The sequence below is a fragment of the Actinomadura terrae genome (assembly GCF_022751215.1).
GTDB classification, from domain to species: Bacteria; Actinomycetota; Actinomycetes; order Streptosporangiales; family Streptosporangiaceae; genus Spirillospora; species Spirillospora terrae.
In genome coordinates this window covers 67,643-125,313 of record NZ_JAICDG010000007.1, presented here as the reverse complement: position 1 = coordinate 125,313, position 57,671 = coordinate 67,643, and the positions used below count along the sequence as shown (strand labels likewise).

Annotated in this window: 50 protein-coding genes (1 of these 50 cut by a window edge); 23 read left to right on the top strand and 27 right to left on the bottom strand. The window is 73.4% G+C overall.

Annotated features, from left to right (window positions below):
- From K2F47_RS34625 to K2F47_RS34605, 5 genes are all read left to right on the top strand, one after another.
- A protein-coding gene (locus tag K2F47_RS34625; protein ID WP_242910383.1) for a KamA family radical SAM protein crosses the window boundary here: on the top strand, positions 1-682 show its 3' end. 716 nt of this gene lie to the left of the window's left edge; 682 of the gene's 1,398 nt are visible here — the last part of the coding sequence; the start codon falls outside the window, past its left edge; the stop codon is at positions 680-682.
- An 82-nt stretch (positions 683-764) separates the two neighbouring features.
- A complete protein-coding gene (locus K2F47_RS34620) occupies positions 765-1,976 on the top strand; it encodes a cytochrome P450 (RefSeq protein WP_242910382.1) in 1,212 nt (403 codons plus the stop codon).
- A gap of 74 nt (positions 1,977-2,050) precedes the next feature.
- Positions 2,051-3,142 (top strand): DUF3616 domain-containing protein, encoded by a 1,092-nt coding sequence (locus K2F47_RS34615; protein WP_242910381.1) that lies wholly within the window; start codon positions 2,051-2,053, stop codon positions 3,140-3,142.
- Complete coding sequence (locus K2F47_RS34610; RefSeq protein ID WP_242910380.1) at positions 3,139-4,338, top strand: acyl-CoA dehydrogenase family protein; 1,200 nt, start codon at positions 3,139-3,141, stop codon at positions 4,336-4,338. Before K2F47_RS34615 ends, K2F47_RS34610 begins: the two co-directional genes overlap by 4 nt.
- 132 nt (positions 4,339-4,470) lie before the next feature.
- Positions 4,471-5,025, top strand: a complete 555-nt coding sequence (locus K2F47_RS34605) for an FHA domain-containing protein (RefSeq protein WP_242910379.1) — start codon at positions 4,471-4,473, stop codon at positions 5,023-5,025.
- Between the two features lie 13 nt (positions 5,026-5,038).
- On the opposite strand, the gene K2F47_RS34600 is transcribed toward K2F47_RS34605, so the two are convergent.
- Positions 5,039-6,247, bottom strand: a complete 1,209-nt coding sequence (locus tag K2F47_RS34600; RefSeq protein ID WP_242910378.1) for an alkaline phosphatase PhoX — start codon at positions 6,245-6,247, stop codon at positions 5,039-5,041.
- Between the two features lie 437 nt (positions 6,248-6,684).
- Between K2F47_RS34600 and K2F47_RS34595 the strand changes: the two genes are divergently transcribed.
- The 6 genes from K2F47_RS34595 to K2F47_RS34570 are packed head-to-tail and all read left to right on the top strand — an operon-like array spanning position 6,685 to position 13,456.
- Positions 6,685-7,908: an ROK family transcriptional regulator gene (locus tag K2F47_RS34595; RefSeq protein WP_242910377.1), complete on the top strand. Its 1,224-nt coding sequence runs from the start codon at positions 6,685-6,687 to the stop codon at positions 7,906-7,908.
- 56 nt (positions 7,909-7,964) lie between these two features.
- Positions 7,965-9,296, top strand: coding sequence for an ABC transporter substrate-binding protein (locus K2F47_RS34590; protein ID WP_242910376.1), 1,332 nt, complete (start codon positions 7,965-7,967; stop codon positions 9,294-9,296).
- Between the two features lie 2 nt (positions 9,297-9,298).
- The gene (locus tag K2F47_RS34585; RefSeq protein ID WP_242910374.1) at positions 9,299-10,309 is read left to right on the top strand and encodes a carbohydrate ABC transporter permease; all 1,011 of its coding nucleotides are present in this window, start codon (positions 9,299-9,301) and stop codon (positions 10,307-10,309) included.
- Positions 10,306-11,205: a carbohydrate ABC transporter permease gene (locus K2F47_RS34580; RefSeq protein ID WP_242910373.1), complete on the top strand. Its 900-nt coding sequence runs from the start codon at positions 10,306-10,308 to the stop codon at positions 11,203-11,205. The genes K2F47_RS34585 and K2F47_RS34580 overlap by 4 nt, the downstream gene beginning before the upstream one ends.
- Entirely contained in the window at positions 11,202-12,458 is a 1,257-nt protein-coding gene (locus tag K2F47_RS34575) for a 6-phospho-beta-glucosidase (RefSeq protein WP_242910372.1), read from the top strand. The genes K2F47_RS34580 and K2F47_RS34575 overlap by 4 nt, the downstream gene beginning before the upstream one ends.
- Positions 12,446-13,456: an N-acetylglucosamine kinase gene (locus tag K2F47_RS34570; RefSeq protein WP_242910371.1), complete on the top strand. Its 1,011-nt coding sequence runs from the start codon at positions 12,446-12,448 to the stop codon at positions 13,454-13,456. Before K2F47_RS34575 ends, K2F47_RS34570 begins: the two co-directional genes overlap by 13 nt.
- 95 nt (positions 13,457-13,551) lie before the next feature.
- On the opposite strand, the gene K2F47_RS34565 is transcribed toward K2F47_RS34570, so the two are convergent.
- Positions 13,552-13,992, bottom strand: coding sequence for an Lrp/AsnC family transcriptional regulator (locus tag K2F47_RS34565; protein ID WP_242910370.1), 441 nt, complete (start codon positions 13,990-13,992; stop codon positions 13,552-13,554).
- 122 nt (positions 13,993-14,114) lie between these two features.
- Positions 14,115-15,188 carry a LacI family DNA-binding transcriptional regulator gene (locus tag K2F47_RS34560; RefSeq protein ID WP_242910369.1) on the bottom strand — a complete coding sequence of 358 codons (1,074 nt, stop codon included), beginning with the start codon at positions 15,186-15,188 and terminating at the stop codon, positions 14,115-14,117.
- A 148-nt stretch (positions 15,189-15,336) separates the two neighbouring features.
- On the opposite strand from K2F47_RS34560, the gene K2F47_RS34555 reads away from it, so the two are divergent.
- The gene (locus K2F47_RS34555) at positions 15,337-16,590 is read left to right on the top strand and encodes an ABC transporter ATP-binding protein (protein WP_242910368.1); all 1,254 of its coding nucleotides are present in this window, start codon (positions 15,337-15,339) and stop codon (positions 16,588-16,590) included.
- A gap of 102 nt (positions 16,591-16,692) precedes the next feature.
- Here K2F47_RS34555 and K2F47_RS34550 read toward each other — a convergent pair whose 3' ends face one another.
- Positions 16,693-17,802 carry a M24 family metallopeptidase gene (locus K2F47_RS34550; RefSeq protein ID WP_242910367.1) on the bottom strand — a complete coding sequence of 370 codons (1,110 nt, stop codon included), beginning with the start codon at positions 17,800-17,802 and terminating at the stop codon, positions 16,693-16,695.
- Positions 17,803-18,048: 246 nt separating this feature from the next.
- On the opposite strand from K2F47_RS34550, the gene K2F47_RS34545 reads away from it, so the two are divergent.
- From K2F47_RS34545 to K2F47_RS34515, 7 genes are all read left to right on the top strand, one after another.
- Entirely contained in the window at positions 18,049-18,969 is a 921-nt protein-coding gene (locus K2F47_RS34545) for a 5'-3' exonuclease (protein WP_242910365.1), read from the top strand.
- Positions 18,970-19,530: 561 nt separating this feature from the next.
- Positions 19,531-20,247, top strand: a complete 717-nt coding sequence (locus K2F47_RS34540; protein WP_242910363.1) for a Crp/Fnr family transcriptional regulator — start codon at positions 19,531-19,533, stop codon at positions 20,245-20,247.
- Positions 20,248-20,333: 86 nt separating this feature from the next.
- Positions 20,334-21,227, top strand: coding sequence for an NAD-dependent protein deacetylase (locus tag K2F47_RS34535; protein WP_242910362.1), 894 nt, complete (start codon positions 20,334-20,336; stop codon positions 21,225-21,227).
- 150 nt (positions 21,228-21,377) lie between these two features.
- Positions 21,378-22,904 (top strand): hypothetical protein, encoded by a 1,527-nt coding sequence (locus K2F47_RS34530; protein WP_242910361.1) that lies wholly within the window; start codon positions 21,378-21,380, stop codon positions 22,902-22,904.
- 71 nt (positions 22,905-22,975) lie between these two features.
- A complete protein-coding gene (locus K2F47_RS34525) occupies positions 22,976-23,416 on the top strand; it encodes a hypothetical protein (RefSeq protein ID WP_242910360.1) in 441 nt (146 codons plus the stop codon).
- A 53-nt stretch (positions 23,417-23,469) separates the two neighbouring features.
- Positions 23,470-24,606: an FHA domain-containing protein gene (locus K2F47_RS41065; protein ID WP_308198516.1), complete on the top strand. Its 1,137-nt coding sequence runs from the start codon at positions 23,470-23,472 to the stop codon at positions 24,604-24,606.
- Positions 24,607-24,711: 105 nt separating this feature from the next.
- Complete coding sequence (locus K2F47_RS34515; protein ID WP_242910359.1) at positions 24,712-26,316, top strand: MFS transporter; 1,605 nt, start codon at positions 24,712-24,714, stop codon at positions 26,314-26,316.
- On the opposite strand, the gene K2F47_RS34510 is transcribed toward K2F47_RS34515, so the two are convergent.
- Genes K2F47_RS34510 through K2F47_RS34500 form a run of 3 tightly spaced genes read right to left on the bottom strand, consistent with a single transcriptional unit; the run spans position 26,313 to position 30,107 of the window.
- A complete protein-coding gene (locus K2F47_RS34510; protein ID WP_242910358.1) occupies positions 26,313-28,685 on the bottom strand; it encodes an ABC transporter permease in 2,373 nt (790 codons plus the stop codon). The two genes, K2F47_RS34515 and K2F47_RS34510, sit on opposite strands and share 4 nt — an antisense overlap.
- Positions 28,682-29,482 (bottom strand): ABC transporter ATP-binding protein, encoded by an 801-nt coding sequence (locus K2F47_RS34505; protein ID WP_242910357.1) that lies wholly within the window; start codon positions 29,480-29,482, stop codon positions 28,682-28,684. Before K2F47_RS34505 ends, K2F47_RS34510 begins: the two co-directional genes overlap by 4 nt.
- Entirely contained in the window at positions 29,463-30,107 is a 645-nt protein-coding gene (locus K2F47_RS34500) for a TetR/AcrR family transcriptional regulator (RefSeq protein ID WP_242910356.1), read from the bottom strand. Before K2F47_RS34500 ends, K2F47_RS34505 begins: the two co-directional genes overlap by 20 nt.
- Positions 30,108-30,273: 166 nt before the next feature.
- Here K2F47_RS34500 and K2F47_RS34495 point away from each other — a divergent pair, with 166 nt between their 5' ends.
- Complete coding sequence (locus K2F47_RS34495) at positions 30,274-30,942, top strand: class I SAM-dependent methyltransferase (RefSeq protein ID WP_242910355.1); 669 nt, start codon at positions 30,274-30,276, stop codon at positions 30,940-30,942.
- 64 nt (positions 30,943-31,006) lie between these two features.
- Here K2F47_RS34495 and K2F47_RS34490 read toward each other — a convergent pair whose 3' ends face one another.
- Positions 31,007-31,855, bottom strand: coding sequence for an ABC transporter permease (locus tag K2F47_RS34490; RefSeq protein WP_242910354.1), 849 nt, complete (start codon positions 31,853-31,855; stop codon positions 31,007-31,009).
- Positions 31,852-32,844, bottom strand: a complete 993-nt coding sequence (locus K2F47_RS34485) for an ABC transporter ATP-binding protein (RefSeq protein WP_242910353.1) — start codon at positions 32,842-32,844, stop codon at positions 31,852-31,854. The genes K2F47_RS34490 and K2F47_RS34485 overlap by 4 nt, the downstream gene beginning before the upstream one ends.
- A gap of 235 nt (positions 32,845-33,079) precedes the next feature.
- Between K2F47_RS34485 and K2F47_RS34480 the strand changes: the two genes are divergently transcribed.
- Positions 33,080-34,162 carry an alpha/beta fold hydrolase gene (locus K2F47_RS34480; RefSeq protein WP_242910352.1) on the top strand — a complete coding sequence of 361 codons (1,083 nt, stop codon included), beginning with the start codon at positions 33,080-33,082 and terminating at the stop codon, positions 34,160-34,162.
- Positions 34,163-34,210: 48 nt separating this feature from the next.
- On the opposite strand, the gene K2F47_RS34475 is transcribed toward K2F47_RS34480, so the two are convergent.
- The 6 genes from K2F47_RS34475 to K2F47_RS34450 all read right to left on the bottom strand — a co-directional run bounded on the left by K2F47_RS34475 (position 34,211) and on the right by K2F47_RS34450 (position 41,459).
- Positions 34,211-34,570: a hypothetical protein gene (locus K2F47_RS34475; RefSeq protein WP_242910349.1), complete on the bottom strand. Its 360-nt coding sequence runs from the start codon at positions 34,568-34,570 to the stop codon at positions 34,211-34,213.
- Between the two features lie 195 nt (positions 34,571-34,765).
- Entirely contained in the window at positions 34,766-37,531 is a 2,766-nt protein-coding gene (locus tag K2F47_RS34470) for a DEAD/DEAH box helicase (RefSeq protein WP_242910348.1), read from the bottom strand.
- A 283-nt stretch (positions 37,532-37,814) separates the two neighbouring features.
- Positions 37,815-38,639, bottom strand: a complete 825-nt coding sequence (tatC, locus tag K2F47_RS34465; protein ID WP_272497935.1) for a twin-arginine translocase subunit TatC — start codon at positions 38,637-38,639, stop codon at positions 37,815-37,817.
- Between the two features lie 99 nt (positions 38,640-38,738).
- On the bottom strand, positions 38,739-39,110 hold the full coding sequence (tatA, locus tag K2F47_RS34460) for a Sec-independent protein translocase subunit TatA (protein WP_242910346.1): 372 nt from the start codon (positions 39,108-39,110) through the stop codon (positions 38,739-38,741).
- A 274-nt stretch (positions 39,111-39,384) separates the two neighbouring features.
- On the bottom strand, positions 39,385-40,398 hold the full coding sequence (locus tag K2F47_RS34455; RefSeq protein WP_242910345.1) for a helix-turn-helix transcriptional regulator: 1,014 nt from the start codon (positions 40,396-40,398) through the stop codon (positions 39,385-39,387).
- Positions 40,395-41,459 (bottom strand): helix-turn-helix transcriptional regulator, encoded by a 1,065-nt coding sequence (locus tag K2F47_RS34450; RefSeq protein ID WP_242910344.1) that lies wholly within the window; start codon positions 41,457-41,459, stop codon positions 40,395-40,397. Before K2F47_RS34450 ends, K2F47_RS34455 begins: the two co-directional genes overlap by 4 nt.
- A 181-nt stretch (positions 41,460-41,640) precedes the next feature.
- Between K2F47_RS34450 and K2F47_RS34445 the strand changes: the two genes are divergently transcribed.
- Positions 41,641-42,723 (top strand): DUF3866 family protein, encoded by a 1,083-nt coding sequence (locus tag K2F47_RS34445; protein WP_242910343.1) that lies wholly within the window; start codon positions 41,641-41,643, stop codon positions 42,721-42,723.
- Between the two features lie 98 nt (positions 42,724-42,821).
- On the opposite strand, the gene K2F47_RS34440 is transcribed toward K2F47_RS34445, so the two are convergent.
- From K2F47_RS34440 to K2F47_RS34385, 12 genes are all read right to left on the bottom strand, one after another.
- Positions 42,822-43,352, bottom strand: coding sequence for a DUF3291 domain-containing protein (locus K2F47_RS34440; protein ID WP_242910342.1), 531 nt, complete (start codon positions 43,350-43,352; stop codon positions 42,822-42,824).
- A gap of 32 nt (positions 43,353-43,384) precedes the next feature.
- Positions 43,385-44,050, bottom strand: a complete 666-nt coding sequence (locus K2F47_RS34435) for a helix-turn-helix transcriptional regulator (protein WP_242910341.1) — start codon at positions 44,048-44,050, stop codon at positions 43,385-43,387.
- A gap of 64 nt (positions 44,051-44,114) precedes the next feature.
- Positions 44,115-44,915, bottom strand: coding sequence for an FKBP-type peptidyl-prolyl cis-trans isomerase (locus K2F47_RS34430; RefSeq protein ID WP_242910340.1), 801 nt, complete (start codon positions 44,913-44,915; stop codon positions 44,115-44,117).
- Between the two features lie 239 nt (positions 44,916-45,154).
- Positions 45,155-46,513: a Pup--protein ligase gene (gene pafA / locus K2F47_RS34425; protein WP_242895121.1), complete on the bottom strand. Its 1,359-nt coding sequence runs from the start codon at positions 46,511-46,513 to the stop codon at positions 45,155-45,157.
- A 209-nt stretch (positions 46,514-46,722) separates the two neighbouring features.
- Positions 46,723-47,499, bottom strand: coding sequence for a proteasome subunit alpha (prcA, locus tag K2F47_RS34420; RefSeq protein ID WP_242910691.1), 777 nt, complete (start codon positions 47,497-47,499; stop codon positions 46,723-46,725).
- Between the two features lie 21 nt (positions 47,500-47,520).
- A complete protein-coding gene (gene prcB / locus K2F47_RS34415; protein ID WP_242910339.1) occupies positions 47,521-48,387 on the bottom strand; it encodes a proteasome subunit beta in 867 nt (288 codons plus the stop codon).
- A gap of 169 nt (positions 48,388-48,556) precedes the next feature.
- Positions 48,557-49,492 (bottom strand): endonuclease VII domain-containing protein, encoded by a 936-nt coding sequence (locus tag K2F47_RS34410; RefSeq protein WP_242910338.1) that lies wholly within the window; start codon positions 49,490-49,492, stop codon positions 48,557-48,559.
- A gap of 346 nt (positions 49,493-49,838) precedes the next feature.
- Positions 49,839-50,048 (bottom strand): ubiquitin-like protein Pup, encoded by a 210-nt coding sequence (locus tag K2F47_RS34405; RefSeq protein WP_242910337.1) that lies wholly within the window; start codon positions 50,046-50,048, stop codon positions 49,839-49,841.
- A gap of 290 nt (positions 50,049-50,338) precedes the next feature.
- Positions 50,339-51,856, bottom strand: coding sequence for a depupylase/deamidase Dop (dop, locus tag K2F47_RS34400; protein ID WP_242910336.1), 1,518 nt, complete (start codon positions 51,854-51,856; stop codon positions 50,339-50,341).
- Between the two features lie 221 nt (positions 51,857-52,077).
- Positions 52,078-53,841 carry a proteasome ATPase gene (gene arc, locus K2F47_RS34395; RefSeq protein WP_242910335.1) on the bottom strand — a complete coding sequence of 588 codons (1,764 nt, stop codon included), beginning with the start codon at positions 53,839-53,841 and terminating at the stop codon, positions 52,078-52,080.
- A gap of 316 nt (positions 53,842-54,157) precedes the next feature.
- Positions 54,158-55,153 carry a tRNA (adenine-N1)-methyltransferase gene (locus K2F47_RS34390; RefSeq protein WP_242910334.1) on the bottom strand — a complete coding sequence of 332 codons (996 nt, stop codon included), beginning with the start codon at positions 55,151-55,153 and terminating at the stop codon, positions 54,158-54,160.
- Positions 55,154-55,228: 75 nt separating this feature from the next.
- Positions 55,229-56,422 (bottom strand): site-2 protease family protein, encoded by a 1,194-nt coding sequence (locus K2F47_RS34385; RefSeq protein ID WP_242910333.1) that lies wholly within the window; start codon positions 56,420-56,422, stop codon positions 55,229-55,231.
- 90 nt (positions 56,423-56,512) lie between these two features.
- Here K2F47_RS34385 and K2F47_RS34380 point away from each other — a divergent pair, with 90 nt between their 5' ends.
- Positions 56,513-57,466: a RecB family exonuclease gene (locus tag K2F47_RS34380; RefSeq protein ID WP_272497896.1), complete on the top strand. Its 954-nt coding sequence runs from the start codon at positions 56,513-56,515 to the stop codon at positions 57,464-57,466.
- The last annotated feature ends 205 nt before the right edge of the window (positions 57,467-57,671 follow it).

The following is a 57,671-nucleotide window of genomic DNA, read 5'->3' as shown; positions in this document are numbered from 1 at the left end:
CTTCGTCGACGCGCTGCTGGACATCGACAACATCCGCGACGTCCGCCTCGCCACCAAGGCGCTCATGGGCCTGCCCCAGCACTGGCTCCAGGACGAGATCCGCGCCGGCATGGAGCGCCTGGCCGCCAAGGCGCACCGGCGCGGCGTCCAGATCGCGATCCACACCCACGTCAACGCCGCCCAGTCGGTGACGCCGCTGGTCGCGCGCGCCGCCCGCGCGATGCTCGACACCGGCATCCGCGACGTCCGCAACCAGGGCGTGCTGCTGCGCGGCGTCAACGACTCCCCCGCCGCGCTGCTCGACCTGTCGTTCGCGCTGCTGGACGAGGCCGGGATCCTGCCCTACTACCTCTACATGTGCGACATGATCCCCAACAGCGAGCACTGGCGGCTCGCCGTCTGGGAGGCGCAGGAGCTCCAGCACGCGATCATGGGCTACCTGCCCGGGTTCGCCACCCCGCGGATCGTCTGCGACGTCCCCTACGTCGGCAAGCGGTGGGTGCACCAGCTCGCCGACTACGACCGCGAGCGCGGGATCTCCTACTGGACGAAGAACTACCGCACCGGCCTGGAGGCGGCCGACCCCGACGCCCTCACCCGCCGGTACGAGTACCACGACCCGATCCACACCCTGCCCGAGAGCGGCCGTACCTGGTGGCGGGAACGTTCCGAGGGCTTGTAGGGATAGTGCGGACCGCCCGACGCCTTTACGTTGTAGATTTTTTATGGCCGGGGCGGCCCCGCCAGTGCCTATCCTCGGACGGGTGACCTCCCACGACACGCGCGGCACCCGCGGCCTCGCGGCCCGGTTCCCAGTCGGCGCGTCCGCGACGCTCGCCGAGCTCGAGACCGACCCGCACGCCCTCCTCGCGCGGCTGCGCGGGAGCGAGCCGGTGTCCTGGCTGCCCGCCCTCGGCGGCTGGCTGGTGACCTCGCACGCCCTCGCGCTGCGCGTGATGCGCGACGCGTCCGCGTTCACCGTCGACGACCCGCGCTTCTCCACCGCCCAGGTCGTCGGGCCGAGCATGCTGTCGCTGGACGGCCCCGCCCACACCCGCCACCGCGACCCGTTCGCCCGCCCGTTCCGCCCCGCCCGCACCCGGGAGCGGTTCACCGCGTTCGTCGAGGCCGAGGTCGACCGGCTGGTCGCCGGCCTGGCCCCGGCGGGCCGGGCCGAACTGCGCGGCGACCTCGCGGGTCCGCTCGCCGTCGCGGTCGTCGCCGAGGCGCTCGGCCTGGACGGCGTGGACGCGGCGACCGTCCGCTCCTGGTACGGCGCGTTCGTCGAGGCCGTCTCCGCCATCACCGCCGGCGGCACCGCACCGGAACGTTCCAGCCACGCGTACGCGCTGCTCCGCGACGCGGTCGTCGAGGCGATCCGCGCCGACTCCCCCGGGTCGCTGCTCGCCGGGGCCGCCCGCCACGGGTCCGGGCTCGACACCGCCGAGGTCGTCGCGAACACCGCCGTGCTGATGTTCGGCGGCATCGACACCACCGAGGGCATGGTCGCGAACCTGGCGTTCCACCTGCTCGGGCACCCCGAGCAGCTCCGGCTCGTCCTGGAGGATCCCGGCCTGCTGCCCGCCGCCGTCGAGGAGTCGCTGCGGCTGGAGCCCTCGGCGTCGGTCGTCGACCGCTACGCCACCCGCGATGTCGCGCTCGGTGGCGCGGACGTCCGCGCGGGCGACCTCGTGCGGGTGTCCCTGGCGGGTGCCAACCGCGACCCGGCGGTGTTCACCGAGCCCGACCGGTTCGACCTCCGGCGCACCGGCGCCGCCGAGCACCTGGCGTTCGCGCACGGCCCGCACTTCTGCTTCGGCGCGCACCTCGCGCGGCTGGAGGCCCGCACCGCGCTCGCCGCCCTGCTGGACCGGCTGCCCGGCCTGCGACTCGACCCGTCCCGGCCGTCCGCGCCGCACGGCCTGGTGTTCCGCAAGCCGCCGCACCTGCACGTCCGGTGGGACGCGCCCGCCTGACCACGCCCCCCTGGACACGCGGCACCTGACCACGCGGCCCCCTGGCCGCGCGGGGTTTGTGGGAACATCTCCAAATGATCGTGGAACGCCAGGTCGAGCTGCGTTTCGGCCAAGAGAGCCGGGACGCCGGGACCCACACCAACCTGTCCGCCGTGCGCCGGGACGGCCGCTGCCTGTGGGTGGCGGGCGACGAGACCGCCACCATCGAGCGGCTCACGGCCGTGACCGGCGCGGACGGCCGGGTCACCGGGTACGGCGAGCACGTCACGGTCGCGCTGGCCGACCTCGTCCCGCTGCCCGCGGGCCCCGACGAGGAGGCCGACATCGAGGGCCTCGCCCGCGCCGACGGCTGGCTGTGGGCGATCGGCTCCCACAGCCTCAAGCGCAAGAAGATCAAGCCGGGGCAGTCCGCGGCGAAGGCCCGCAAGCGGCTGGCGACGGTCGTCCGCGAGGACAACCGCTACATCATCGCCCGGCTGCCCCTGGTCCCCGGGGAGGACGGGCTGCCCGAGGTCGCCGTCGAGGCCCCCGGCGAGGGGGGCGCCCGCACCGCCGCCGTCCTCGGCGGGGACGGCGACTCCCTCGCCGACCTGCTCGCCGGCGACCCGCACCTGGCGCCGTTCCTGTCGATCCCGAGCAAGGACAACGGCCTGGACGTCGAGGGCATCGCCGCGCACGGCGACCGCCTCTACATCGGCCTGCGCGGGCCGGTGCTGCGCGGCTGGGCCGTCCTGGTCGAGATCCGCCCCGGCGCGGACCCCCGCGACCCCCGTCGGCTGCGGGCGCTGCCGCTCGGCGACGACGGCGACGAGCTGTACCGCACGCACTTCCTCGACCTCGGCGGGCTCGGCATCCGCGACCTGTGCCCGCACGGCGACGACCTGCTCGTCCTCACCGGCCCCAGTATGGACCTGGACGGCCCGGTCCGCGTCGTGCGGTGGCGCGGCGCGGTCAAGACCGACGCGCCCGAGATCGTCCCCGCGTCCGAGCTGGAGGTGCTGGGCGAGCTGCCCTACGGCGACGGCGACGACCACGCCGAGGGCATCGCGGTCCTGGACGAGCCGGACGGCTCCGGCGTCCGCGTCCTGGTCGTCTACGACAGCCCCTCCCCCGCCCGGCTCACCGACGCCGGGGGCGTCCTCGCCGACGTGATCACGCTGCCGTGATCGAGTGGTCGGGCGAGGACCTGATGATCCGGGACGCGGTGCGCGGCTGGGTCGACGCGGAGGTCCGCCCGCACCTGGACGCACTGGAGTCGGGCGAGCTGCCGCCCTACGGCCTCCTGCGGAACCTGTACCGGACGTTCGGCCTGGACGAGATGGCACGTTCCTCCTTCCACGCCCGGCAGGGCGGCGACCGCGAGGAGAAGGGGGAGCACGGCACGGACCCGGCGATGGCGCTGCTGCCCGTCATCGAGATCTGCCGGGTCGCGCCCGGCCTGGTCTCGGCGCTGGGCGTCAGCCTCGGCCTCGCCGCCGGCACGATCATGAAGCGGGGGGACGCCGAGCAGCGCCGCCGCTGGGGCCTGGACCTGCTCACGCTCGACAAGGTCGGCGCGTGGGCGATCACCGAGACCGGGTCGGGCTCCGACGCGTTCGGCGGGATGCGGACCACCGCGCGCCGGTCCGGCGACGGTTACGTCATCGACGGCGCCAAGACGTTCATCACCAACGGCCCCTACGCCGACACGATCGTCCTGTACTGCAAGCTCGACGACGGGCGCGACCCGCGCGACCGGGAGATCCTCGCCTTCGTCCTCGACCGCGGCATGGCCGGGCTGGAGCAGACCGGGCCGCTGCGCAAGATGGGCCTGCACTCCTCCCCGACCGGCGAGCTGTTCCTGGACGGCGTCCACGCGGGCGCCGACCGGCTGCTGGCCGCGGGCGCGGGCGGCGGCAGGGAGTCGGCGCGGCAGAACTTCGTCACCGAGCGCGCCGGCGTCGCCGCGATGGCGCTCGGCGTCATCGAGGAGTGCCTGAAGCTGTCGGTGGAGTACGCCCGCGGCCGCGAGCTGTGGGGGCGGCCGATCGGCGACTTCCAGCTCATCCAGCTCAAGCTGGCCACGATGGAGGTCGCCCGGCTCAACGTCCAGAACCTGGTGTTCCGGCACGTGGAGATGCAGCGGGCCGGGCGCGCCCCCACCCTCGCCGAGGCGTCGGCGATGAAGCTGTACGCGGCGCGCGCCGCGAGCGAGGTCGCGCAGGAGGCCGTGCAGCTCTTCGGCGGCAACGGCTACATGAGCGAGTACCGGGTGGAGCAACTCGCCCGCGACGCCCGCTCGTTCCAGATCTACGCGGGCACCGACGAGATCCAGGTGACGCACATCGCGCGCGACCTGTTGTCGCGCCCGGACGAGAGCTGACCGAGAACTGATACTCCGGCCGCGAACTTTTCCGGCAGGCCCGGCATCGAACGCGGTGGGGGGCGGGTGAGGGCGATCGCCTCGCCCCCCGCTTTTCTGGACAGGCGTCGACGGGAACTGGATACTCACAACATGGACGGTCGGCCCTCATATCCGGTGCGGGCGTCCGACATGGAACGCGACCGGGTCCTGCGCGTGCTCGGCGAGCGCGTCGCCGAGGGGCGGATGTCGCACGAGACGTTCGAGCGCCGCGTCGACCAGGTGCTGCGGGCGCGCAGCCAGGCCGAGCTGGCCGACATCGTGCACGACCTGCCGCCGCCCGGCCGGGTGCTCGGCCGGCTGACCGGCATCATCTCCTCGGTGTCGCAGGTGACCGCGCGGATCGAGGCGGCCTGGCGGGCGCCCCGGCTGCCCCGCTTCACGCTGCCGCCCGGCGACCTGGCCCGCATCGTGGTCGGCCGCGCCCCCGGCTGCCAGTTCATCCTCACCGACCTGACCGTGTCGCGGTTCCACGCCGAGATCTACCGGGCCGAGGAGGGCTGGATGATCTCCGACCTCGGCTCGATGAACGGCACCCGCGTGAACGGCTGGCGGCTGACCGGCCCGGCGCGCGTCCGCCCCGGCGACGAGGTCGGCTTCGGCAACGCCGCGTTCATCGTCGCTGCGCCGCTCCCCGGCGCCCCCTGAGGCGCAAACGCCGTCAGCGGCGGAACGGCCCGCGCACCTCGTAGGTGATGCCGCCCGAGGACGACCCGCTCGTGCCGCGCTGGGAGGAGAAGTACATCCGGTCCCCGGCGGGGTTGAACGCGGGGCCGCACAGCTCCGAGCCGCTCTGGCCGTCCACCCGCAGGAACACCGAGATCCCGCCGTCCGGGGTGATCACGCGGATCTCCATGGCGCCGCCGTCCTCGGCGACGTACAGGTCGCCCGCGGCGCACCCGGTCATGGCCTCCGCCCCGGTCAGCGCGCCCGGGCCCGGGACGCGCAGGTCGTCGGCGTAGGCGAGCCCGTAGGTGCCGCCGAGCAGGTCCACCCGCCAGACGCGGCCGTCGCCCTTGGTGGTGAACCAGACGGTGTCGCCGGCGTAGTGGCAGCCCTCCCCGCCGTCGAACACCTTCATCCCGGGCACCTGCCGGCGGGTCGGGACGGGCGAGCCGCCCGGGTCGGGGACGGTGCCCCAGGTGAACGGTTCGTTCCGGGGGGCGTGGGGGGTCGTCCCCCCACAGGGGACCGGCCCGGACGTCGCGGCGCCCGCCTTGAGGACCTGGAGCGTCCCGGCGGACAGGTCGCCCCAGACGGCCGGGACGAAGCGGTAGAACCCGCCGTCGGGCTCGTCCTCGGTGAGGTAGACGGCCCCGCGGACCGGGTCGGCCGCCGCGGCCTCGTGGTTGAACCGCCCCATCGCCTCGCGGCGGACGGCGGGGACGCCCCACGGGCTGGTCTCCCAGACGTGCCCGGTGGCGGTCTCCTCGCACGACAACCAGGTGCTCCAGGGCGTGGCGCCTCCGGCGCAGTTGCGGCTGGTGCCCGCCAGGATCGGGTACGCCGAGGTGACGGTGCCCGCGGGCCCGAAGCGCAGCGCCGACGCGCCGCCGCCCCCGGACCCGACCTCGGAGTTGGACACATAGATCCAGCCCGTGCCGTCGGCGAAGCACGCGCCGCCGTCCGGGGCGTCGTGCCAGGTGAAGGCCGTGCCGGTCACGGTCTGCCGGGACCGGGCGACGATCCGGCTGGTGAAGCCCGCCGGCAACGCGATGCCGTGGGCGTCGGCGGGCCGGAGCGGACCGTAGGGGGGTGCGGGGTCGGGCCGGGCCGGGACGGCGTGGGCCGCCCCCCGCCACAGGCTTCCGGAGAAGGCGAGCGCGCCCGCGCCGGCGATCGGCGTCGGGGAAGGAGAACGACGTTCCATGGGCGAGACCTCTCTGGCCGAGGTGGGGCTCGAAGGAGAGACGGCCGCCGATGACGACCACGGCAAAACTAGGCAGCCGTTCGGTCATTTCGCGATAAGGGATCTTAACGGAGAATGACCTCCGCGCTACTTACCGTTAACCATAATTGTCCTGTTCAGCGAACGGAAGCGCAACAACGGGCGTCGGGGGAAGTGGCCGCAGAAATGTCGCCGGCCCGCGTTTGGAAACGAGGTCCATATTCGCCGCGCGGCGCGTCCGAACATCCCATTGCCGGTGAATTGGTTCCGCTTTCTCCGGGGGCCGCCGCCCGCCGGGAGGGGCCACCGCGCGGCCTCCCGCCGCGCGTCCGCTCCCGGCCCGGGGTCTTGACGTCCCCGGAAGTACTCCTTACTTTCTCCTCCGAGTTAGGAAACCTTCCTAACTCGGAGGGAGTACCGTGCCCGCACCGGTCCCGGGAACGCCCAGTCTGCTGCGCGCCATCAACGACCGCGCCGCGCTGGAGGCCCTGCTCGCGCGGGGTCCGCTGACCCGGCCGGAGCTGTCGGAGCTGATCGGGATCTCCAAGCCCACCGCGTCGCAGCTGCTGACGCGGCTGGAGGAGGCGGGGCTGGTCGTCCGCGACGGGACGCGCGCGGGCCTGCCCGGCCGCACCGCCGGGCTGTACCGGCTCAACGCCGCCGCCGCGCACGTCGCCGGGGCCGACGTCACCCCCGCCCGGATCAGCGTGTCCGTCGCCGACCTGGCCGGGAACCTCGTCGGCGCGCACACGCTGGAGACCCCCGGCCGCACCCGGGTCGACGTGGTGGCGCGGATGGGCGAGGCGCTGGACGGCGCCGCCAAGGACGCGGGCCTGACCCGCGCGGGCCTCGACCGCGCCGTGGTCGGCATCCAGGGCGCCGTCGACCCGGGCACCGGCCGCCTCGGCTACGCCGCGCACATCCCCGGCTGGCACATCCCCGACCTGGTCGGGACGCTGACCGCGGGCCTCGGCGTGCCCGTCGCGATCGAGAACGACGTGAACCTGGCCGCGCTCGCCGAGCTGGCGGGCGGGCGCGCCGCCGGCGCGGGCGACTTCGTGCTGCTGTGGGTCGCCGACGGCGTCGGGATGGCCGTCGTCCTCAACGGCGCCCTGCACCGCGGCGCGACCGGCGGCGCGGGCGAGATCGGCTACATGCCCGCCGTCGGCGCGCCGCTGATGCGCGACGTGCGCCGCACCCACACCGGCGGCGTGCACAGCCTCACCGGCGGCGTGGCGGTGCTGCGGCTGCTGCGCGAGCACGGCTTCCGCGGCCGCGACGCCGCCGCCGTCCTGCGCCGTGCCGCCGCCACCGTCGGCGCCACCCCGACCGGGACCCGCACCGCCTCCGACGCGGGCGCCCGCGCCGAACGCGCCCTGACCGAGCTGGCCTCCCGGCTCGGCGTCACGCTCGCCACGGTCGTCGGCGTCCTCGACCCCGCCCTCGTCGTCCTCACCGGCGACGTCCTGCACGCCGGCGGGGAGCCGCTGCGCGCCCGCGTCGAGCAGCACCTGCACAGCCTGACGATCCCGCGCCCGAAGGTGCGGATCAGCTCCGTCCAGGGCAACCCCGTCCTGGCCGGGGCGCTCCAGCAGGCACTCCAGGAGACCCGCGAGGAGGTCTTCTCCACCACCGCCCCCTAGACCCCGCCCCACTCGGACGGCGGCATCGGCCGTCCCTCCCCCGAAGGAGAACCGGAGTGCCCACCACCACACCGCGCCGTCTCGCGGCGGCCCTGGCCGCGGCGGCGCTCGGCCTCACGGCCGCCTGCACCGCCGGAGGCGGCGGCGACCAGTCCGGCAGCGGCCCGGACGCCGGGGAGAAGCAGACCATCGAGGTCTGGCACGGCTGGAGCGCCGCCCACGAGGTCAAGGCGTTCGAGTCGGCGGTCGCCGGGTTCAACAAGACCCACCCCAACATCACCGTCAAGCTGGTCAAGGACCAGACCGACGAGCGCATCTCCAACGCCATCCGCGGCGGGAACCCGCCCGACGTGGTGTCCTCGTTCACGACCGACAGCGTCGGGCAGTGGTGCCAGAGCGCCGCCTGGCAGGACCTCAACCCCTACATCTCCAAGTCGAAGCTGGACCTCAACCAGTTCCCGAAGGTCGTCCAGGAGTACACGCAGTACAAGGGCCGCCGGTGCGCGATGCCGCTGCTCGCCGACACCTACGGCCTCTACTACAACAAGGCGCTGATGAAGGGCGAGCAGCCGCCGCGGACGTTCACCGAGCTGACCGCGCTCGCCAAGAAGCTCACCAAGCGCGACCCGGACGGGACGATCCGCGTCGCCGGGTTCCTGCCGTCCGTCCAGTACTACGAGCACCAGGCGCAGCACCTCGCCAGCCAGTGGGGCGCGAAGTGGCTCACCCCCGCCGGGAAGGCCAACTTCGCGGGCGACCCCGCCTTCCGCGCCTACCTGCAATGGAACAAGAGCCTGATCGACTGGTACGGCTACGCCAACGTCAAGAAGTTCCTGCGCTCGCTCGGCCAGGAGTTCGAGTCGTCCAACCCCTTCGAGAAGGGGAAGGTCGCGATGGCCGTCGACGGCGAGTGGCGCACCAAGTTCATGCAGGAGGAGGCGCCGAGCGTCGACTACGGCACCGCGCCCGCCCCCGTCCCCGACGACCAGCAGGCGCGCTACGGCGGCGGCTTCGTCATCGGCACCGTCATCGGCATCCCGCGCGGCGCCAAGCACGCCCAGGCCGCCTGGGAGTTCGTCCGGTACCTCACCACCGACACCACCTCCCTGGTCACCTTCGCCAACGCGCTCGGCAACGTCCCCACCACGATCACCTCGCTCGGCTCGCCGCAGCTGACGCTGCCGCCCCAGTTCCAGACCTTCCTCCAGGTCTTCAGGAACCCGAACTCCTTCACCACCCCGCCGACGCCCAACGGCAACGACTACGTCGTGAAGTTCCAGCAGTTCGTCCAGGACCAGTGGGAGCCGGGGAAGGTCGGCAACCTCGACCAGGCGCTCAAGGACCTCGACGGCAAGGTCGACGAGGCGCTGAAGCTGGCCGGGGGCTGAGGGTGACCTCCGTCGCTCCGCGCGCCCCCTCCGGCGGCCGCTTCCGGGGCTCGGCGCGCCGCGCCGGACCCGGCGGCCGCCCGCACGCCGCACCCCGCGCGCGCCGCCGCCGCAGGCTCCGCGTGCTGGCCTTCCTGTCGCCCTGGCTGGTGGGGTTCGGGATGTTCTTCGCCTACCCCCTCGCCGCCACCGTCTACTTCTCCTTCACCCGCTACAACCTGTTCACGCTGGAGTACGTCGGGTTCGACAACTACAAGTTCCTGCTGCACGACGACGACGCCTGGACGGCGATGCGCAACACCCTGTGGCTCGTCGCGATCGTCGTGCCGCTGCGGGTGGTGTTCGGCCTCGGCGTCGCGCAGCTGCTCACCCGCGTCAAGCGGGGCGGCGCGCTGCTGCGGTCGGTGTTCTACCTGCCCTACCTGATCCCGCCGGTGTCGGCGACGGTCGCGTTCGTGTACGTGATGAACCCCGGCACCGGCCCGTTCCCGGTGCTCGCCGACCGGCTCGGGCTGTCGCTGCCCGACTTCTTCAACGACTCCGCCTGGGCCAAGCCCGGCCTCGGCCTGCTCGGGCTGTGGGCCGTCGGCGACGTCATGATCATCCTGCTCGCGGCGCTGCTGAACGTCCCGACCTCGCTGTACGAGGCCGCCGCGATCGACGGCGCGGGCGCCTGGGCCCGGTTCCGGCACATCACGTTGCCGACCGTCTCGCCCGTGCTGGCGTTCTCCGCCGTCACCGGCGTCATCCAGACCCTCCAGTACTTCACGCAGGCCCTGGTGGCCGCCAAGGTCGCCTCCGGGCAGGCCGACCTCGCCGGCACCAGCTTCGCGCCCGGCTACCCCGGCGGGTCGACGCTGACGTTCCCGCAGTGGCTCTACGACGAGGGGTTCCGGCAGTTCAACATGGGCTACGCGTGCGTGCTCGCGCTGGTCATGTTCGTCGTGGCGATGGCGTTCACGCTCGTCCTGCTCCGGCAGTTCAACGCCTTCGCCGGAGAGGAGGCCGGATGACCACCGCCCCGTCCACCGCCGACACGTCCGCCACCGGCACCTCGCCGCACCGGCAGCGGGTCGCGCGGCTGCGCGCGCCCCGGTCCCGGCGGATGCTGCTGTGGCTCGCCACCCACGCGATCGCCGTCGCGCTCGCCGTGATGTTCCTGGCGCCGCTGGTGTTCATGTTCCTCACCGCCGTGATGAGCGACGAGCAGGCCCTCAGCGACCAGATCTGGCCCCGCGAGTGGCACTTCGAGAACTTCCGGCGCGTGTTCACCGGCGACATGGTCCGCTGGACGCTCAGCAGCACCATGTACGCGGGGCTGTCCACGGCGTTCATGCTGGTCTCCAGCGTCCCGGTCGCCTACGCGCTGGCCCGCTTCCGGTTCCGCGGCCGCAACGCCGCGCTCGTCGTCGTGATCTCGGCGATGATGCTGCCGCCGCAGGTGACGATGGTGCCGCTCTACATCGTGTGGTCGCGCTTCCACCTCACCGGGACGCTCTGGCCGCTGATCATCCCGCAGCTGTTCGGCGACGCGTTCTCCATCTTCCTGCTCCGCCAGTTCCTCATCACGATCCCCCGCGAGTACGCCGACGCCGCGCGCGTGGACGGCTGCGGGGAGCTGCGGACGATGCTGCGGGTCGTGCTGCCGATGGCGCGCCCCGCGCTCGCCGCGGTCGCGCTGTTCCAGTTCTTCTACTGCTGGAACGACTACTACGGGCCGCTCGTGTACGCCAAGCCCGAGCACTGGACCCTCGCCATCGGCGTGGCCACGTTCCGCGCCGCCCACCACGTCGAATGGAACCTCACGATGGCGGCGACGCTGCTGACCATCATGCCCGTGCTGGTGGTGTTCCTGCTCGCCCAGCGCGTGTTCATCCAGGGTGTGACTCTGACGGGAGTGAAGGGTTGAAGCTGACTGTCATCGGGGGAGGGTCCACCTACACCCCCGAACTGGTGGACGGGCTCGCGCGGATGCGCGCGAACCTTCCGGTCTCCGAGCTCGTCCTCGCCGACCCCGACGCGCGGCGGCTGGAGCTGGTCGGCGGGCTCGCCCGGCGCATGCTCGCCCGCGCCGGGCACCCCGCCGCGGTGGTGACCACCGGCGACCTCGACGCGGCCGTGGACGGCGCGACCGTGGTGCTGCTCCAGCTGCGCGTCGGCGGGCAGGCGGCCCGGCACGTCGACGAGACGCTGCCGCTCGCCTGCGGCTGCGTCGGCCAGGAGACCACCGGCGCGGGCGGGCTCGCCAAGGCGCTGCGGACCGTCCCGGTCGTCCTGGACATCGCCGAGCGCGTCACCGCCCTCGCCCCCGACGCGTGGATCATCGACTTCACCAACCCGGTCGGCATCGTCACCCGCGCGCTGCTGGACGCCGGCCACCGCACCGCCGGGCTGTGCAACGTCGCGATCGGCGTCCAGCGCCGCGCCGCGAAGCTCCTGGACGTCCCGCCCGAGCGGGTCGCCCTCGGCCACGCCGGGCTCAACCACCTCACCTGGGTCCGCTCGATCGACGTGGACGGCGCCGACGTGCTGCCGAAGCTGCTGGAGGAGCACGCCGAGGACCTCGCGGGCGCCGCCAGCATGCCCGCCGCGTTCATCCGCGGGCTCGGCGCCGTCCCGTCCTACTACCTGCGCTACTTCTACCGGCACGACCAGGTCGTGGAGGAGCTGCGCGGCGCCCGCTCCCGCGCCGAGGAGGTCGCCGCCCTCGAACGCGACCTCCTCGACATGTACGCCGACCCCGCGCTCGACACCAAGCCGGCCCGGCTGGAGGAGCGCGGCGGCGCGTTCTACTCCGAGGCCGCCGTGCAGCTGGCCGCGTCCCTGCTCACCGGGCGCGGCGACACCCAGGTCGTGAACGTCCGCAACAAGGGCACGCTGCCCTTCCTCGCCGACGACGCCGTCATCGAGGTACCCGCGCGGATCACCGCGGCCGGGCCGGAGCCGCTGCCCGTCCCGCCGCTGGAGCCGCTGTTCGCCGGGCTCGTCGCGCACGTGTCGGCCTACGAGGAGCTGGCGCTGGACGCGGCGCTGCGCGGCGGCACCGACCGCGTCGCCCGGGCGCTGCTCGCCCACCCCCTGGTCGGGCAGGCCGACCTCGCCGAGAGGCTCGCCGGCGACCTCGTCGCCGCCAATCGCGAGCACCTGCCGTGGGCGAAGTGACGGGCCGCCCGGCGGGCGGCGTCCTCATCGCCGTGGACGGCGGCAACAGCAAGATCGACGCGGCGGTCGCCGGGCCCGGCGGCGAGCTGCTCGCCACCGCGCGCGGCCCGGGCTTCCGGCCGAAGACCACCGGGTTCGACGTCGCGCTGGAGTCGCTCGCCGGGGTCATCGACGCCGTCGTGGAGCGCGCCGGGGTCGACCGCGGCGACGTCGCGCACCTCGCCGCCTACATGGCGAACGTGGACCTGCCCGCCGAGGAGGAGCGGCTGGAGAAGCTGCTGCTGGCGCGCGGCCCGGCGCCGAGCGTCCGCGTCGGCAACGACACGCTCGCGCTGCTGGGCAGCGGCGCCACCGCGGGCTGGGGCGTCGCCGTCGTGTGCGGCGCGGGCATCAACTGCGCCGGCATCGCCCCCGACGGCCGCACCGCCCGCTTCCCCTCGCTCGGCCCCCACACCGGCGACTGGGGCGGCGGCGGCGAGCTCGGCCGCGCGGCGCTGTGGCACGGCATCCGCGGCGAGGACGGCCGGGGCCCCGAGACCGCGCTCACCGCCGCCGTCGCCGCGCACTACGGCGTCGAGCGCGCCATCGACGTCGGCATCGGCATGCACCACGGCGACTTCGACCGGGAGGACCTCACCGGCCTGGCGCCGCTGCTGCTGGACACCGCCGAGGCGGGCGACCCGGTCGCCCGCGAGGTCGTGTTCCGGCTCGCCGAGGAGATCGCGCTGCTCGGCTCGGTGATCCTGCGCCGCCTCGGGCTCCAGGACTCCCCCGCCGAGGTCGTCCTCGGCGGCGGCATCCTGCGCGCCCGCCGCCCCCTGCTGATGGACGCGGTCGCCGAACGCTACGCCGACGTCGCCCCCCGCACCCGCCTCCTCGTCCCCGAGGACCCCCCGCTGCTCGGCGCCGCGCTCCTCGGCCTCGACCAGCTCGACGCCCCGCCCGCCGTCCACGACGCCTTCCGGGCCGCCTTCCGGGTCGCCTCCAGGGAGGGCTGACCCGGGAACGTACCGGCTCGCAGACGTACCGGCCCGCCGCCTTGACGTTGTAAGGTGCGGGCCGGTATCCGGGCCGGCCTCGGTACGGCCGGCGTTCAGAGGCGGGGGCGGCGGCCCTCCCAGGGGGTGCTCAGCACGACCGTCGTGCGGGTCGCGACGTTCGCCGCCGCGCGGATGAGCTGGAGCAGCTCCTCCAGCTCGTTCGGGGACGCGACGCGGACCTTGAGGATGTAGCTCTCGTCCCCCGCCACCGAGTGGCACGCCTCGATCGCGGTGAGATGGGCGAGCCGCTCGGGCGCGTCGTCGGGCGCGGCGGGGTCGGTCGGCTTGATCGACACGAACGCGGTCAGCGGCAGCCCGACCTGCCCGTGGTCGAGCTGCGCGGTGAACCCCTTGATCACGCCGCGCTTCTGCAACCGCCGGACACGCTGGTGCACGGCCGACACCGACAGGCCGGTCTCCTTGGCCAGATCGGTGAAGCTCATCCGCCCGTCATCGGCCAGCAGCGCCATGATCTGACGATCGATCTCCTCCACGCCGGAAATCTAGCGTGCCGGGCCCCCTCCCCGGGCGCCCTCAGATCACAGATCGGCGTCCCGCGCGCCGGCCCCCGGCGAGCGCGGTGCTCACGAGAGGCGGGGTTCAGGAGAGACGGAGCTCAGGAGAGGCGGGGCGTCCCCCGGCCGGAGGCGCGGGCGGTGCGGATCGGGCCGCAGCTCCCCCGCACGACCAGCTCGGTCGGCAGCAGCACCGGCCCTCCCCTCCCCCGCCGGGCCCGGTCGCGCAGCAGCAGCTCGCAGGCCCGGTAGCCGATGTCGCGGGCGGGACGGGCGACCGCGGTGAGCGGCGGGTCGCACAGCTCGGCCCAGGCGACGTCGTCGACCATCGCGATCGACACGTCCGCGGGGACCCGCAGGTCCAGCTCGCGGGCGACCAGCACGGCCGCCTCGCCGATCAGGTGCCCCGCGGCGAGGACGGCGGTCACGTCCGCGCGGCGCTGGAGCAGCCCCGCCGCCGCCGCGTAGGCCGCGTCGCCCGCCGGGCGCGCCGCGACGACCAGGTCCTCCTCGACGGGGACGCGCAGCTGCGCCAGCGTGTCGCGGAAGGCCCGCTCGCGCACCCCGAGCGGCGTGCCCGGCTCCTCGCGCGGGACGCCGGGCGCGGCGGCGCCGAGGAAGGCGATCGTGCGGTGGCCGAGCCCGACCAGGTACTCCACGAGCGAGCGGACGCCGCCCGCGTCGTCGGCGAGCACGGCGGGGACGTCCGGCAGGCCGGGCAGGACTCGATCGGCGAACACGACGCTGGAGCACACCCGGGCGGCGGCGCTCCAGTCGGCCTCCCGCCCGGCGGGCACCGCGATCACGCCGTCCACCCGCTGCTCGACGAGCCGGTCGAGGATCTCGGCCTCGCGGGCGGGGTCGCCGTGCGCGGCGTCCACGATGACGTGCTCGCCGAGCGTGCGGGCGCAGGCGAGCACGCCCGCGACCAGCTCCGCGCAGAACGGGTCGGTCACGTCCGGGACGATCAGGCCGATGCCGCCGCTGCGGCGCAGCTTCAGGCCGCGGCCGAGGGCGCTCGGCCGGTAGTCCAGCTCGCGGGCCGCCGCCAGCACCCGCTCGCGGGTCGCCGCGCTCACCGAGCCCGCGCCCGAGAACACCCGCGACACCGTGGCGATCCCGACGCCGGCCGCGGCCGCCACGTCCTTGATCGTCGCCGATCGCGGCTGCGTCACCGCTCCGCCCCCTCCCGTCCCGACCGTCCGATCATCTTCTCACGACCCGCCCTGCCCTGGAAACGATTCCATGATGTTTACTCCAAGGACTGACATGAATCCCCTGTTCCACAGGGTGGATAGAAAACGTTTCCATCGGGAGGATCTGATGGCCAAGATCGTGCTGGACCGGGTCGACAAGGTGTACGCGGGGGGCGTCAAGGCCGTGGACGGCCTCGACCTTGAGATCCGCGACGGCGAGTTCATGGTCCTGGTGGGTCCGTCCGGCTGCGGCAAGTCGACCGCGCTGCGGATGATCGCCGGGCTGGAGGAGATCAGCGGCGGCAAGATCTCGATCGGCGACCAGGTCGTCAACGACCTCGCGCCGAAGGACCGCGACATCGCGATGGTCTTCCAGAACTACGCGCTGTACCCGCACATGACCGTCGAGCAGAACCTCGCGTTCGGCCTGAAGCTGCGCGGCACGCCCAAGCCGGAGATCCGCAAGAAGGTCCACGAGGCCGCCAAGATGCTCGGCCTGGAGCAGTACCTCGGCCGCAAGCCCGCCGCGCTGTCGGGCGGCCAGCGCCAGCGCGTGGCGATGGGCCGCGCGATCGTCCGCGAGCCGCAGGCGTTCCTGATGGACGAGCCGCTGTCCAACCTCGACGCCAAGCTGCGCGTGTCCATGCGCGCGTCGCTGAGCCAGCTCCACGACCGGCTCGGCGTCACCACCGTCTACGTCACCCACGACCAGGTCGAGGCGATGACGCTCGGCTCGCGGGTGTGCGTGCTGCGCGAGGGCAAGCTCCAGCAGGTCGACACCCCGCAGCGGCTGTTCGACAACCCGGTCAACCTGTTCGTGGCCGGCTTCATCGGCTCCCCGGCGATGAACTTCGTCTCCGCCGAGCTGACCCGCGGCGACGGCGGCGCGCGGATCGCCTTCGCCGGGTTCTCGCTGCCGGTGCCCGACGCGGTGCTCGCCGCCAAGCCGGGCCTCCAGAACTACGTGGGCCGCAACGTGATCCTCGGCATCCGCCCGTCGGACTTCGAGGACGCCGCGCACGCCGACTCCGCGTGGGCGCCGCTGTCCGTCAAGAGCAGCGTCACCGAGGAGCTGGGCAGCGAGATCAACGTCATCTTCGCCATCGACGCGCCGCCGGTCGAGCACAAGGACACCGCCGACCTGGCCGAGGACGCCGCCGAGGGCGAGACCGAGGCGATCCCGCTGATCGACAACCGGGCGCTGTGGACGGCGCGCGTCAACTCGCGCTCGCACGTCCGCCCCGGCCAGCAGGTCGACCTGGCCGTGGACACCACGCGGCTGCACTTCTTCGACCCGGCCAGCGGCCTGGCGATCGGGCACCCGGACGCGGGGGGCGCCGCGTCCCCGGCCGACACCGTCACCGACACGCTCCGCAAGTAGCTCCACCCGCAAGTAGCCCACCCGCGAGTAGCCCGCTCCGCAAGGCGACGCCCACGGCCCCCGCACGGGCCGTGGGCGTCGCCCTGTCCGGTCGGGCCGGGGTCAGCCGGCGATCACCAGGCCGTGGTCGGTGACGTTCATCGGCTCGTGGCCGTCCTCGGTGCACACGACGATGTCCTCGATGCGCGCGCCGTGCGGCCCCGGGTAGATGCCCGGCTCCACCGAGAACGCCATGCCGGGCTCCAGCGGCTCCCGGTTGCCCGCGACGATGTAGGGGTCCTCGTGGGTCTCCAGGCCGATGCCGTGGCCGGTGCGGTGGAAGAAGTGCTCCCCGTACCCGGCCGCCGCGATGATGTCGCGGCCCGCCGCGTCCACCGCCTCGGGCGTCGCCCCCGGACGGACCGCCGCGCAGGACGCCCGCTGCGCCTCCTCCAGCACCCGGTAGTACTCCAGGTAGGCGGCCGGGGGCTCGCCGACGCAGTAGTTGCGGGTGGAGTCCGAGCAGTAGCCGCTCGGCATCGTCCCGCCGATGTCGACCACGACCGGCTCGCCGGGGCCGATGACGCGGTCGGTCGGCTCGGCGTGCGGGTTCGCGCCGTTCGGGCCCGACCCGACGATGACGAAGTCGACGGTCGAGTGGCCCTCCGCGATGATCGCGTCGGCGATGTCGCGGGCGACCTCGTGCTCGGTCCGGCCCGCCTTGAGGAGCCCGGGGACGCGGCGGTGGACGCGGTCGATCGCCGCGCCCGCCTCCCGCAGCGCCGCCACCTCGGCGGCGCTCTTGCGGATCCGCAGGGTCCGCAGCACCGCGCCCGCCGCGACCTGCTCGGCGCCCGGCAGCGCCGCGCGGAACCGCAGCGCCATCACCGCCCACATCCGGTCGGCCACGCCCACCTTCGCGAGGCCGCGCGGCAGCCGCGCGGCGGCGAGCGCGAACGGGTCGTCGGTCTCGTCCCACGGGACGAGCTCGACGTCGAGCCGCCCGGCCGGGGACGCCTGCGCGGCGGGCAGCTCCAGCCTCGGCACCATCATGAACGGCTCCCCGGCGGCGGGCACCACCAGGCAGGTCAGCCGCTCCAGCGGCAGCGCGTCGTACCCGGTCACATAGCGCAGGTCCGGGCCGGGCGTCAGCAGCACGGCGCCGAGGCCCGCCCGCGCCGCGGCCTCCCGCACCTGTCCGACGCGCTCACGCGGATACAACTCCGTCGTCACATCCGTCTCCATGCCGGTCGCGGCGGCCCCGCGCGGCGCCGATCGCGCCGCGGACCACCGCTCCCTCCTCCCCTGACCTGGTCTCATTACGTTCCGCATACCGTCCGAAACTGGACAACCGCCTCGGACACACCACCAGGATCGCAAGAACTCCGGCGTGCCGCCGCCCCGGCCCGCCCGCCGCGCCGCGCGACCGGGCCGCCGCGCCGCCCGGGACCGTCGTAGCGGCGTGCGACGATGGGGCGCATGAGCGGGCTGATGCTGCTGGACACGCCGTCGTTGTACTTCCGCGCCTTCTTCGGGGTGCCCGAGTCGGTCACCGCCCCGGACGGGACGCCGGTGAACGCGGTGCGCGGCCTCGTCGACATGATCGCGCGGCTCGTCCAGGACCGCTCCCCCGACCGGCTCGTGTGCTGCATGGACGCAGACTGGCGGCCGGAGTTCCGGGTCGCGGCGCTGCCGTCCTACAAGGCGCACCGGGTCGCCGACGACGGCGGCGACCAGACGCCGGACGCGCTGGAGGCGCAGCTCCCCGTGATCGACGCGGTCCTCGCCGCGTTCGGGCTGGCCAGCGCGGGCGTCGCCGGGTACGAGGCGGACGACGTCATCGGCACGCTCGCCGTGCGCGGCGCCGCCCGGGGCCCGGTCGACATCGTGACCGGCGACCGGGACCTGTTCCAGCTCGTCGACGACTCCGGGCCCGTCGCCGTCCTGTACACCGCGCGCGGCATCCGGAACCTCCAGATCATGGGCGAGAAGGAGGTCGCGGAGAAGTACCGCATCCCCGGCCGCGCCTACGGCGACTACGCGACGCTGCGCGGCGACCCCAGCGACGGGCTGCCCGGCGTGCCGGGCGTCGGCGACAAGACCGCGGCGGCGCTGGTTACGCGGTTCGGGTCGGTCGCGGGCATCCTCGCCGCGCTGGACGCGGGCACCGACGAGGGCTTCCCGGCGGGGGCGCGCCGCCGGATGGAGGCCGCCCGGGAGTACCTGGCCTCCGCCGAGACCGTCGTCCGCGTCGTCACCGACATCGACGCGCCCGAGCTGTCCGGGCTGGACGACCGGCTCCCCGCCGAGCCCCGCGACCCCGAGGCGCTCGTCGAGCTGGCCGACCGCTGGAACCTCTCGGGCCCCGTGAACCGCCTCCTCAACGCCCTCGCCCGCTGACCCTCTGACCCCGCGTTCCGGCGGGCGCGACGGCACCCCCCTCGCCGTTCCCGCCCGGACGGGCGGCCCACGCGGTCATACCGGTGACCAGCGGACTTGACCGGTGCGGGACCCACTGTGTCAGGTGACGCAGACGGTATGGGCCCGCGGGTGCAGCCTGGGGAATCAGTAAGGGGGTTTCCTGAGGGACATGCGATACCGGACCCGCCGCTGGACAGGGGATGACACGCCCCCGGTCCGCGGCGGACGCGCGAGCGGACCGGCCTCCTGCGGGAGGACGCCCCCCTGCCCACCCCGAAACGGGCGGGCCCCATGGGGAGGGACGACCTCCCGTCCCGCCCGGAACGGACGGGTCCCTCGTGGAGGGACGACCCCCCACACCCTCCGGAACGGACCGGTCACATGTGGGGGAACGACCCCCCACACCCCCCGGAACGGACCGGTATCCGCGGCACCGGGCCTCAGCGCCCCACTCCTCCCATGCGCCGCGGGTACCGGTCCACGTGACGGCACGCCCCTGCCCCGACCCGCGGGCCCGCGGGCCCGGGAAGCGGACCCCTCGTGAGCGACCGGACCGGCCCCGACATCGCCCTCGCGCGCGGCGAGGGCTTCTGGGACGACCTCGACGGCCCCCAGCGCGCGGCGCTGCGGCAGGTGGCGCGGCCCCGCAACTACCAGCCGCGCATGCCGCTGTGCTACCAGGGCGACGAGTCCGACCACATCATCATCATCGAGAGCGGCTGGGCGAAGGTCATCTCCTCCACCGCCGACGGGCACGAGGTGGTGCTGGCCGTGCGCGGCCCGGGCGACCTCGTGTGCGAGAGCGCGGTGCTCGGCAGCCGGGAGCGGTCGGCGACGGTGACGGCGCTCAGCCCCATCCGCGCGCTGGTGGTGCCCGCCGCGCGCTTCACCGGCTTCCTGGACGCCCACCCCGCCGTGTGGCTGCTGGTCAGCCACACCTTCGTGCGCCGCCTGGACGACGCGGACCGGCGGCTCCAGGCGCACGTGTCCGCGCGCGGCGCCCGGCGGCTGGCGCTGCTGCTCACCCAGCTCGCCGAGCTGTCGGCGCGGCACTGCCCGCCCTCCGCCGACGGCCGCGTGGACATCGCCCCGCCGCTGTCTCAGGAGGAGCTCGGAAGCTGGATGGACGCCTCCCGCGAGACCGTCGCGCGCGCCCTGAACAGCCTGCGGCGGCGCGGCCTGGTCAGCACCGGCTGGCGGAAGATCTCCGTGGTGGACCTGCCCGGCCTGCGGGCGTTCGCCGGCGGCGAGGACTGACACCGTCCGGCGACGCCGGCCGGTACCTTTACATTGTAGATTCGCAACGGTGACGATCGGGGCGGGTCGTCGTGCACCATGGAGAGGTGACGGAGGTTCTGGACGGCCAGGCCGGGGCGGTGGCCCCCGCCGTGCGGTCGCTGGCGGATCTGGTGGCGGGCGGCGGCGTCCTGGTGCTGAGCGGGGCGGGCCTGTCGACCGAGTCGGGCATCCCCGACTACCGGGGCGAGACCGGGCAGCGGCGGCGCGCCCGGTCCACCGAGCAGCCGATGACCTACCAGAAGTTCACCGGCAGCGCCGCCGCGCGCCGCCGGTACTGGGCGCGCAGCCACCTCGGGTGGCGGCACATCGCGGGCGCGCGCCCGAACGGCGGGCACCGCGCGGTCGCCGAGCTCCAGGCGCGGGGGCTGGTGGGCGGGATCATCACGCAGAACGTGGACGGGCTGCACCAGGCCGCCGGGGCGCGGGACGTGGTGGAGCTGCACGGCGGCCTGTCCCGGGTGGTGTGCCTGGCCTGCGGCGGGCGCACGCCGCGCGGACACCTGGAGCGGCGCCTCCGCGAGGCCAACCCGGGCTGGGCGGGGCGGGCGGAGGCCGTCAACCCCGACGGCGACGTCGCCCTGGACGACGCCGCCGTGGAGGCCTTCCGGATGGTGGGCTGCGACCGCTGCGGCGGCCCGCTGAAGCCGGACGTGGTGTTCTTCGGGGAGAACGTCCCGCCCGCGCGCGTCGCGGACTGCTACGTGAGGACGGAGGCGGCCCGCGCGGTGCTGGTGCTGGGGTCGTCTCTGACGGTGATGTCGGGCCTGCGGTTCGTCCGGCACGCGGCGCGGCTCGGCGTCCCGGTCGCGATCGTGAACCAGGGCGCCACGCGGGGCGACGCGCACGCGTCCCTCACGCTGGACGCGCCGCTCGGCGCGACGCTGGCCGCGCTGCTGGCCGAACTCGGGCCCGCGACGGGGACCGTCCCTTCGGCGTGACTCCCCCGCCGAGGCGGCGGCGGGCGGGCGCCCGGCGGAACGATCATGGGGGTCACCTGCCGGGTGTGCGTTCGAGTCCGCAGATCCGGGGCGTCCGGCTGGGATAGGGTGTCGCCCTGTTCGTTGGGGTTCGCAGGGCGGGGGCGTCACTTGTCAGGTACGCGGCCATCCGGGGATCTCACGCCGTTCCTGATCGGGACGTCGGTGTGGGACGACCAGTGGGTACGGGACGCGGGGATCCCGATCTACGACATGCCGCTGGTGTCGGTGGGCGGCGGGCTCGGCTCGTTCACGCTGGTGGACGTGCTGCGGATCCAGGGCGCCGCCGCCGCGTCCATGCGGGTGGTGTCCAGCCGGGACGCTCCCTGGCTGTCGTGGGAGTACCTCACGCGCGTGTCGCAGCTCCCGGCGGGCGAGCGGATCCGCTCCGACGCGGGCGCGCGTCCCGACAACATCTGGGGCTTCCCCTCCTACGCCGTCCACGAGGCGTGGCGGGACCGCTCGCCGCGGCTGCTGTGGCAGGTGCTGACCGAGCCGATCCTCACCGACTTCTTCAGCCCCCGCGCGCAGACGGTGTTCGACACCGTCCGGCGGGAGGCCGACCGGATCTCCTACTGGGAGATGCTCGTCAAGGGCCAGGTCCGGATGGTGCGGCGGCGCGCGGGCGGCGGGTACTTCACGGTCCTGAACCCGCCGCCGGGCTCGGCGCCGACCAAGCGGGTCGCGCTCCGGTCGACGTACGTGCACCTGGCCGTCGGCTACCCCGGGCTGAAGTTCCTGGAGGACCTCCAGCAGTTCCGCGAGACCCACAACGACTACCACCGCGTCGTGAACGCCTACGAGCCGCACGAGCACGTGTACGAGACACTCAAGTCCCGTCCGGGCGTGGTGGTCGTGCGGGGCGCGGGGATCGTGGCGTCGCGCGTCCTGCAACGGCTGATGGACGACCGGGAGCGCTACAACCTCCAGACGCGGATCGTGCACGTGTTCCGCACCTACGTGACCGGGTCGCACGGCCCGCACCCGTGGATGCGGCGCAAGGGCGGCGACGGCTGGGCCTACCAGGCGTTCACGCTGCCGAAGTCGGCGTTCGGCGGGCAGCTGAAGGCGCAGTTCCGCAAGGCGTCGCCGGAGCGGCGCGCGGCGCTGTCCAAGGCCGTCGGCGGGACGACGACGCCGCGGCTGCGGCGCTGGCAGGAGCAGATGCGGCGGGGCCGCAGCGGCGGCTGGTACGTGCCGGTCCAGGCCGTCGTCGACCGGGTCGAGCCGTCCCCGGACGGGCGGCTGGTCAGCCACGTGCGCGGCAACGACGGGTCCCGGGCGCGGCACGTGTCGGACTTCATCGTCGACTGCACGGGGCTGGAGGCCGACATGCCCGAGCACCGGGTGCTGGCCGACCTGCTCCAGCACGGCGGGGCGCGGCGCAACGGCGCGGGCCGCCTCGCGGTCTCCCCGAGCTTCGCGGTGCTCGGCGCCGAGAGCGGCGACGGCGTGCTCTACGCCTCGGGCGCGGCCGCGGCGGGCAACCACTTCCCGGCCGTGGACAGCTTCCTCGGCATGCAGACCGCCGCGCTGGACATCGGCGCCGACCTCGCCCGGCGCGGGTTCTGCCGGCGGCTCGGCCCGGCGCGGTCGGTCCGGCAGTGGACGCGCTGGGCCGCCGGCCGCCCCGTCTGACCCCTCCCCCGCCTCCCCTCCCCACGCCCCGCCTCCCTTTTCTCGTCTCGGTTCCCCAGGAGCGTCCCACCGTGATCCCGACCCTCGCCGGTCGCCTCCAGACCCGGGTGTTCGTGCTGGCGACCGTCGGCGCGCTGCTGACCGCGCTGATCGTGCCGGTGCTGCCCGGCGCGGCGGGCCCGCTCGCGCAGACCTACCGGAACGCCTACCTGATCCTGCTCGCGGTGACCGTCGTCGGGCTCGGCTGGGAGCTGCTCTACCACCTGGTGATGCAGTTCAGGTGGGACAAGGACTGGCCGACGCTCTTCGGACTCGTCACGATGGTGCCGGAGGGGTGTCTGATGTGGCTTCTGCTGGACGCCGGGCTGGTCCCGGGCGTGAAGGGGCACGTCGCGGCGTCCATGTTCGCGACGATGTTCGCGGTGGTGTGGCTCGGGCAGTGGCTGTTCCTCAACGGCCCGATGCGGGTGCTGTCGGTGACGTGGCGGCTGCGGGGCGGGCGGCTGCTGTGAGGGGCCGTGCTGTGAGGGCTGTGCTGTGAGGGGCGTGCTGTGAGGGGCGTGCTGTGAGGGGCGGCGTCCACGGGTTCGCGCGGCCACTGCCGGGCGACGGGCTCGTCGCCCAGGAGGGCGCGCTCTCGCTCGTGTGCGCCGCGCCGGACGCGGTGACCGCGCCGCTGGTCGACGCGCTGCTCACGGCGCTGGAGGAGGTCGCGGAGGCCGGCGGGGACGGGTCCGCGCTGGTGGGCCGCGTCGCCGGGCTCCTCGCGGCGCGCCGCGGCCTGCGCCCGCACCCGTGCGCGGTCGCGGGGCCGTCCGGGGACGCCGGGCTCGCGGTGCTGGTCAGCGGGGACGCCGGCGCCCGGGTGATGCTGGCCGACGGCGCGGAGGTCCGGGTCGGCGGCGACCCGCGCGGCACCGACGACCGGACCGTCCAGGGGCCGGTCGCGAGCCTCGAACTGGCCCTCGGCACCGCCGGGCGCGCCGAGCCGCGCCTGCGGTTGTCCTCGGGCGTCGTGCGGGGCGGGGGGCTGCGCCGGTCGCTGCGGCGGCCCGCGCCGTCGCCCTTCCCGCCGCCCGCGCGGGCGGCGGTGCGGGCCGCCGGGAAGCCCGCCGCGCGGGAGGCCGCGCCGCCCGGGCGGAAGGTCGCGCCGCCGCCGCCCACGGCGGTGGAGCCGGCTCCCGAGCCGGTCAGCCTGATCCGCAAGGGCCGGAAACGCGGGACCGGGCCCGAGGTCCTCGGGGTGAACTGCAAGAACGAGCACTTCAACGACCCGCGCGCGCACTACTGCGCGGTGTGCGGGATCTCGATGCTCCAGCTCACGCTGTCGCCGTTCCACGGGCCCCGGCCGCCGCTCGGGGTGCTGCTGCTGGACGATGGGCACGCGATCCCGCTCGTCCACGACCAGCTCATCGGCCGCGTCGCGGAGAAGGCGCCCGAGGTGGCCTCCGGGAGGGCGCGCCCGCTGCGGCTGACCGACGAGGAGGCCTCGGTGTCGCGGCGGCACGCGCTCGTCCGGCTGGACGAGTGGCAGGTGAGCGTGGTCGACCTCGGCTCGGCGAACGGGACGGCGGTCCGGGACCCGGGCACGGAGGAGTTCCGCAGGCTGCCGCCCGAGTCCCCGGTCGAGCTGCGGCCGGGCGCGACGGTCCGGATCGGGCTGTCGCGGACCTTCCGCTTCGAGTCCAACCGCAAGGTGTGATCCTCTTTTGCGGGATCATGGTCCGCGCGGGACGCCCGTCCGCACGGCCGCGCTCCCGCTGACTCCCCCCTGTCGGCTCCGCCGGCTCCCCCTGAAAGGACCTCGATGCGATCACGGCCCGTGGGCGGCATCGCCTTCGCCCATCCGCCGGCCTTCTGGGCCGGTTTCCTCGCGTGCGTGGCGGGGGTGGTGCTGCACCTGCCGATGTACCTGGACTCCTCCGACATGCACTACCACATGGCGGACATGCCGATGGACACGCCGATGAAGGCCGGGATGGCGCTGATCGTGGCGGGTCTCGCCGCGACCGCCTACGGGCTGATCCCGCGCGGCCTGCGGAAGGGCCGGGCCGCGGAGGTGCGGGTGCGCGCCGCGCGGGACGCGCCGTTCCGCCCGGCGCATATCGGGCTGGTGCTCGTGATGACGACGGCGGTGACGATCGACGCGATGAAGCCGATCTCGCTGTCGTTCGTCGCGCCGGGGATGGGCAAGGAGTACGGGCTGAAGTCGGCGCTGAACCCCGGCGGGCACTGGCCGGTGGCGCTGCTGCCGCTGTTCGGCCTGACGGGAACGGTCCTCGGGTCGTTCCTGTGGGGCTGGCTCGGCGACCGCATCGGGCGCCGCTCGTCGATCCTGCTGGCCGGGGTGATGTTCGTGACGACGGCGGTGTGCGGGACGATGCCGTCGTTCTGGTGGAACCTCGCGATGTGCCTGCTGATGGGGCTGGCGGCGGGCGGGATGCTGCCGATCACGTTCTCGCTGCTGGCGGAGATGATCCCCGGGCGGCACCGCGGGTGGGTGATGGTGCTGATCGGCGGGAACCTGGCCCTCGCCTACGTCATCACCAGCTCGTTGTCGTCGGCGCTGGTGCCGCACTACTCGTGGCGGATCCTGTGGCTGGTGGGGCTGCCGACGGGCGTGGCGCTGATCCTGCTGAACCGGTGGATCCCCGAGTCGCCGCGCTTCCTGCTCGCGCACGGCCGCGAGGCCGAGGCCCGCGAGATCATGGCGCGCTACGGCGTGGTCGAGGCGTCCGAGGAGGAGGCCGCCGGGGACGCGGCGCACGAGGAGCGGGAGGAGGCCGCGCGCGGCGCCGGGTACCTGCCGCTGTTCCGGCGGCCGTTCGGCGGGCTGAGCCTCGCGGTGGTGATCCTCGGGCTCGGGATCGGGCTGGTGACCTACGGGTTCCAGCTGTGGATCCCGTCCAACCTCCAGAAGCTCGGGCTGGCGCAGAAGAGCGCCGACGAGGCGCTGCGGGACTCCTCGCTGCTCGGGCTGCCGCTGGTGTTCGTCGCCGCCGCGATGTACGGGCTGTGGAGCGCCAAGAAGACGATCATCGTGCTGACGGCGCTGGTCGCGGCGGCGCTGGTGGCGTTCTCGTTCGCGGGCGAGGACCTGGCGCACGACCGCACGTGGCTGTACGTGCTGCTGGCGGGCCCGATCGTCGGGACGGCGACGATCGGCGCGGTGCTCGCGGCCTACAGTTCGGAGATCTACCCGACGCGCATCCGGTCCCGGGGGTCGGGCCTGTCGGCGGGCGTCGGGAAGCTCGGCGGCGTGGTCGTGACGATCGTGCTGGTCGCGGGTTCGACGGTGCCCTCGATCGGGCAGACGGCGCTGCTCGGCGCGATCCCGCTGCTGGCGGCGGTGGTCGTGGTGGTGTTCTTCGGCGTCGAGACGCGGCGGGCGGCGGACGGCCGGCCGGGCTAGCCCGCCCTCTCGCGGACGAGGGCGGCGAGGTCGGCCCGGGCGAGGGCGCGCAGGCCGGGGCGCTGCGCGAGGAACGCCACGGCGATCACGGCGAGCGCGGACCAGGCGAACGTCGCGGGCCGGACGTCGGCGCGGAACGCCATCAGATCGCTGTTGAACGAGCCGAGGAACGCGCCGGTGGCGAGCCGTCCGAGCACCAGGCCCGGGACCGTGCCGACGGCCACCACCAGGAGGTTCTCGGCGGTGACGAGGCGGGCGAGGCGGCGCCGCCCGACGCCGGAGGCGCGCAGCGTCGCCAGTTCGGTGCCGCGTTCGGCGAGGTTGACCGACAGCGTCGCGAACAGGACGGTGAAGGCGAGCAGCCCGCCGAACACCAGCATGACGGCGACGAACACGTAGAACAGGCGCAGGTAGCCGTCCATGGCACGGCGCAGCGCCTGGGTGTCGGTGACGGCGACGACGCCGGGCCGCGCCGACAGGGCTCGCCCGACGGCGGCGCGGTCGGCGCCCGGGTCGAACCGGACGAGCGCGGTCGTGGGGCGGGCGTCCGGGGCCCAGGCGGCGACCTGGTCGAGCGAGGCGTAGGCGAGGGAGCCGAGCGGCTCGTCCACGAACCCGGCGACGGTGGCGCGGACGGCGCGCCCGTCCGCCAGGCGCAGCCCGACCGTGTCGCCGGCGCCGACGCCGAGTTCGCCGCGCAGCGCCGCGCCGAGCAGCACGCCCCGGCGCGGCAGCGGCCGGGCGCGGCCGCCGGGCGGCAGGAACCGGTGCATGGCGGTGCCCGGGCGCAGCCCGACGACGGCGGTCGCGTAGGACGCGCGGCCGCCGGTGAGGGTGGCCTGGAGCCGCGTGGACGGCTCGGCGTCCCGCACGCCCGGGGTGGCGGCGAGCGCGGCGAGGGCCGCGCCGTCGGCGGGGCGGTCGAGGGCGAGTTCGGCGTCCTGCCGCTGGACCTGGTCGAACTGCCGGTGGACGGTCGCCCGGGACGAGTCGAGCATCCCCCACGGGACGAGGATGAGCACGAGCGCGAGGGCGACGCCGGCCATGGTGTAGAGGGTGCGGCGGAACTGGCGGGTGGGGCCGCGCAGCACGAGCCAGACCCCGGCGGGCAGCCGCCGCGCGGCGGGCACGGCCCGCTCCAGCCGGGCGAGGGGGCCGCGCCCGCCGCCGGCGGCGGGGACGGTGCCGCGCATCGCCTCGGCGGGCTGCACCCGGGCGGCCGACAGCGCGGGCGCGAGCGCGGCGAGCCCGCCGGCGGCCAGCCCGTAGGCGAGGCCGGCGAGCATCGTCGTGGCGCGGACGGACACGGTCGTCTCGGGCAGGCCGAGCGCGTCGCCGTAGAGCCGGGTGATGGTGCCCGCCAGCAGCAGCCCGGCGGCCGCGCCGGGGACGGCGCCCGCGAGCCCGGCGGCCAGGCCGGTCGTCAGGTAGTGGGCGAGGAGGGTGCGGCGGCGGAACCCGCTGGCGCGCAGCGTCCCGATGACGGCGCGGTCGCGCGCGACCCGGCGGGTGAGGACGACGTAGACCGCGACGGCGGCGGCGAGGAGGAACAGCAGCGGGAACGCGACGGCCAGGCCCGCGAAGCCCTTGATGTCCTCGGCGAGGGTGGCGTTGCTGGGCTGGTCGGCGCGAGGGGTGACCGCGCTCGCCCGGTACCGGCCGGCGGTGGAGGCGAGCGCGGCGTCGAGCGTCCCGGAGTGGTCGCGTCCGCGTCCGGTGTAGTAGACCGCGACCTGGTTCGGGGCGGTCGTCCCCGCGATCCGGCGGGCGAGCGGCTCGGGGACGAACAGGACGCCGAAGGAGCCGGGCGCGGGCAGCACGTCCTGGCGGCTGGCGGCGGGCCACAGGTACTCGGGCGAGGACACGGTGCCGCGCACGTCCAGGTTCCGCCAGGACCCGCCGTGCCAGACCGCGACCCGCGACCCGGGCGCCAGGTGCGCGTGGTCGGCGACGTGCCGGTCGGCGAGGACGCCGGACGGCGCCGCCGGGTCGAGGTACGCGCCGTCCAGGACCTTGACCCGGTTCACCTCGGGCTGCGCGGCGGCGGGGAGCCCGACGACGCGTCCGACGAGCGTGGACCCGTCGGGCATGCGCATCGGGACGTCGGCGACGGTGCGCGTGACGGCCGCCTCGACGCCGGGCCGCGCGGCGGCGTCCCGCGCGATCGCGGCGGTGTCGCCGCCCGCCACCGTCAGGTCGGCGAACCGGTACTCGGCGAACAGCCGCTGGTAGCCGGAGTCGAGGTTGCGGTAGGCGTCGTAGGACGCGCCGAACAGCGCGACGCCGAGCGCCACCAGCGCCACGGCCGACAGCAGCTGCGCGGGGCGGCGGCGCAGGTCGCGGCGCAGCTTCAGGTTGAGGACGCTCACCAGGCCACCTCGTCGGCGGTGCCGGGCGCGGCGGTGGTGGCGACCTCGACGACGCGGCCGGAGCGCATCCGCACGACACGGTGGGCGAGCGCGGCGATCGCGGCGTTGTGGGTGACGACGAGGACCGTCCGGCCCTCGCGGTTGAGGTCCTGGAGGACGCGCAGGACGCCACGCCCGGTCTCCAGGTCCAGCGCGCCGGTCGGCTCGTCGCACAGCAGCAGCGCCGGGTCCTTGGCGACGGCGCGGGCGATCGCGACGCGCTGCTGCTCGCCGCCCGACAGCTGCGCGGGGAAGTGCCCGCCGCGCCCGTCGAGGCCGACGGCGGCGAGCGCGGCGGCGGAGCGCTCGCGGTCGCCGCGCCCGGTCAGCTCGGCGACGAGCCGGACGTTCTCCAGCGCGGTCAGCGACGGCACGAGGTTGAAGAACTGGAACACGAACCCGACGGTGTCGCGGCGGTAGGCGGTGCGGGCGTCCTCGCCGAGGCCGGACAGGTCGTGCCCGGCGGCGACGACCTGTCCGGAGGTGGGCGACTCGATCCCGCCGACGAGGTTCAGCAGCGTCGTCTTCCCCGACCCGGACGGCCCGAGCAGCACGACGAACTCGCCGCTCCCGATCTCCAGGTCGACGCCGCGCAGCGCCCGCACCTCGGCGTGGCCGGCGCCGTAGGTCTTGGTCACGCCGCGCAACTCCACCGCGGCCGCGCGGGCCGGGGCGGCCGTCTGTTCGGAGCCGGTGGTCTGTTCGGATCCGACGGTCTGTTCAGGGCCGTGCGTCTGTTCAGGGCCGTGCCGGGTCATCGTCGTCTCCTCCTTCGTCGGGCGCCCCGCCGGGTACCTCCCCGGGCGGCGCCGGGGGGCGCAGCGCGGCGGCGAGGGCGGCGGCGGGGCCGGTGAAGTCGGTCGCGGGGTCGAGCATCGCGTGCAGCAGCAGCCCGTCGATCAGCGCGGTCAGCACCACCGACAGGTCGGCGGCGGCGGTGTCGGCGCGCAGCCGTCCGGCGGCCTGGTCCTCGGCGAGCCGGGCGGTGAGCAGGTCCCGGAACATCCGGATCTGCGCCGCGCACTCCTCGCGCATCGCCTCGTCGCGCATCCCCTGCACGAGCGCCTCCACCAGCACCCGCTGACCGGGCGTGCCGGTGCCGCGCGCGGTGAGCCCGGAGATCGCGGCGACGACGCCGTCCAGCGCGCCGGGCGCCGCCAGGATCGCCGCGACCGGGCCCTCCAGCTCCCGCTCCAGCGCGTGCATCACCGCCGCGCGCCGCAGCGCCTCGACCGACCCGAAGTAGTAGTGCACGAGCGCGTTGTTGGCCCGCGCCCGCTCCGCCACGACCCGGGAGGTCACCGCGGCCCAGCCGCCCTCGGCCAGCACCGCCACGGCCGCCTCCAGCAGCCGGACCCGCGTGGGCACCTCGTCGTCGGCCATCCGCCCCCCTTGGTCACTCGCTTTAAGCGACTGCCCAATAACGTTCCCACGGCGCGCGGCGCGGCGCAACCGGGGGCGGGGCGGGGGCCTTGACGCGGGCGGGCGGCGCGTCCGACGATTCGGTGATCAACAGCGTGGGCGGCGGGGACGAGCGGAGGGGACGCCGGTGGGGAAGACACGATCGAGCGGGACGGGGCCCGGGAACATCGCGCCGGACGGGTCGGCGGTGGAGTTCTACGCCGCGCAGCCCCGCGACGAGGCCGCCGCCGCGCTGGTGCACGGCGCGCTGCCGCCGGGCGCGACGATCCTGGAGCTGGGCGCGGGCGCGGGACGGGTCACCGCGCCGCTGGTGGCGCTCGGGCACCCGGTCACGGCGGTGGACGACTCGGCGGAGATGCTCGCCCGGGTGACGGGCGCGGCGACGGTGTGCTCGCCGATCGAGGAGCTGGACCTGCCGGACCGCTTCGGCTGCGTGCTGATGATGTCGTACCTGGTCAACTACGGTGACCGAAAGGCCCTGCTGGACGCCTGCCGCCGGCACGCCGCCGCGGACGGGCTGGTCGTCGTGCAGCGCGAGACCGTCGACTGGGAGAACGCCCCGCGCGAGTGGGCGCACGACGGGATCGACTTCCGGCTGACCGAGCTCGAGCGGCTCGACCCGGAGCGGTGCGCGGCGACGATCGAGTACCGGATGGGCGAGCGCCGCTGGACGCACTCGTTCGTGTCGCGGCGGCTGGGCGACGAGGAGCTTCCGGAGGTGCTGGCGGCGTCGGGGCTGCGCCTGGACCGGTTCCTGGACGAGGAGCGCGGCTGGGTGGCGGCCCGCCCCGCCTGATCACCTGTATATGAATCGGCCGGGAGCGTGCCCCGCTCCCGGCCGATTCAGATGGCGACGCGGGTCAGGCGTCGCGGCGCTTCAGCAGCGTCGCGGCGATGGCGAGGAGCAGCACCGTCCACACCGCGAAGACGCCGTACCCCTGCCAGGGCGTCAGCAGGTCGTCCTTGCCCTGGTGGGCCTGGGCGATGAGGTGCCCGGCCTCGGACGGCAGGTAGGCGTGGACGTGGTCGCCGAGGCTGCCGGGCAGCAGCGCGGCCAGCGGCGACAGCACGAGCACGAACCCGATCACGCCGGTGATGCCGCCGGCGGGGTGCCGCACGATCGCACCGATGGCCAGCGCGAACAGGCCGAGCATCGCCAGGTACAGGCCGCCGCCGACGACCGCGCGCAGCACGCCGGGGTCGCCGAGCGACACCGACACCTTGTCGTGCATCAGCGCGGCGCCGATGAAGAACGACGCGAACGACACCGCGACGCCGAGCACGAGGATGAGCAGCCCGAACACGGCGGCCTTCGCCCACAGCATCGGCAGCCGGCGCGGCACGGCCAGCAGGCTCGCGCGGATCATGCCGGTGGAGTACTCCGAGGCGACCACCAGGACGCCGAGGACGCACACGGTCAGCTGGCTGAGGAAGAACCCGCTGCCGAGGATCATGCTGGTGGGGTCGGCGATGATGCTCGCGCGGTCGCCCTCGTCGGTCTTGTCCCACTGCCCGACGGTGAGCCCGACGAACAGGGCGGTGAACCCGAGGTCGAGGACGACCAGCAGGATCAGCGACCACAGCGTCGAGCGGACCGTGCGGATCTTCGTCCACTCGGCGATCATGAGCCGGCCGACGCGCTTGCCGAGCGGCACCGGCGCCGTCCCGGGCGGCGCGGACGCGGCGGGGCCGGAGGTGGCGGCGGTCATCGGACCTTTCCTTCCTGCGCGGGAACGGCGCCCGGGATCGCGGCGGCGCCGTCGAGGCCGGCCGCGGCGGCCGCGCCCCCGGCGGTGTCGCCGTACTCGACGCTCTCGCGGGTGAGTTCCATGAACGCGGCCTCCAGCGACCCGCGCCGCGGGGTGAGCTCGTGCAGGACGACTCCCTCGGCGGCGGCGAGTTCGCCGACGCGCGGCGCCTCCATGTGGGTGACGGTGAGGGGCGCGTCCGGCTCGGCGCCGGGCACGACCGTGGCGCCCTCGGCGGTGAGCAGGCCGCTGAGCCGCTCGGCCTCGGGGGTGCGGACGATGACCATCTTCTCGGTGCTGCGCTCGATGAACTCCTCGGTGGAGCAGTCGGCGATCAGCCTGCCCCGGCCGATGACGATGAGGTGGTCGGCGGTGACCGCCATCTCGTTCATCAGGTGGCTGGAGACGAACACCGTGCGTCCCTCGGCGGCGAGCCGCTGCATGAGGGTGCGGATCCAGACGATGCCCTCGGGGTCGAGGCCGTTGACCGGCTCGTCCAGGATGAGGATGGACGGGTCGCCCAGCAGCGCGGCCGCGATGCCCAGCCGCTGCCCCATGCCGAGCGAGAAGCCCCCCGCGCGCTTGCGGGCGACGCCGGTGAGGCCGACGAGCTCGATGACCTCGTCGAGCCGCTTGCGTCCGACGCCTTGGGTTTGAGCGAGGCAGCGCAGGTGGTTGTAGGCGCTGCGGCCGGTGTGGACCGCGCGGGCCTCCAGCAGCGCGCCGACGACCCGCAGCGGCTCGTGCAGGTCGCGGTAGTGCCGGCCGTGGATGCGCGCGTCGCCGCGGTGCGGCCGGTCCAGGCCGAGCAGCAGCCGCATCGTGGTCGACTTTCCGGCGCCGTTCGGGCCGAGGAAGCCGGTCACCCGGCCGGGGTGCACGGTGAAAGAAAGATCATCCACGGCGAGCCTGTCGCCGTAGCGTTTGGTGAGGTTCTCCGCCTCGATCATGCGTACGTCCTGGGGGGTCGATGACGGGTTCGGTGACCGGGATCACACTAACGTGCTGATCGTCGACGACGGATCCTCCTGGAAGCCGATCCGCCTCCGACCACGGTAGGGGAATCCCGGAGGTGTAGGACAATCCGCTCTCCTACTTCGTGGGGAGCAGGGCCGGGTCGTCTGAACGCCCGATGACGAACGCGGCGGCGGCGTGAATGCTGGGGTGCGACCGAAAGGGAGGCCCATGACCGCCGAGCCCGAGCCCGCGACGGACCCCAACACGGGCCCCGCCACGGACCTCACCACAGGCCCCGCCACGGGGGCCGTGGCGGGGCCCGTGGAAGATCCCGCGCCGAACCCCGGACCCCGGCGGGGGCGTCCGAGGCTCCGCCGGTGGGCCCGGCGGTTCGCGGTGGCGTTCCTGGCGCTGCTGGTGCTCGCCACCTGCTCCTCCTTCGGCTACAACGCGGCGACGGCGGACCGCGCCCGCGAACCGGACGGGCTGGAGTTCGTCCAGGCCGCCGGGCTCCGTACCCGCTACCGGCACTGGGGAACGCAGGGCCCGCCGGTGGTGCTGGTGCACGGCGCCGCCGAGTCGTCCGACACCTGGGAGGCGGTGGCCGCGCGGCTCGCGGCGCGGCACCGGGTGTTCGCGCTCGACCTGACCGGCTGGGGCTACAGCGAGCGCCGCGCCCCCTACGACGCCGCGCACCAGGCGGAGCAGCTCCTGGGGTTCCTGGACGCGCTGCGCCTGGACGGCGCGCTGCTCGTCGGGCACTCCAGCGGCGCGGGCGTCGCCGCCGCGGCGGCGCTGCGCGCGCCGTCGCGGGTGGGCGGGCTGGTGTTCCTGGACGGCGACGCCCTGGACACCGGCGCCGGGTCGGGCGCCGACGGGCTGCGGTTCGTGCTGCGCGACCCGTTCCGGACGACGCTGCTGCGGCTGGCCGTCCGCTCCGACTGGGCGATCCGGAAGATCTACCAGTCGCAGTGCGGGCCGTCCTGCCCCCGGCTGGACGGCGCGGGCGTGGACCGGTGGCGGCGCCCGTTCCAGGTCGAAGGCGCCGAGGAGGCGCTGTGGAAGATGCGGGGCGTGATCGGGCTGCCCGCGTCCCGGGTCGCGGACCTGGCGCGGGTCCCGCTCCGCAAGGCGGTGGTGTTCGGCGCCGAGGACGACGTGTTCTCCCGCGAGACGCCCGGGGAGACGGCCGCCCGCATCGGCGCCCCGCCCCCGACGATCATCCCGGGGGCGCGGCACCTGACGCTGGTGTCGCATCCGCGCGAGGTCGCGGACGCGATCGAGGCCGCGGCCGGGGCCCCGGCGCGCTGACTCCGGGCCCGGCCCGGCGCGGGGACGGGCCGGGCGCGGGCGCGGTGGTCAGGCGGCGAGCTCGTCGGCGGCGTTGACGTCCTTGTGGAACCGCTTGTTCACGTAGAGCCGCTCGCCGAGCGACTCGCAGCGCCACCACAGGCCGGAGGGCGGGCCGATGCGCGTGTAGCGGGGCACCTCGCGCAGGACCTCCTTGACGGGCGTCATCCGCAGCCGCCCCGACCCGCACACCAGGATCCGCTTGTCGGTGACGACCACGACGCGGTAGGCGTTGGCGAAAATGATGATCCACATGGAGATCAGGGCGAAGTACTGGCTGGTCGTCTGGGCGCAGAACACCGCCTGGATGTTCTCCCCCGGCTGGAGGACGTGGGCCGCGTTGGCGCGCAGTTTGTCGCGGAGAGCCACGGTCAGGACCTTTCTCACGTGTCGCATGGGCGCCGACCGGTGGCCGCCGGCACCGGACGGCGCGCGGGCACGGCACGGCTCCCGCGGCCGTCAGGGGGCGTCGGGCGCTCCGCATTGTGTCATCCCGACTCCCCCGCGATACGACATTTCATGGCATCGCCCGAAATCACCGCCGTTTCGTTCCCCGGGTGCCGGTCAGGCGACGGAGGAGTAGGCGACGACGCCGCGCCGCATCGCGTCCATCGCGCGGCGGGCGGTCTTGCGGATGTGGCTGTTGGGCGGCGCCGCGTCCGCGACCTGCCCGAGCAGGTCCAGGAGCTGCTTGACGGCGCGGACGAAGTCCCCGGCGGTGAGGTCGCTTTCGAGCAGCACCGCGTCGAGGTCGTCGCCCTTGGCCCACCGGTAGGCGGTCCACGCGAACCCGAGGTCGGGTTCGCGCAGGAACGAGACCCGGTTGTCGCGTTCGACGGCCTCCAGCTCGCCCCAGAGCCGCACCATCGCGGCGAGCGCGTCCTGCGGCGGGCCGGGCGGCGTGCGCGGCGGGGTGGCGTCGTCGGGCTGCCGCGACTCGTAGACCAGCGCGGACACGCACGCGGCGAGACCGGCGTGGTCGAGGTGCTCCCACAGCCCCTCGCGGAGGCTCTCGGCGGTCAGCAGGTCCAGCTCGTTGTAGATGCGGCCGAGGCGGCGGCCCTCGTCGGTGACGGAGTCGCCCTCCAGGTAGCCGAGCTGCTGGAGGACGGCGCAGACCCGGTCGAAGGTGCGGGCGATCACCTGGGAGCGGCCCTCGACGCGGCGGCGCAGCTGCTCGGTCTCGCGGTCGAGCCGGTGGTAGCGCTCGGCCCAGCGGGCGTGGTCCTCGCGCTGGTCGCAGCCGTGCACGGGGTGGCGGCGCAGCTCGGCGCGCAGCCGCGTGATCTCGTCGTCGTCGGCGGCGGGCACGTCCCGCCCCCGGCGGCGCTCGCGGACGTCGCCGGGGACCTTGTTCCGCAGCGTGGACGCCAGGTCGCGGCGGTCCTGCGGGTTGCGGGGGCTGAACGACTTCGGGATGCGGATCCGCTCGACGGGCTCGACGGCGCGGGGGAAGTCCTGGATGGACAGCCGCTGCACGGACCGGTTCACGGTCAGGACCAGCGGCGCGGGCCCGTCCGAGCGCCGCCCGACGCCGGGGTCCAGCACGACCGCGAGACCCGACCGCCGCCCCGACGGGACGAGGATCACGTCGCCCGGCCGCAGGTGCTCCAGCGACCTGGCGGCCTCGGCGCGGCGGGCCGAGGACCGCTCCCGCGACATCTCCGCCTCCCGGTCCGACAGGCGGCGGCGCAGCGCGGCGTACTCCATGAAGTCGCCGAGGTGGCACTCGGCGGCCTTGGCGTACCCGGCGAGGGCCTCCTCGTTCTTGTGCACCTGCCGGGCGAGGCCGACGACGGCGCGGTCGGCCTGGAACTGCGCGAACGACTCCTCCAGCAGCGTCCGGGCGCGCTCGTTGCCGACGGCGCCGACGAGGTTGACGGCCATGTTGTAGGACGGCCGGAAGCTGGAGTTCAGCGGGTAGGTGCGGGTCCCGGCGAGCCCGGCGACCGACGCGGGCTCCACGCTCGGCCCCCACACCACGACGGCGTGGCCCTCGACGTCGATGCCGCGCCGCCCGGCGCGCCCGGTGAGCTGCGTGTACTCGCCGGGGGTGAGGTCGACGTGCGCCTCCCCGTTCCACTTGTCGAGCTTCTCGATCACCACCGTGCGGGCGGGCATGTTGATGCCGAGCGCGAGCGTCTCGGTCGCGAACACCGCCTTGATCACCCCGCGGGTGAACAGCTCCTCCACGATCTCCTTGAACGTGGGCAGCATCCCGGCGTGGTGGGCGGCGACGCCGCGCTCCAGCGCGGCGAGGAAGTCGTCGTAGCCGAGGATCCGCAGGTCCTCGGCGGCGATGTCGGCGGTGCGCAGCGCCGCGTGCGCGCGGATCTCCTCGGCCTCCTCCTTGGAGGTGAGCCGGATCCCGGCGTTCAGGCACTGGAGGACGGCCGCGTCGCAGCCGGCGCGGCTGAAGATGAACGTGATCGCCGGGAGCAGCCCGGCGCGGTCCAGCCGCTCGATGACGTCGGGCCGCGGCGGCGGCCGGAAGCGCTGCGGGCGGGGCGCGCGGCGCCGCCCGGTGCGCCGCCCCTGGTTGATCTTGGAGCGGCGGACCTCCTCGACGGCCATCCGGGTCAGCTGCGGGTTCAGGCGCGCCTGCCGGTCCTTGCCCTTGCCGGTGTCGACGAACAGGTCGTACAGGCGCGTCCCGACGAGCATGTGCTGGAACAGCGGGACGGGCCGGTGCTCGTCGACGATCACGGCGGTGTCGCCGCGGACCTCGTGCAGCCACTCCCCGAACTCCTCGGCGTTGGACACCGTCGCCGACAGCGCCACGATCCGCACCGAGTCGGGGACGTGGATGATCACCTCTTCCCAGACGGCGCCGCGGAACCGGTCGGCGAGGTAGTGGACCTCGTCCATCACGACGAACGCCAGGCCCGCGAGGGTCGGGGACCCCGCGTACAGCATGTTCCGCAGCACCTCCGTCGTCATCACGACGATCGGCGCCTCGCCGTTGACGCTGTTGTCCCCGGTGAGCAGCCCGACCTTCTCCGGCCCGTAGCGGCGGACGAGGTCGGCGTACTTCTGGTTCGACAGCGCCTTGATCGGGGTGGTGTAGAAGCACTTGGTGCCGCCGGTCAGCGCGAGGTGGACGGCGAACTCCCCCACCACGGTCTTGCCGGAGCCGGTGGGCGCGGCGACCAGGACGCCGCTGCCGTCCTCCAGCGCCCGGCACGCCTCGATCTGGAACGCGTCCAGCTCGAAGTCGTACAGGGTGCGGAAGTCGAGCAGGGCGGGGCCGTTCCCGGCGGTGCGGCTGCGGTAGGCGGCGTACCGCTGCGCCGGGGTCTGCCCGGCCGACGTCGTGTCGGGGGTGGTCATGGCACCGAGCCTACGGTTTCGACCGGCCCGATTCCCAATCCGAATTCCGTGCGGCGCCGCCCCGGCGGCCCGCGCGCCCCGGCGACGGCGCCTGTGACGCTCCTGTCACGCTCCGGAGAAATTTCGTGGCGCGTGCCGCCCGCAGGGCCGCAAGCCGCCGCAGGGCGTCAGGAAGCCGCCCAGGGCACCCGCCGTCCAGCCGTCCGACCGGACGGGCGGCAACCTGCCAGTGCTCGCCGGGACTCGGCGGAAGGGTGGGGAGGCAGGCGCGGGCGCCGGGTGGTCAGGCGCGGCTGTCGCCCTTCTCCAGTTCGGCGTCGATGGCGTCGAGGTCGAGCGGGGACGCCTCGTCGTCGGCCAGGTCGGCGTAGGGGTCGGGACGGCGGGCCTTGCGGCGGTCGTTGAAGAACGCCAGCAGCGCCGCGATCTCGAACAGCAGCACGGTCGGGAGCGCCAGCGCGAGCATCGTGAACGGGTCGGCGCTGGGCGTGGCGACGGCCGCGAACGCGAAGATCCCGAAGATCGCGACCCGCTGGGACTTGCGGATCCTCGACGAGCTGAGCACCCCGGCGAGGTTGAGGATCACCACGAACAGCGGGAGCTCGAACGTCAGCCCGAACACCAGCAGCATCGTCAGCACGTAGCTGAGATAGCTGTCGACGGTGATCAGCGGTTTGACGTCCTCCGCGACGAACCCCAGGAAGATCGCCAGGCCCTTGTCGACGGTCACGTACGCGAGCGCGGAGCCGATGAAGAACAGCGGCACCGCCGCGCCCATGAACGTGTAGGTCCAGCGGCGCTCCTTCTGGTACAGCCCGGGCGCGACGAACGCCCAGATCTGGTACAGCCAGACCGGGGAGGAGAGGACCGCGCCGATGATGCAGGAGATCTTCAGCTTCAGGAAGAACGAGGAGAAGATCCCGTTGACGAACAGGGAGCACTTGTCCTTGTCGACCACGTGGGACTGCGGCAGCGAGCAGTAGGGCTGCTTCAGCACGTCCCAGACGGGGTCGAACAGCAGCCAGCCGATGATCGCGCCGAGCGCCAGCGCGAGGATCGCCTTGATCAACCGGTTGCGCAGCTCACGGAGATGCTCCAGCAGGGGCATGCGTCCGTCGGGGGTGGACTTGCGCGCGGTCCGCTTCAATGTGGTCACGTCGTCACCGGCTTGCCGGTCCGTTCGGTCGCTGGCGGGAGGAAGGCCGGGTCAGGAGGTCTTGCGGTTGCCGTAGTCGGAAACCGGCACACCCTGGATCGGCTCACCCGACGACAAGGCGCCCTGCTGACGGGGCGCGTCCTGCGCCGCGGCCTCGCGCTCAAGCCGCGCCGCTTCCTCACGCAACTGCGCCGCACGGTCACGCGCCGCGTTCGGCTGCGCCGCACCGGCCTTCGCGGACGCCGCGTCGGACTTGGCCGCCGTCTCGGGTTCGTCCTCGTCGCGCAGGCCCTTGGTCTCAGCCTTCAGGATGCGCGCCGACTTGCCCAACGACCGCGCGAGCTGCGGAAGCTTCGCCGATCCGAAGATCAGAACGACGACGAGCAAGACGATCAGCAGCTCCGGAGTCCCGATGTTGCCCATGTTCACATCCTCTTCAGCCGGGAGTCGTGCTAGGACGATCGTACGCCGTCCCCGGGCGGTTGTGGGATCCGAGCCGCCTGAAGATCGGACAGTTCACCACGAAGCGCCGACTGTTTGGGGCCAAGCCGCCGCCTGGTGCGTTCCAGTTCACGCCCGAAACGACGTACGCCTAGGTAGACGCGGAACGCGCTGTAGGCGAGCACCGCCAGACCGGCCGAACCGAGCGCCACCGACACCGCAACCCACGTCACGTCCGTCACCGTAGCGGACCCCGTCAGGCCATGCCGTACAGGGCCAGCGCCCGCGCGGCGTCGTCGCGGGCGCCCGCCGCCAGCGACGCGGGCTCCACGATCCGGCCCTGGTCGCCGAGGCGCAGCGCGAGGCCCCGCACCCAGCGGGTGTCGGGGGTCCGCAGCACCACCCGCAGCCGCCCCTCCCCCAGCTCCTCGACGCTCTCGCACGGGTAGTAGTCGGCGACCCAGCGGCCCCGGGCGGTCAGCTCCAGCGTCACCGGCACGTCCCGCGGGGACGGGCGGAACAGCCCGGCGTCCACGTCGATCGGCTCGGCGTCGTCGGGGACGTGCGCCGCGACGTCCAGCACGGTCAGGCCCGTGATCCGCTCCAGCTTGAACAGCCGGACGGCCTCCGCGCGGCGGCACCAGCCCTCCAGGTAGGTGGTGCCCTCCACCACCAGCACCCGCATCGGGTCGACGTCGCGCTCGGTGTTCTCGTCCCGCGCGGGCACGTAGTAGGTCAGGTGGACGCGGCGGCCCGCGGTGATCGCGTCGCGGAGCCGCCCGAGCACGGTACCGGAGCCGTCGGGGGTGGCGCCGGCGCCGTGCGCGTCGACCTCCACCGCGACCTGGCTGCTCACCGCGGCGGCGGCCCCGGCGGCGCTCTCCAGCTTCGCGATCACCCGGCTCAGCGCGTCCCGGTCGTGCAGGTCGGGGATTCCGGCCAGCATCCGCAGCGCCACCAGGAGCGCGCTGGCCTCGTCGACCTTCAGCCGCAGCGGCCGCGCGATCGACTCGGCCTCAGCGACGGTGATCTCCCCGCCCTCGTAGGACAGGTCGATCGGGCAGTAGGGGTCGGGCGCCCGCAGCTCCACGCACCACAGCAGGTTCAGGTCGTCGATGAGCTGCTTCTCCGTCACCCCGAACGCGGCGGCGGCCTCGCCGAGCGCGACCGAGTCGCGGTTCACCACGTAGGGGACGAGCGCCAGCAGCCGCGCGAGGCGGTCGGTGGAGGTGTTCGCGGCGGACCGTCCCGCCGCCGTTCCGGTGCTCATCGCCCGCTCACGTCCCGCACCGCACCGTCGGCCACCGCACCCTCAGCCACCGCACCGTCCCGGATCATGTCGCCGCCGTCCCCGCACGGGTCCTGGGCGCTGCCCGCCAGAACCGACTTCAGCTGCTGGATCACCGCTTCGCGCAGGTCGGGCGGGTCGAGCACGACGACGTCGTCGGCGAACCGCACCAGGTAGGGCGCGAACCGCTCCACGTCCTGGAACATCAGCGTCGCCTCGTCCCACGCGCCGCCCTCGACGGCCCGCACGTCCCGCGCCCACCGGCGCGGCCCCTGCGCGGCGCCCGCGCGCAGCCGCACGGTCGCCGGGCGCGGGTCGCTCACCGGGTCGCCCCAGTCGAAGGCGATGCGCCGCACGTCCACGCCGTCCGGGACGGTGACCGCGCCGGGCGGGCCGTCCACGACGACGTCGCCGACGATGCGGCTCAGCCGGAACACCCGCTGCTCCTCGCGGTCGCGGTCGAACCCGACCGCGTACCAGCGGCCCCGGCGGCTCACCACGCCCCACGGCTCCAGGTGCCGCCGCGCCACCGACGTCCGGCCGATGCCCTGGTAGTCGAACGCGACCGGGCGGCCGTCGCGGACCGCCTCCCACAGCGCCGGGAACGCCGGGTCGCCGGTGTTGACCCGCGGCTCGACGCCGACGGCGGTCGGCACGTCGGTCTCCACGCCCGCCGCCCGCAGCTTCAGCAGCGCGCCGGACGCGGCCTCGGCCATGCTTGCGCGCTGCCACACCCGCGCCGCGATGCCCAGCACCGCCGCCTCGTCGGGCGTGAGGTGGATGTCGGGCAGCTCGTAGGCCTGCGGCGGGATGCGGTAGCCGATCTCCTCACCGCCGCCGCCCTGCTGGTCGCTGCCCACCTCCAGCGGCACGCCGAGCTCGCGCAGCTCCTCCTTGTCGCGCTCGAACATCCGCTTGAACGCCTCGTCGGAGTCGGGATAGCCGGGCACGGCCCGGCGGATCTGCTCGGCCGTCAGGTAACGCCGCGTCGCGAGCAGGCACACCACCAGGTTCAACAGACGCTCGGTCTTGCGCCGTGACATAACGACCCCCTTCCCCGCCGGACACGCTACCGGAACCACGCCCGGCTCCTGGGGGAGTTGGACGACATGGCGGGATGTGCGGCCCGAGCTGGACCAATGACGCTACCCCCTCCGGACGCCCCCCTCGTCCACCTCCGCGCGCACGTCCGCGCGCGCGGCCCGCTCCGCTACGGTCTCCGGTGTGATCCGATGGCGCAGAGGAACCGTGCAGGGCGTCCGCCGCGAATGGCCGGGCGCCGTCGAGCTCGACGTCGACATCGCGGGCGACGGCCTCCGCCGGGCGCTCGCCTACCCCGCCCTCGTCGGACGGCCCGAGCCCGGCGACGCCGTCCTGCTCAACACCACGGCGCTGGCGATGGGCCTCGGCACCGGCGGCTACGCGATCGTCGTCGCGGTCCCCGACCGGCTGCCGCCCGACCCGTCCGGCCCGGGCCACCTCGTCAAGGCCCGCTACACCCCGCTCCAGGCCACCGTCCTCGGCGCCGACGAGCAGGACTCCCCCCACCACGACGTCCTCCGCGACGCCGACTCCCTCGGCGGCGCGCCCGTCGTCGTCGCCGACCTGCACTCGGCGCTCCCCCCGATCCTCGCCGGGCTCCTCGCGTCCCGCCCCGGCGCCCGCGTCGTCTACGTCATGCCGGACGGCGGCGCGCTGCCGTCCTGGTTCTCCATGTCGATCGCGCGGCTCAAGGACGCGGGCGCGCTCGCCGCGACCGTCACTGTCGGGCAGGCGTTCGGCGGCGACCTGGAGGCCGTCACCGTCCACACCGGACTGCTCGCCGCGCGGCTCGTCCTCGGCGCCGACGCCGTCGTCCTCGCGCAGGGCCCCGGCAACCTCGGCACCGGCACCCGCTGGGGGTTCTCCGGGGTGTCGGCCGGGGAGGCCGTCAACGCGGCGTCCGTCCTGCACGGCCGCCCGGTCGCGTCCCTGCGGGTCAGCGAGGGCGACAAGCGCGAGCGCCACATCGGCGTCTCCCACCACTCCCTCACCGCCTACGGGCGCGTCGCGCTCGCCCGCGCCGACGTCCCCGTCCCCGAACTCGGCGGCGCGTTCGGCGCCCGCGTCGCCGCCGACGCCGCCCCGCTCGGCGAGCGCCACACCCTCGTCCCCGTCCCGGTGGACGGCCTGCACGACATCCTGCGCGCAGCCGAGAAGGACTGGGGCGTCCGCCTGTCCACCATGGGGCGCCGCCTGGACGAGGACCTCCCCTACTTCCTCACCGCCGCCGCCGCGGGCCGCCACACCGCCGCGCTCCTGGCCTGAACCACCCGCCGCCGGGGGCCTGGAGGGCGCGAAGCGGGCCCGAGCAGTTGGAGCGGCGAGCGGCCATCTGTTTACAAGACAGAAGGTGTGCAGCCGCGTCAGGGAGCCGGGGCCGCCTGGAGGGCCTCGGCCTCCGCCGCCGCGTAGGACGTGCTGAACGTGAACGCGCGCGGGGACGGGCCGTGCTCGCGGAGCAGGGCGAGGCGCTCCAAAGCCTCCTCGACGGTCGGGATGTACCCGGCGGGAATCCACCACATGACATGGTGCGCCTCCGCGTGGCGCTGGAACCACTCCCTGCGGCGCCGCATCGTGTCCAGGTGGGGGCTGCGGTAGACGAAGTCCCACAGCGCCTCGCGGCTCTCCCACACCGAATAGTTCACGATCACGTCGACGCCCGCCGGGCGCATGCGGGACGCGTCGTCCTCGCCCTCCTCGACGAGCCGCCACACGAACCCGGGCGACCCGTCGGCGAGGGCGTTGACCGGCTCCAGCCGTGCGACGAAGTCGGCCATCGCCGGGTCGTCGAGCGGGAACCTGAGGGTCGCGACGTTGAACTGGGCGAGGTGGTGGCGGGCCGGTTCGCCCGGCCGGGAGGTGGAGGACGCGGGCGTGGGGGTGTCATCGGTCATGGGCCCACCCCACCACGCCTCTCATCTCTATGTCAATCACGATTGTTTTTAGAATAGTCGGCCGCCACGCAGCACCACCCCGGGCGCGGGTCCATCCGGACGCCGACGCCCTCGGTCCCCTCGACCAAGCCCTCCATCATCGCCAGGTTCATCCCGCACACCAGCGGCGGGAACCGCTCCGCGACCACATGGAAGGGGCAGTTGCGCATGCGGAGCACCGAGCGGGCGCCCTCCCCCTCCACCACCGGCTCGTAACCCCGCTCCACCAGCACCTCGCGGACCGCGTCCAGGTCCCCGCACGACTCCCCGGGGCCGCGCAGCGTCCTGCCGAGGCGCCGCGCCGCGTCCTGCGCCTCCATGTCCAGGCCCGCCGCGTCGGCGACCTCCGCCAGCAGGCCCGCCACCGTCCGGTAGTCGCGCGGCGGCACCGACACCTCCCGCTCCGCCGCCGCCCGCCGGTACACCTTCGCCGGACGGCCCGCGCCCGGCCCCGACCGGCCCGTCAGCCGCCTGCTGGCCACCTCCAGCAGGCCCGCCTCCGCGAGCTTGTCCAGGTGGAACGCCGCCAGCGTCCGCCCCACGCCCACGGCCTCCGCCGCCTCGTTCCGCCCCACCTCCCGGCCCTGCGCAGCCACGTACTCGTAGAGCCGCCTGCGCATCGCGTCCTGGAGCAGCGCGATCGTGTCGATGTCGTCCACGCCGCCATTCTAAGAACAGCCGGGATACGACATAGAGGGCAGCAGCCCGACCGCGCGGGGCGCGTCAGTGGGCGCCGAGGATGTCGACGACGAAGACCAGCGTGTCCGACCCCCGGATGCCCGCCTGCGGCAGGCCCTTCGGCCCGTACCCCAGCCTCGGCGGGACGACCAGCAGCATCCGGCTCCCCACCCGCTGCCCGATCAGCCCCTCGTCCCAGCCCCGCATCACCTGACCGGTCCCGATCATGAACCCGTTCGGATGCCCCGCCGACCACGACGAGCTGAACGCCTTCCCGTCCCGCCAGAAGAACCCCGCGTACTGCACCGCCAGCAGCTGCCCCTTGCGGACCGCCGGGCCGTCCCCCCGCACCAGCGTCCGCACCCGCAGGTCCCTCGGCGCCGCCACCCGCGGAACCGTCACCCGCGGCGCGCCGCCGCCCGGCGCCACCTGCGGCAACCGCGCGTCCCGCAACGGCGCCTCCGGCCTGCCGTGCGGGCCCGCCGACCCCGGGTACACGCCCCGCACGTCCAGGACGTACACGAGCGTGTCGCCGCCGCCGATCTGCCGCGCCGCGTTCCCCTGGTCGCCGAAACCGTCCTTCGGCGGAATCGACGCCACCACGCGCGACCCCACCCGCGCGCCCACGAACGCCTTCCGCAGCCCCGGCACCACCGACCACGTCGGGAACGCCTCCGGACGGCCGGACGCGAAACTGCTCGCCAGCAGCCTCCGCCCGCTCCCGCTCCACCGGTACCCGACATAGTCGGCCACCACGAGGTCGCCCTCGCGGGCCGCCGTACCCCGGCCCGCCGACAGCCGCTTCACCGCCAGCGAACCGCCCGGCGAGCCCTTCGGGAACGACACATCCGGCAAACGCCCGAAATCGCCACGTACCGTTACCCGGACACCGCCGCCGTCCGAACACCCCGCGGCGAGCACCAGCGGAGCGACCAGCACGGCGGCCACGGACACGGAGGCGAGACAACGACGCATACTGGTCCTTCACGGGGCGGCGAGCGCTACTGCGCGCTCACCCTACCGCCACGTGCACCGCCGGTAGCGCAACGTCGCCCATGTCCTCCCGATGTCCCCCCGACCAGCCGCTACATCCCCGCGATCAGCTTGTCGACGCGCTCGTCCACCGAACGGAACGGGTCCTTGCACAACACCGTCCGCTGCGCCTGGTCGTTCAACTTCAGATGCACCCAGTCGACCGTGAAGTCGCGCCGCTTCTCCTGCGCCTTCCGGATGAACTCCCCGCGCAGCCGGGCGCGAGTGGTCTGCGGCGGCACCGACTTCGCCTCGAAGATGTCCAGGTCCCGCGACACCCGCTCCACCGAACCGCGCTTCTCCAGCAGGTAGTACAACCCGCGGTCGCGGTGCACATCGTGGTAGGCCAGATCCAGCTGCGCCACCCTCGGCGACGACAGCGGCAGATCGTACTTGCGCCGGTACCGCTCGATGACCTTGTACTTCGTCACCCAGTCGATCTCGCGCGACACCAGATCCAGGTCGCCGGTCTCCACCGCCCGCAGCGTCCGCTCCCACAACTCCAGGACGCGCTTGGCGGTCGTGTCCCCGCCCCGGGCGTCGACGAAATCGCGCGCCTTCCCGAAGTACTCCTTCTGGATCTCCAGCGAACTCGCCTCCCGGCCGTTCGCCAGCCGCACCTTCCGCCGCCCCGTCATGTCATGGCTGACCTCGCGGATCGCCCGGATCGGGTTCTCCAGCGTCAGGTCCCGCATCACCACGCCCGCCTCGATCATCCGCAGCACCAGGTCGGTCGCGCCGACCTTCAGCAGCATCGTCGTCTCGCTCATGTTCGAGTCACCGACGATCACGTGCAGCCGACGGAACCGCTCCGCGTCCGCATGCGGCTCGTCACGGGTGTTGATGATCGGACGCGACCGCGTCGTCGCCGACGACACGCCCTCCCAGATGTGCTCCGCCCGCTGCGACACGCAGTAGACCGCGCCCCGCGGCGTCTGCAGCACCTTCCCCGCCCCGCAGATGATCTGCCGGGTCACCAGATACGGGATCAGGACGTCCGCGAGCCGCCCGAACTCCCCATGCCGCCCCACCAGATAGTTCTCATGGCAGCCATAGGAGTTCCCCGCCGAGTCCGTGTTGTTCTTGAACAGGTAGATGTCCCCGGCGATACCCTCCTCGCGCAGCCGCCGCTCCGCGTCCACCAGCAGACCCTCCAGGATCCGCTCCCCCGCCTTGTCGTGCGTCACCAGATCCACGACGCTGTCGCACTCCGGCGTGGCGTACTCCGGGTGACTCCCGACATCGAGGTAGAGCCGCGCGCCGTTCCGCAGGAACACATTGCTGCTCCGGCCCCACGACACCACCCGCCGGAACAGATAGCGCGCCACCTCATCAGGTGACAACCGCCGCTGACCGCGGAAGGTACAGGTGACGCCGTACTCGTTCTCAAGCCCGAAAATACGCCTGTCCACACCATGACCCTATGCGGCCCGGCCCCGACTTGGCAGTCTCTCCCGAGCACCGTTTCCAACACCCGTTCCACCACGCGTTCCGGCACCGGCCGCAACGCGAGAACCCGCCGCGGCCCGGGCGGCACCGGCCACCCCACCACGGCGGGTCCACACCCGCGAACAGGACCGCTCTCGGACGGACCCGCCTGCCCTCGTCCTGCCGCTGCCGGTCAGTCCTCGCCGGCGTCACCCGAGGCGTCCGGGCCCGCGTCAGTCTCCGCGTCGGAAGCCCCGTCGGAAGACGTGGACGAGGTCGGCGAAGAACCGTCCTCGCTCAGATGCTCCTCGATCCGGCGCGCCGTGAGCCGCTTGAAGAGACGGTGCTCACGGTTGCGGTCCAAAACCGCCACCTCCAGCGACTTCGCCTCCAACCGCCGCTCCGAATCCTGCGCCTCCAGCGCGCGCACCGCCACCCGCAGCGCCCCCGCCAGCGACGCCCCCTCCTCGTACCCGTCCTTCAACGCCTGCGCCACCGCGTCCGCCTGGCCGCCCATCGCCACGTACCCGTGCTCGTCGGCCACCGACCCGTCGAAGGTCAACCGGTAGATCTGGTCGGTGTCGGCGTCCGCACCGACCTCCGCCACCACCAACTCCACCTCGTACGGCTTGTTCGTCTCCGTGAAGATCGTCCCCAGCGACTGCGCGTACACGTTCGCCAGCCCCCGCGCCGTCACATCCCGGCGGTCGTACTGGTACCCGTTGATGTCGGCGTACCGGACCCCGCCCAACCGCAGGTTCTCGAACTCGTTGTACTTCCCCACCGCCGCGAACGCGATCCGGTCATAGATCTCACTGATCTTGTGCAACGCCCGCGACGGATTGTCCGCCACGAACAGGATGCCATCGTCGTACTGGAGCACCACGACACTGCGGCCACGCGAAATACCCTTCCGCGCATAGTCCGCCTTGTCCTTCATCTGCTGCTCGGGCGACACGTAGAACGGCATGGACACCGGACTGGATCCCTTCTATCGCAGCGGGGCGGTCGGCCCGCCCGGCGAGTCGTAACGTTCCTCGACCACGGACCGCGCCACCGCGCCCACCTCGTCGTCGGCGAGCCGCCGATACCCGTCCGAGGTCACCGCCGCCACCACCGGGAAGATCCCCCGCGCCAGATCCGGGCCGCCCGTCGCCGAGTCGTCGTCGGCCGCGTCGTACAACGCCTGGACGCACACCAGCGCCGCGTCGTCCGCCGACAGATCCGGCCGGTACAGCTTCTTCAACGCGCCCCGCGCGAACACCGACCCCGACCCGATCGAGTAGAAGTCCCGCTCCTCGTACCGGCCGCCCGCCGGATCATAGGAGAAGATCCGCCCCGCGTCGCGCTCCTCGTCATACCCGGCGAACAGCGGCACCACCGCGAGCCCCTGCATCGCCATACCGAGGTTCTGCCGCACCATCGTCGCCAGCCGGTTCGCCTTCCCCTCCACCGACAGCGTCCGGCCCTCACGCTTCTCGTAATGCTCCAACTCCACCTGGAACAGCCGCACCATCTCGATCCCGATGCCCGCCGTCCCCGCGATCGCGATGGCCGAGAACTCGTCCGCGCGGAACACCTTCTCGATGTCGCGCTGCGCGATGACGTTCCCCGCCGTCGCGCGCCGGTCCCCCGCCATCACCACCCCGCCGGGAAAGCCCACCGCGACGATCGTCGTGCCATGCGGGATATCGTCCCCCGGCGACGACGCCGGAAGGGCCCCCCTACCGGGCAACGTCTCCGGAGAGTACGCCCCCAGGAACTCCGTGAACGAGGACGTGCCCGGGTTGGAGAACAACCCCGGCAGGCGCCCGGTCTGCGAATCGTGGGCCGCCACGCGACTCCCTTCCTCCGTCATGGCACCGGCTTCCCTCAACCCCACCGGCGCGGACACCACGACCCTACTGTTCAACCCTCACCCACCGCATGCCACGGCCTCCCCGGCCACTCAGCCCACGGCGAACCCCACGCCGCCGCCTTCGCTGCGGGGACGCTGGGCGCGGGTGTCATTGGGAGGCCATGTACTCCTAGACCATCGCCTTGTGGGAGTCCAGAAGCTTCTTCAGGCTCAGCGTGAGCCAACTCGGGCCCTCGTGGTCGTCCTCGACCCCCCACACCTCGGAGCGGTGCCGCCCGTCCACCTCACGGTGCGCCGCCCAGCCGTCCAGGGGCACCGTCGCCGGGTCGACGTCCGGGACCGTGAACGACAGCCGCGTACCCCCGTCCGCCGCCGGGACCTGGGTCACCAGCTGCTCGAGCAGGTAGTCCGCCGCGCGGCGCAGCGAGACCGGATCGTCGTCCAGCTGCCCCATGCCCGTGTTGCAGCCACCGCACGCCATACCGCGCACGACGCCGGTCGCGTGGTCGTGATCGACGTGCTCGGCCGGGACGTCCGAGCAGACGGCGCACAACCCGCCCTGAAGCTTGAGAAACCGCCGCACGTCCTCCTCGTCGACCCCGTACCGCTCCATCAGACGTCTGTCCCGCGAAGTCAAACCGGCGGCCGCCTTCCGTCGATTCACCCAGTCGGCCTCGCTCATCACGCGTGGCCGTCCCTCGAACGCGGTCTTGCCGATGACGACTTCCAGGCGTTGTGCGTGAGGCCCCTTGTACTCCAGGTAGTCGGCGGCAGCACCCAGACAGCGCGGGTCGTCATGGAACTGGCCGAGGGCGCCGTTGCACTTGAAACAGAGGATGCCGCGGACGACACCCGTGAGGTGGCTGTGGTCGACGTGCTTCGCTTCCGCGCGAAGGCAGATCACACAGATCCCGCCCTGCTGCGCGATCATCTCGTCCACCTGCTCCGCGGTGACGCCGTAGCGCAGCTTCAGGAGGTAGTTGCGCCCGCTGCCGTGCTTACGCTCCTTCTGCTCGACCATGACTTTGTTGTGGCAGGGACGGCAGTAGTTCGCCAGGCCGGACGCTGTCGAACGGTTCTTTCCGAACGCGTCGACCGATTGCACCTTCTCGCACCGTGGGCAGTACTTCAGGCCCTCCGGGACAGCCGAATACCGCCTGAACGGTCGGGCGCTCTTCCCCTCACTCGCCTGCCGCTTCCTGTAGGAGCCCGCGCCCCGGAGGGCGAAGCACTCTTTGCAGTAGAGCGCCAGACCGTCGGGCGATGCTTTTCGTTTCCAGAACTCGGCGGCCGCCTTGACCCGGCCGCAGTCCCGGCATTGTTTATGAGACATGGGCAGGACTTTACCGCCCTACCCACGCCTTTGGCAGCCCTTTACAATGAGAACTGCGAGTTATATTTGCGAATTCTCGGGGCGCTTAGGGTTAGACCGAGCGATTCGGACATAACGCCTATTCTCCGCCCTTTTGGACATAACTGCGGACAAATTCCTCCGCATTTTCTTCGAGAACTTCGTCAATTTCATCTAGAATTGCATCGACATCGTCGGTGAGTTTTTCATTGCGCTCTTGGACGTCCTCGGTCGTCGTGGCCTCGGTCTCCTCGACCTCTTCCGTGCGCCGGGTGGTCTGCTTCTGACCGCCGGTGTCCTTCGTGGCCATTCCGTACCTCCGCTCTGCCGGTACCCCCAACCCTATCTCCGATCTTCGGCGCCCAGCGGACCCGTGGGTCCGCCGCGCGCCCCGGGGGTGCCGGGCCTGATCCGGTTATCGCCCGTCCACTGGACAGTGAAACGGGCATAGCGGTCACGAAACCGAGACATCACTCGTAACCGCAGGTCAAGGCGTTTGTTCGGGTTCGATAGTGGCGGTATCCAGAGCGCGCGTCCAAGACGCGGCGGCCCCCGCGCCGCATGGCGGGCGGGGGCCGGGGCGTCCTGAGGGAGCCTGTGTCAGCTCTGGCCGGTCAGGGTGGCCACGAGGTCGGAGGCGGTGCGGCAGCTGTCCAGGAGGGCGCCCACGTGCTGCTTGGTGCCGCGCAGCGGCTCCAGGGTGGGGACGCGCTGGAGGGACTCGCGGCCCGGGACGTCGAAGATGACGGAGTCCCAGGAGGCGGCGGCGACGGATTCGGCGTACTGGCGCAGGCAGCGGCCGCGGAAGTAGGCGCGGGTGTCCTCGGGCGGGTCCTCGATGGCGGAGTCGACCTGGGCCTCGGTGACGACGCGTTCGATGCGGTCGCGGGCGACCAGGCGGTTGTAGAGGCCCTTGTCCGGGCGGATGTCGGTGTACTGGAGGTCGACGAGCTGGAGGCGGGGGTGCGACCAGTCGAGGCCGTCGCGGCTGCGGTAGCCCTCCAGGAGCGCGAGTTTGGCGACCCAGTCGAGTTCGCGGGAGAGCTGCATGGGGTCGTCGCCGAGGCGGTGCAGGACCGATTCCCAGCGGTCGAGGACGTCGTTGGTCATGTCGTCGACGTCGGCGCCGAAGCGGTCCTCGACGTATTTGCGGGACTGCTCGAGGTATTCCATCTGGAGCTGGACGGCGGTCATCTTGCGGCCGTCGCGCAGGGTGAGCAGGTGTTTGCAGGACGGGTCGTGGGAGACGGCGCGCAGCGCGGCGACGGGCATGTCGACGGACAGGTCGACGGTGAGGAACCCGTCCTCGATCATGGCGAGGACGAGCGCGGTCGTGCCGAGTTTGAGGTAGGTGGAGATCTCGGCCATGTTGGCGTCGCCGATGATCACGTGCAGGCGCCGGTACTTCTCGGGGTCGGCGTGGGGTTCGTCGCGGGTGTTGATGATGGGGCGTTTGAGGGTGGTCTCCAGGCCGACCTCGACCTCGAAGAAGTCGGCGCGCTGGCTGACCTGGAATCCGTCGCCGCGTCCGTCGACGCCGATGCCGACGCGGCCGGCGCCGCAGACGACCTGGCGGGAGACGAAGAAGGGGGTGAGGTGGCGGACGATGTCGGCGAAGGACGTCTCGCGCTTCATGAGGTAGTTCTCATGGCAGCCGTAGGACGCGCCTTTGTTGTCGGTGTTGTTCTTGTAGAGCTGGATGGGGTGGGTGCCGGGGACGAGGGCGGCGCGGGCGGCGGCGTCGACCATGACGCGTTCGCCTGCCTTGTCCCAGATGACCGCGTCGAAGGGGTTGGTGCATTCGGGCGCGGAGTACTCGGGGTGGGCGTGGTCGACGTAGAGGCGCGCGCCGTTGGTGAGGATGACGTTGGCGAGGCCGAGGTCCTCGTCGGTGAGCTGGGTGGGGTCGGCGACCTCGCGGGCGAGGTCGAAGCCGCGGGCGTCGCGGAGGGGGTTCTCCTCCTCGAAGTCCCACCGGGCTCTGCGGGCGCGCGCGGCGGACGCCGCGAGGTAGGCGTTGACGACCTGGGAGGAGGTCACCATCGCGTTGGCCCCTGGTTGGCCGGGTACGGAGATGCCGTACTCGGTCTCGATGCCCATCACGCGCCGAACACTCATATCGTCGAGCCTATCGGGGCGGCGGGGGTGGAGCCATGGGGCTCGTCCGGCGGGGCGGGTGTCGGGGTCGGCGCGGTGTGCCGGGGGCGCCGCGCGGGCCTGGTGCGGGGGCGCGGGCGGGTGTGGTGTGGCGGTGTGATGGGGCAGTCTCCGGTGAGATGGGGCGCGGCGGCCTCCCGGTGGGGTGGCCGCCGCGCGTGTCGCTGTCGGTGCGGGTCGGGTCAGAGGTACTGGCCGGTGTTGGCGACGGTGTCGATGGACCGTCCGGCCTCGGCGCCCTTGGTTCCGGAGACGAGGGTGCGGATGTAGACGATCCGCTCGCCCTTCTTGCCGGAGATGCGGGCCCAGTCGTCGGGGTTGGTGGTGTTGGGGAGGTCCTCGTTCTCGCTGAACTCGTCGACGCAGGCGGCGAGGAGGTGGTTGACCCGCATGCCCTTCTGGCCGGTGTCGAGGAACTGCTTGATGGCCATCTTCTTCGCGCGGTCGACGATGTTCTGGATCATCGCTCCGGAGTTGAAGTCCTTGAAGAACAGGACCTCCTTGTCACCGTTGGCGTAGGTGACCTCCAGAAAGCGGTTCTCGTCGCTTTCGGTGTACATCCGCTCGACGACCCGCTGGATCATCGCCTCGACGGTGGCGTCCTCGGAGCCGCCGTGCTCCTTGACGTCGTCGGGGTGCAGCGGGAGGCCGCTGAGGATGTACTTGGAGAAGATGTCCTTGGCCGCCTCGGCGTCGGGCCGCTCGATCTTGATCTTCACGTCGAGCCGTCCGGGGCGCAGGATCGCGGGGTCGATCATGTCCTCGCGGTTGGACGCGCCGATGACGATGACGTTCTCCAGGCCCTCGACCCCGTCGATCTCGCTGAGCAGCTGCGGGACGATGGTGTTCTCGACGTCGGACGAGACTCCGGATCCGCGGGTGCGGAAGATGGAGTCCATCTCGTCGAAGAACACGATGACGGGTGTTCCGGCGGACGCCTTCTCGCGGGCCCGCTGGAAGACGAGGCGGATGTGCCGCTCGGTCTCGCCGACGTACTTGTTGAGGAGTTCGGGGCCCTTGATGTTGAGGAAGAAGCTCTTTCCCTCCTGGCCGGTCTTCTCGGCGACCTGTTTGGCCAGCGAGTTGGCGACGGCCTTGGCGATGAGGGTCTTCCCGCAGCCCGGGGGCCCGTAGAGCAGGACGCCCTTGGGGGGCCTGAGCTGGTGTTCGCGGAAGAGGTCGGCGTGCAGGTAGGGCAGTTCGACCGCGTCGCGGATGAGTTCGATCTGTGATCCGAGGCCGCCGATCTCGTCGTAGGAGATGTCGGGGACCTCTTCGAGGACGAGTTCTTCGACCTCGGCCTTGTGGATCTTCTCGTAGGCGTACCCGGAGCGGGTTTCGAGCATGAGCGAGTCGCCCGCGCGAAGCGGGACCCCGCGCAGCGGCTCGGCGAGCTTGATGACGCGTTCCTCGTCGGCGTGCGCGATGACGAGGGCGCGTTCCCCGTCGTCGAAGATCTCCTTGAGCATGACGACTTCGCCCTGCTGTTCGAAGGCGAGCGCCTCGACGACGTTGAGGGCCTCGTTGAGCATGACCTCCTGGCCGCGCTGGAGTTCGTCGACGTCGACGGCGGGGCTGACGTTGACGCGCAGCTTGCGTCCGCCGGTGAAGATGTCGACCGTTCCATCGTCGCGGGCTTCCAGGAAGACTCCGTATCCGGAGGGTGGTTGCGCGAGCCTGTCGACCTCCTCCTTGAGCGCGACGATCTGTTCGCGAGCCTCTTTGAGGGTCGCGACGAGTCGCTCGTTCTGTCCGGTTACGGCGGCCAGGTTGGCCTGTGCCTCATGGAGGCGTTCTTCAAGTACACGTACTTGGCGCGGGGATTCCGCGAGCTTGCGGCGCAGCACGGAGATCTCCTCCTCCAGGAAGGACACCTGCGTTTGGAGGTCCCTGACCTCCTTGTCGTGCTGCGCCCTGCGCGCCCCAGCATCGTCACGAGCGGCCACGCCCCGTCACCTCCTCACGAAGAGAGCCGACGACCTACTGAGACCCTACCTATCTGGAGGGCTTCCGTAACCTGCCCTTTCGGTAGTCGTGTCGTTCGGGGGGTTCCGGTTGTGTGCGGGGTGTGGCGGCGGCCTGCGCGATCGTGCTGCTGGGCGGGTGCGGCGGGGCCGGGGGATTTGGCTGGTCTCGCCGTGGGGCGAGGGGGTGTCCGCGGCTTCGGAGGGGGGACGGGGCCGGGCCGGAACCGACGGTTTGGCTCGTTCCAGTGACGGAGTGCGACGAGTGCCGCCGGGGCGATCGGTCCCGGAATGTGATCTACGACTCGGTGCCGCCGCCCGGCGTGGCGGGCTCCGCGAGGGGCTCGGCGGCGGGCGCGACGGCCGGGGCGATCGGCTCGGCGGGGGCGGCCGCGGTGGCGCGCTCGGACGCGGCCGTGGCCGGGTGGGCGCCCTTGGCGGGACGGCGGCGCCGCACGGGCGGGGTGACGCCGTCGGCGAGGCGGCGGGCGGTGACCAGGAAGCCGGTGTGGCCGACCATGCGGTGGTCGGGGCGGACGGCGAGGCCCTCGACGTGCCAGGACCGCAGGAGGGTCTCGAAGGCGTAGGGCTCGGCGAAGGCGCCGTGGGCGCGCAGGTCCTCGACGACGCGCGACATCTGCGTGGTGGTGGCGATGTAGGCGCAGACGAGCCCGCCGGGGATGAGGGCCTTGGCGACGGCGTCGAGGGTCTCCCAGGGGGCGAGCATGTCGAGGACGACGCGGTCGGCCTCGGTCTCGGTGAGGGCGTCCTCCAGGGAGCCGACGGTGAGGGTCCAGGCGGGGTGGGGGCCGCCGAAGAACTTCTCGACGTTGGCGCGGGCGATCTCGGCGAAGTCGGGGCGCCGCTCGTAGGACGACAGGTGGCCGTGCTCGCCGACGGCGCGCAGCAGGAAGCAGGAGAGCGCGCCGGACCCGGCTCCGGCCTCGACGACGCGGGCGCCGGGGAAGATGTCGGCCATCGCGATGATCTGGGCGGCGTCCTTGGGGTAGACGACGGCGGCGCCGCGCGGCATGCGGACGGCGAAGTCGGTGAGCAGCGGCCGGAAGGCGAGGTAGTCGACGCCGCCCGTGGAGCGGAACACGCTGCCCTCGGGGCTGCCGATGATGTCGTCGTGGGGGACGGAGCCCTTGTGGGAGTGGTAGAGCTTGCCGGGCTGGAGGGTGATGGTGTTGATGCGGCCCTTGGGGTCGGTGAGCTGAACCTGGTCGCCGGGGCGGAACGGGCCGTGGGGGATGCGGCCGGTGGACGGGGGGGTCGGCTGGGGTTCGCTCATGGTCGTCAAGGTTATAGCTGGGCGCGCACACCTCAGGCCGGGCCGTGAGGGCGGCCCTGACGGGCCGGGGGCGGGTCAGACGCCGGTGAAGGCGCGGTCGACGTCGGAGACGGCGAGGACGCCGTAGACGCGGCCGTCGGGTTCGACGAGCAGGTACTCCGAAGAGGGAGCGCGGCGCAGGGCGGTGACAAGGGCGTCGCCGGTGATGTCGGCGGGGAGCGTGAGGGCGTCGTCGAGGCCGCGGGACAGGTCGCCCGCCGAGACCCAGGGGCGGCGGTGGGGCGGGGTGGCGGTGACGGCCTTCTCGCTGACCAGGCCGCGCGGGACGCCGTCGTGGTCGACGATGACGAGGGCCCCGGCGTGGTCCTCGTGGGCGCGCCGGATGGCCTCGGCGAGGGGCACGTCGGCGGTGACGAGGGTGGCGCGGCGGGCGAGGCGGCGGGCCGACAGCAGGGGGATGCGGTCGCGGACGCGTTCGGCGCGGATCGCCTGGGTGGCGCCGACCCAGATGAAGGAGGCGACGAGCGCCGACCACAGGAGCGCGAGCCAGCCGAAGCCGCCCCCGCCGCCGCTCTCGCCGTCGGTGCGGTAGGTGGCGAGGAACGCGCCGGTGACGAGGCAGGCGAGGGCGACGCCGCGGCCGATCCAGCCCGCGACGATGGCGCCGCTGCGGCTGCGGCCGGTGGCCTTCCAGACGGCGGCGCGGACGAGGCGTCCGCCGTCCAGGGGCAGGCCGGGCAGCAGGTTGAACACGCCGACCAGCAGGTTGGCGAAGGTGAGGGCCTCCAGGAGGAGGAGCGCCACGTCGGGCAGGCTGAGGACGGCGTGGGCGAAGAGGCCGAGCCCGGCCAGGACGAGGTTGACCAGCGGCCCGGCGAAGGCGATGAGGAACTCGCGGCCGGGGGTGGGCGCCTCGCGCTCGATGGAGGTCTCGCCGCCGAGGATGTGCAGGGTGACCGAGCGGACGGGGAGGCCGAGGACGCGCGCGGTGACGGCGTGGCTGAGCTCGTGGACGAACACCGACCCGTACAGCAGCAGCGCGTAGGCGAACGCGACGGCGTAGCTGGCGGGCCGGTCGATGACGTCGTTGGCCTGGCCCTCGAACATGACGGTGACGAGGACGGCCACGAGGAACCAGCTCGGGGAGACGTAGACGGGCACGCCGAACGGACGGCCCACGAACAGGCCGGGACGGCCGGACCGGTCGTCGTCGGTGCCGGACTCGCCGGCGGGCGTCCTGCCCGGGGTCGGTGGCGCGCTTTGTGTCACGCCCCCGATGCTACGGGCAGGCGGGGCCGGGAGGGCCCGCGGTGGCCCGGTTGCGGGATTTCGTCGGGGGTCTCGCCTACGCTGCTGGCCATGACGACCACCGAGGCGGGTAGTGAGGCGAGTGTTCCGGCGGCCCGGCCCACCGGGGTCCCCTCCCCCGGGGAGGCCGCCGGGGAGGACGCCGTCCGGGTGGTCGGGTCGCTGTCGCCGTCCCGCGCGGGCGACTTCATGACGTGCCCGCTGCTGTACCGGTTCCGGGTGATCGACAAGCTGCCCGAGCGGCCGAGCGCGGCCGCGGCGCGGGGGACGCTGGTGCACGCGGTGCTGGAGCGGCTGTACGACCTGCCGACGGGCGGGCGGACGCCGGAGGCGGCGCTGGAGCTGCTCGTCCCGCAGTGGGAGCGGCTGCTGGAGGAGGAGCCGGAGCTGGCGGAGCTGTTCGCGGGCGAGGACGGGGAGGCCGAGCACGCCCGGTGGCTGGAGCAGGCGCGGCGGATGGTGGAGCGGTACTTCACGCTGGAGGACCCGCGCCGCCTGGAGCCCGCCGAGCGGGAGCTGTTCGTGGAGACCGTCCTGGACTCGGGGCTGAAGCTGCGGGGCTACATCGACCGGGTGGACGTCGCGCCGAGCGGTGACGTGCGGATCGTGGACTACAAGACGGGGACGGCGCCCCGGGCCGACTTCGAGGCGCGGGCGCTGTTCCAGATGAAGTTCTACGCGCTGGTGCTGTGGCGGCTCCAGGGGCGGGTGCCGCGCCTGTTGCAGCTGATGTACCTCGGGAACGGCGAGGTGCTGCGCTACGAGCCGGACGAGGCCGACCTGCGCGCCACGCAGCGGAAGGTGGAGGCGCTGTGGGAGGCGATCCGCCGGGCCATGGACACCGGCGAGTGGCGCCCCCGGACGAGCCGGCTGTGCGACTGGTGCGACCACCGGGACCTGTGCCCGCAGTTCGGCGGCACTCCCCCGCCGCTGCCGGTGAAGCCGGTGGACCGCCCGTCCCCCGCCGACCTGGAGTCCGCCGCGCGGGAACGCGACGACCTCTGACCGGGCCCCGCCGCGATCTCCCAAGACCGAACCACCGTGACCACTCAGCCGCTCCCGGATCAGACCACCGCGATCTGCTGAACCAGACCGCCGCACTCTCTGCTCCCAGACGCGCGGGCCACCGACTCGACCGAGAACCCGAGCCGCAGGCCGCCCCGCAACGCCTGAACCAGCCCCCCCCCCCCCCCCCCCCCCCCCCCCCCCA

Excerpts from the sequence above, each read along its gene's own strand:
- K2F47_RS34405 (WP_242910337.1), bottom strand. The coding sequence starts at position 50,048 with ATGGCCACGAAGGACACCGGCGGTCAGAAGCAGACCACCCGGCGCACG.
- K2F47_RS34545 (WP_242910365.1), top strand. The coding sequence starts at position 18,049 with ATGAGCGGGCTGATGCTGCTGGACACGCCGTCGTTGTACTTCCGCGCC.
- K2F47_RS34390 (WP_242910334.1), bottom strand. The coding sequence starts at position 55,153 with ATGAGCGAACCCCAGCCGACCCCCCCGTCCACCGGCCGCATCCCCCAC.
- dop (WP_242910336.1), bottom strand. The coding sequence starts at position 51,856 with ATGAGTGTTCGGCGCGTGATGGGCATCGAGACCGAGTACGGCATCTCC.
- K2F47_RS34580 (WP_242910373.1), top strand. The coding sequence starts at position 10,306 with ATGACCACCGCCCCGTCCACCGCCGACACGTCCGCCACCGGCACCTCG.
- K2F47_RS34490 (WP_242910354.1), bottom strand. The coding sequence starts at position 31,855 with ATGACCGCCGCCACCTCCGGCCCCGCCGCGTCCGCGCCGCCCGGGACG.
- K2F47_RS34455 (WP_242910345.1), bottom strand. The coding sequence starts at position 40,398 with ATGAGCACCGGAACGGCGGCGGGACGGTCCGCCGCGAACACCTCCACC.
- K2F47_RS34485 (WP_242910353.1), bottom strand. The coding sequence starts at position 32,844 with ATGATCGAGGCGGAGAACCTCACCAAACGCTACGGCGACAGGCTCGCC.
- K2F47_RS34605 (WP_242910379.1), top strand. The coding sequence starts at position 4,471 with ATGGACGGTCGGCCCTCATATCCGGTGCGGGCGTCCGACATGGAACGC.
- K2F47_RS34615 (WP_242910381.1), top strand. The coding sequence starts at position 2,051 with ATGATCGTGGAACGCCAGGTCGAGCTGCGTTTCGGCCAAGAGAGCCGG.
- tatA (WP_242910346.1), bottom strand. The coding sequence starts at position 39,110 with ATGGGCAACATCGGGACTCCGGAGCTGCTGATCGTCTTGCTCGTCGTC.
- K2F47_RS34505 (WP_242910357.1), bottom strand. The coding sequence starts at position 29,482 with ATGACCCGGCACGGCCCTGAACAGACGCACGGCCCTGAACAGACCGTC.
- K2F47_RS34440 (WP_242910342.1), bottom strand. The coding sequence starts at position 43,352 with ATGACCGATGACACCCCCACGCCCGCGTCCTCCACCTCCCGGCCGGGC.
- K2F47_RS34480 (WP_242910352.1), top strand. The coding sequence starts at position 33,080 with ATGACCGCCGAGCCCGAGCCCGCGACGGACCCCAACACGGGCCCCGCC.
- K2F47_RS34515 (WP_242910359.1), top strand. The coding sequence starts at position 24,712 with ATGCGATCACGGCCCGTGGGCGGCATCGCCTTCGCCCATCCGCCGGCC.
- K2F47_RS34470 (WP_242910348.1), bottom strand. The coding sequence starts at position 37,531 with ATGACCACCCCCGACACGACGTCGGCCGGGCAGACCCCGGCGCAGCGG.
- prcB (WP_242910339.1), bottom strand. The coding sequence starts at position 48,387 with ATGACGGAGGAAGGGAGTCGCGTGGCGGCCCACGATTCGCAGACCGGG.
- K2F47_RS34380 (WP_272497896.1), top strand. The coding sequence starts at position 56,513 with ATGACGACCACCGAGGCGGGTAGTGAGGCGAGTGTTCCGGCGGCCCGG.
- prcA (WP_242910691.1), bottom strand. The coding sequence starts at position 47,499 with ATGCCGTTCTACGTGTCGCCCGAGCAGCAGATGAAGGACAAGGCGGAC.
- K2F47_RS34500 (WP_242910356.1), bottom strand. The coding sequence starts at position 30,107 with ATGGCCGACGACGAGGTGCCCACGCGGGTCCGGCTGCTGGAGGCGGCC.
- tatC (WP_272497935.1), bottom strand. The coding sequence starts at position 38,639 with ATGCCCCTGCTGGAGCATCTCCGTGAGCTGCGCAACCGGTTGATCAAG.
- K2F47_RS34600 (WP_242910378.1), bottom strand. The coding sequence starts at position 6,247 with ATGGAACGTCGTTCTCCTTCCCCGACGCCGATCGCCGGCGCGGGCGCG.
- K2F47_RS34450 (WP_242910344.1), bottom strand. The coding sequence starts at position 41,459 with ATGTCACGGCGCAAGACCGAGCGTCTGTTGAACCTGGTGGTGTGCCTG.
- K2F47_RS34555 (WP_242910368.1), top strand. The coding sequence starts at position 15,337 with ATGGCCAAGATCGTGCTGGACCGGGTCGACAAGGTGTACGCGGGGGGC.